Annotated in this window: 51 protein-coding genes, 2 pseudogenes, 1 CRISPR repeat array and 1 riboswitch (1 of these 55 running past the window's edge); of the genes and pseudogenes, 38 read left to right on the top strand and 15 right to left on the bottom strand. The window is 48.7% G+C overall.

What is annotated here, in order from left to right:
- Positions 1-233: 233 nt before the first annotated feature.
- The 8 genes from casA (at position 234) to MAQ5080_RS04385 (ending at position 11580) form a co-directional block, all read left to right on the top strand.
- A complete protein-coding gene (gene casA / locus MAQ5080_RS04420; protein ID WP_231915730.1) occupies positions 234-1838 on the top strand; it encodes a type I-E CRISPR-associated protein Cse1/CasA in 1605 nt (534 codons plus the stop codon).
- Complete coding sequence (gene casB / locus MAQ5080_RS04415) at positions 1835-2431, top strand: type I-E CRISPR-associated protein Cse2/CasB (RefSeq protein WP_231870796.1); 597 nt, start codon at positions 1835-1837, stop codon at positions 2429-2431. Before casA ends, casB begins: the two co-directional genes overlap by 4 nt.
- A 13-nt stretch (positions 2432-2444) precedes the next feature.
- On the top strand, positions 2445-3479 hold the full coding sequence (cas7e, locus tag MAQ5080_RS04410) for a type I-E CRISPR-associated protein Cas7/Cse4/CasC (protein ID WP_067207071.1): 1035 nt from the start codon (positions 2445-2447) through the stop codon (positions 3477-3479).
- Between the two features lie 17 nt (positions 3480-3496).
- Complete coding sequence (cas5e, locus tag MAQ5080_RS04405) at positions 3497-4255, top strand: type I-E CRISPR-associated protein Cas5/CasD (RefSeq protein ID WP_067207073.1); 759 nt, start codon at positions 3497-3499, stop codon at positions 4253-4255.
- Positions 4256-4930 (top strand): type I-E CRISPR-associated protein Cas6/Cse3/CasE, encoded by a 675-nt coding sequence (cas6e, locus tag MAQ5080_RS04400; protein WP_067207075.1) that lies wholly within the window; start codon positions 4256-4258, stop codon positions 4928-4930.
- Between the two features lie 76 nt (positions 4931-5006).
- A complete protein-coding gene (gene cas1e, locus MAQ5080_RS04395) occupies positions 5007-5927 on the top strand; it encodes a type I-E CRISPR-associated endonuclease Cas1e (protein ID WP_067207079.1) in 921 nt (306 codons plus the stop codon).
- Positions 5928-5939: 12 nt separating this feature from the next.
- Positions 5940-6227, top strand: coding sequence for a type I-E CRISPR-associated endoribonuclease Cas2e (gene cas2e, locus MAQ5080_RS04390; protein WP_067207082.1), 288 nt, complete (start codon positions 5940-5942; stop codon positions 6225-6227).
- A gap of 175 nt (positions 6228-6402) precedes the next feature.
- A CRISPR array of direct repeats spans positions 6403-10705; the repeat unit is 29 nt; unit sequence GCGTTCCCCGAGCACTCGGGGATTAACCG.
- 218 nt (positions 10706-10923) lie between these two features.
- Positions 10924-11580, top strand: coding sequence for a DUF6933 domain-containing protein (locus MAQ5080_RS04385; protein ID WP_067207085.1), 657 nt, complete (start codon positions 10924-10926; stop codon positions 11578-11580).
- Between the two features lie 39 nt (positions 11581-11619).
- On the opposite strand, the gene MAQ5080_RS04380 is transcribed toward MAQ5080_RS04385, so the two are convergent.
- The gene (locus MAQ5080_RS04380; protein WP_067207088.1) at positions 11620-12024 is read right to left on the bottom strand and encodes a hypothetical protein; all 405 of its coding nucleotides are present in this window, start codon (positions 12022-12024) and stop codon (positions 11620-11622) included.
- Positions 12025-12280: 256 nt separating this feature from the next.
- On the opposite strand from MAQ5080_RS04380, the gene MAQ5080_RS04375 reads away from it, so the two are divergent.
- Both MAQ5080_RS04375 and MAQ5080_RS04370 read left to right on the top strand, forming a co-directional pair.
- Positions 12281-14842 (top strand): bifunctional diguanylate cyclase/phosphodiesterase, encoded by a 2562-nt coding sequence (locus MAQ5080_RS04375; RefSeq protein ID WP_067207092.1) that lies wholly within the window; start codon positions 12281-12283, stop codon positions 14840-14842.
- A 103-nt stretch (positions 14843-14945) separates the two neighbouring features.
- Positions 14946-15773, top strand: a complete 828-nt coding sequence (locus tag MAQ5080_RS04370; protein ID WP_067207097.1) for a mechanosensitive ion channel family protein — start codon at positions 14946-14948, stop codon at positions 15771-15773.
- A gap of 45 nt (positions 15774-15818) precedes the next feature.
- Here the strand turns inward: MAQ5080_RS04370 and MAQ5080_RS04365 are convergent, their stop codons facing one another.
- The 4 genes from MAQ5080_RS04365 to MAQ5080_RS04350 form a co-directional block, all read right to left on the bottom strand.
- On the bottom strand, positions 15819-16712 hold the full coding sequence (locus MAQ5080_RS04365) for a LysR family transcriptional regulator (protein WP_067207100.1): 894 nt from the start codon (positions 16710-16712) through the stop codon (positions 15819-15821).
- Positions 16713-16908: 196 nt separating this feature from the next.
- Positions 16909-17283, bottom strand: a complete 375-nt coding sequence (locus MAQ5080_RS04360) for a DUF2255 family protein (protein ID WP_067207102.1) — start codon at positions 17281-17283, stop codon at positions 16909-16911.
- Positions 17284-17312: 29 nt separating this feature from the next.
- Positions 17313-17663, bottom strand: a complete 351-nt coding sequence (locus MAQ5080_RS04355) for a cyclophilin-like fold protein (RefSeq protein ID WP_067207105.1) — start codon at positions 17661-17663, stop codon at positions 17313-17315.
- A gap of 37 nt (positions 17664-17700) precedes the next feature.
- On the bottom strand, positions 17701-18897 hold the full coding sequence (locus MAQ5080_RS04350) for an MFS transporter (protein WP_067207108.1): 1197 nt from the start codon (positions 18895-18897) through the stop codon (positions 17701-17703).
- A gap of 408 nt (positions 18898-19305) precedes the next feature.
- Here MAQ5080_RS04350 and MAQ5080_RS04345 point away from each other — a divergent pair, with 408 nt between their 5' ends.
- Complete coding sequence (locus MAQ5080_RS04345) at positions 19306-20067, top strand: SDR family NAD(P)-dependent oxidoreductase (protein WP_067207110.1); 762 nt, start codon at positions 19306-19308, stop codon at positions 20065-20067.
- A gap of 209 nt (positions 20068-20276) precedes the next feature.
- Complete coding sequence (locus MAQ5080_RS04340) at positions 20277-21470, top strand: MFS transporter (RefSeq protein ID WP_231870797.1); 1194 nt, start codon at positions 20277-20279, stop codon at positions 21468-21470.
- Positions 21471-21519: 49 nt separating this feature from the next.
- Here MAQ5080_RS04340 and MAQ5080_RS04335 read toward each other — a convergent pair whose 3' ends face one another.
- Positions 21520-22446 (bottom strand): AraC family transcriptional regulator, encoded by a 927-nt coding sequence (locus tag MAQ5080_RS04335; protein WP_067207116.1) that lies wholly within the window; start codon positions 22444-22446, stop codon positions 21520-21522.
- A gap of 571 nt (positions 22447-23017) precedes the next feature.
- Here MAQ5080_RS04335 and MAQ5080_RS04330 point away from each other — a divergent pair.
- The 3 genes from MAQ5080_RS04330 to MAQ5080_RS04320 all read left to right on the top strand — a co-directional run bounded on the left by MAQ5080_RS04330 (position 23018) and on the right by MAQ5080_RS04320 (position 24892).
- Positions 23018-23767, top strand: a complete 750-nt coding sequence (locus MAQ5080_RS04330; protein ID WP_082861035.1) for a carboxymuconolactone decarboxylase family protein — start codon at positions 23018-23020, stop codon at positions 23765-23767.
- Between the two features lie 63 nt (positions 23768-23830).
- Positions 23831-24295 (top strand): (R)-mandelonitrile lyase, encoded by a 465-nt coding sequence (locus tag MAQ5080_RS04325; protein ID WP_082861036.1) that lies wholly within the window; start codon positions 23831-23833, stop codon positions 24293-24295.
- Positions 24296-24487: 192 nt separating this feature from the next.
- Positions 24488-24892 carry a cyclophilin-like fold protein gene (locus MAQ5080_RS04320; RefSeq protein ID WP_197464568.1) on the top strand — a complete coding sequence of 135 codons (405 nt, stop codon included), beginning with the start codon at positions 24488-24490 and terminating at the stop codon, positions 24890-24892.
- Between the two features lie 128 nt (positions 24893-25020).
- Here the strand turns inward: MAQ5080_RS04320 and MAQ5080_RS04315 are convergent, their stop codons facing one another.
- Both MAQ5080_RS04315 and MAQ5080_RS04310 read right to left on the bottom strand, forming a co-directional pair.
- Positions 25021-28068 (bottom strand): efflux RND transporter permease subunit, encoded by a 3048-nt coding sequence (locus MAQ5080_RS04315; RefSeq protein ID WP_067207118.1) that lies wholly within the window; start codon positions 28066-28068, stop codon positions 25021-25023.
- Between the two features lie 2 nt (positions 28069-28070).
- Positions 28071-29219: an efflux RND transporter periplasmic adaptor subunit gene (locus MAQ5080_RS04310; protein ID WP_067207121.1), complete on the bottom strand. Its 1149-nt coding sequence runs from the start codon at positions 29217-29219 to the stop codon at positions 28071-28073.
- Positions 29220-29388: 169 nt separating this feature from the next.
- On the opposite strand from MAQ5080_RS04310, the gene soxR reads away from it, so the two are divergent.
- The 4 genes from soxR (at position 29389) to MAQ5080_RS04290 (ending at position 34274) form a co-directional block, all read left to right on the top strand.
- Positions 29389-29892 carry a redox-sensitive transcriptional activator SoxR gene (gene soxR / locus MAQ5080_RS04305; RefSeq protein WP_368730402.1) on the top strand — a complete coding sequence of 168 codons (504 nt, stop codon included), beginning with the start codon at positions 29389-29391 and terminating at the stop codon, positions 29890-29892.
- A gap of 82 nt (positions 29893-29974) precedes the next feature.
- Positions 29975-31075 (top strand): MBL fold metallo-hydrolase, encoded by a 1101-nt coding sequence (locus MAQ5080_RS04300; RefSeq protein WP_197464569.1) that lies wholly within the window; start codon positions 29975-29977, stop codon positions 31073-31075.
- Positions 31076-31364: 289 nt separating this feature from the next.
- Entirely contained in the window at positions 31365-33554 is a 2190-nt protein-coding gene (katG, locus tag MAQ5080_RS04295) for a catalase/peroxidase HPI (RefSeq protein ID WP_067332944.1), read from the top strand.
- Positions 33555-33722: 168 nt separating this feature from the next.
- Positions 33723-34274, top strand: coding sequence for a DUF2889 domain-containing protein (locus tag MAQ5080_RS04290; RefSeq protein WP_067207131.1), 552 nt, complete (start codon positions 33723-33725; stop codon positions 34272-34274).
- Here MAQ5080_RS04290 and MAQ5080_RS17765 read toward each other — a convergent pair.
- Positions 34271-34615 (bottom strand): annotated as a pseudogene (locus MAQ5080_RS17765) (methyl-accepting chemotaxis protein); the annotation flags it as partial. The gene MAQ5080_RS04290 and the pseudogene MAQ5080_RS17765 overlap by 4 nt on opposite strands.
- Before the next feature lie 189 nt (positions 34616-34804).
- Positions 34805-35479 (bottom strand): annotated as a pseudogene (locus MAQ5080_RS17760) (PAS domain-containing protein); the annotation flags it as partial.
- 688 nt (positions 35480-36167) lie between these two features.
- Between MAQ5080_RS17760 and MAQ5080_RS04280 the strand changes: the two are divergent.
- From MAQ5080_RS04280 to MAQ5080_RS04255, 6 genes are read left to right on the top strand one after another with little or no spacing between them, the layout of a single operon-like run.
- Positions 36168-37811 carry a phosphotransferase gene (locus tag MAQ5080_RS04280; RefSeq protein WP_067207137.1) on the top strand — a complete coding sequence of 548 codons (1644 nt, stop codon included), beginning with the start codon at positions 36168-36170 and terminating at the stop codon, positions 37809-37811.
- Positions 37804-38712, top strand: a complete 909-nt coding sequence (locus MAQ5080_RS04275; protein ID WP_067207140.1) for a GAK system ATP-grasp enzyme — start codon at positions 37804-37806, stop codon at positions 38710-38712. The genes MAQ5080_RS04280 and MAQ5080_RS04275 overlap by 8 nt, the downstream gene beginning before the upstream one ends.
- A complete protein-coding gene (locus tag MAQ5080_RS04270; protein ID WP_067207143.1) occupies positions 38706-39791 on the top strand; it encodes an HprK-related kinase B in 1086 nt (361 codons plus the stop codon). Before MAQ5080_RS04275 ends, MAQ5080_RS04270 begins: the two co-directional genes overlap by 7 nt.
- Positions 39791-40480, top strand: a complete 690-nt coding sequence (locus tag MAQ5080_RS04265) for a histidine phosphatase family protein (protein ID WP_067207145.1) — start codon at positions 39791-39793, stop codon at positions 40478-40480. Before MAQ5080_RS04270 ends, MAQ5080_RS04265 begins: the two co-directional genes overlap by 1 nt.
- Positions 40481-40513: 33 nt before the next feature.
- Positions 40514-41836 carry a metallophosphoesterase gene (locus tag MAQ5080_RS04260; protein WP_067207147.1) on the top strand — a complete coding sequence of 441 codons (1323 nt, stop codon included), beginning with the start codon at positions 40514-40516 and terminating at the stop codon, positions 41834-41836.
- A 6-nt stretch (positions 41837-41842) separates the two neighbouring features.
- The gene (locus tag MAQ5080_RS04255; RefSeq protein WP_067207150.1) at positions 41843-42112 is read left to right on the top strand and encodes an amphi-Trp domain-containing protein; all 270 of its coding nucleotides are present in this window, start codon (positions 41843-41845) and stop codon (positions 42110-42112) included.
- Between the two features lie 6 nt (positions 42113-42118).
- On the opposite strand, the gene MAQ5080_RS04250 is transcribed toward MAQ5080_RS04255, so the two are convergent.
- Positions 42119-42535, bottom strand: a complete 417-nt coding sequence (locus MAQ5080_RS04250; protein ID WP_067207523.1) for a thermonuclease family protein — start codon at positions 42533-42535, stop codon at positions 42119-42121.
- A gap of 181 nt (positions 42536-42716) precedes the next feature.
- Positions 42717-42912, top strand: a riboswitch (cobalamin riboswitch).
- A 63-nt stretch (positions 42913-42975) separates the two neighbouring features.
- Between MAQ5080_RS04250 and MAQ5080_RS04245 the strand changes: the two genes are divergently transcribed.
- Genes MAQ5080_RS04245 through MAQ5080_RS04225 form a run of 5 tightly spaced genes read left to right on the top strand, consistent with a single transcriptional unit; the run spans position 42976 to position 47887 of the window.
- A complete protein-coding gene (locus MAQ5080_RS04245; RefSeq protein WP_067207152.1) occupies positions 42976-44805 on the top strand; it encodes a TonB-dependent receptor domain-containing protein in 1830 nt (609 codons plus the stop codon).
- Positions 44805-45719 carry a cobalamin-binding protein gene (locus MAQ5080_RS04240; protein ID WP_231870798.1) on the top strand — a complete coding sequence of 305 codons (915 nt, stop codon included), beginning with the start codon at positions 44805-44807 and terminating at the stop codon, positions 45717-45719. Before MAQ5080_RS04245 ends, MAQ5080_RS04240 begins: the two co-directional genes overlap by 1 nt.
- 8 nt (positions 45720-45727) lie before the next feature.
- Positions 45728-46708, top strand: a complete 981-nt coding sequence (locus MAQ5080_RS04235) for a FecCD family ABC transporter permease (RefSeq protein WP_067207153.1) — start codon at positions 45728-45730, stop codon at positions 46706-46708.
- Positions 46705-47469: an ABC transporter ATP-binding protein gene (locus MAQ5080_RS04230; RefSeq protein WP_067207155.1), complete on the top strand. Its 765-nt coding sequence runs from the start codon at positions 46705-46707 to the stop codon at positions 47467-47469. Before MAQ5080_RS04235 ends, MAQ5080_RS04230 begins: the two co-directional genes overlap by 4 nt.
- Before the next feature lie 13 nt (positions 47470-47482).
- On the top strand, positions 47483-47887 hold the full coding sequence (locus tag MAQ5080_RS04225; RefSeq protein ID WP_156496528.1) for a nucleoside-diphosphate sugar epimerase/dehydratase: 405 nt from the start codon (positions 47483-47485) through the stop codon (positions 47885-47887).
- Here the strand turns inward: MAQ5080_RS04225 and MAQ5080_RS17715 are convergent.
- The 4 genes from MAQ5080_RS17715 to MAQ5080_RS04210 all read right to left on the bottom strand — a co-directional run bounded on the left by MAQ5080_RS17715 (position 47879) and on the right by MAQ5080_RS04210 (position 51031).
- Complete coding sequence (locus tag MAQ5080_RS17715) at positions 47879-48055, bottom strand: EAL domain-containing protein (protein WP_082861037.1); 177 nt, start codon at positions 48053-48055, stop codon at positions 47879-47881. The two genes, MAQ5080_RS04225 and MAQ5080_RS17715, sit on opposite strands and share 9 nt — an antisense overlap.
- A gap of 139 nt (positions 48056-48194) precedes the next feature.
- A complete protein-coding gene (locus tag MAQ5080_RS04220; RefSeq protein ID WP_067207159.1) occupies positions 48195-49463 on the bottom strand; it encodes a TRAP transporter large permease in 1269 nt (422 codons plus the stop codon).
- Between the two features lie 2 nt (positions 49464-49465).
- Positions 49466-49936 carry a TRAP transporter small permease gene (locus tag MAQ5080_RS04215; RefSeq protein WP_067207161.1) on the bottom strand — a complete coding sequence of 157 codons (471 nt, stop codon included), beginning with the start codon at positions 49934-49936 and terminating at the stop codon, positions 49466-49468.
- A gap of 84 nt (positions 49937-50020) precedes the next feature.
- Entirely contained in the window at positions 50021-51031 is a 1011-nt protein-coding gene (locus MAQ5080_RS04210; protein WP_067207163.1) for a DctP family TRAP transporter solute-binding subunit, read from the bottom strand.
- A 594-nt stretch (positions 51032-51625) separates the two neighbouring features.
- On the opposite strand from MAQ5080_RS04210, the gene MAQ5080_RS04205 reads away from it, so the two are divergent.
- The 8 genes from MAQ5080_RS04205 to MAQ5080_RS04170 form a co-directional block, all read left to right on the top strand.
- Positions 51626-52633 carry an amidohydrolase family protein gene (locus MAQ5080_RS04205; RefSeq protein WP_067207166.1) on the top strand — a complete coding sequence of 336 codons (1008 nt, stop codon included), beginning with the start codon at positions 51626-51628 and terminating at the stop codon, positions 52631-52633.
- 25 nt (positions 52634-52658) lie between these two features.
- Complete coding sequence (locus MAQ5080_RS04200) at positions 52659-53336, top strand: 4-carboxy-4-hydroxy-2-oxoadipate aldolase/oxaloacetate decarboxylase (protein ID WP_067207169.1); 678 nt, start codon at positions 52659-52661, stop codon at positions 53334-53336.
- Positions 53329-54399 (top strand): 4-oxalomesaconate tautomerase, encoded by a 1071-nt coding sequence (locus MAQ5080_RS04195; protein ID WP_067207172.1) that lies wholly within the window; start codon positions 53329-53331, stop codon positions 54397-54399. The genes MAQ5080_RS04200 and MAQ5080_RS04195 overlap by 8 nt, the downstream gene beginning before the upstream one ends.
- Positions 54400-54438: 39 nt before the next feature.
- Positions 54439-55308, top strand: a complete 870-nt coding sequence (locus tag MAQ5080_RS04190) for an amidohydrolase family protein (protein ID WP_067207175.1) — start codon at positions 54439-54441, stop codon at positions 55306-55308.
- A gap of 33 nt (positions 55309-55341) precedes the next feature.
- A complete protein-coding gene (locus MAQ5080_RS04185; RefSeq protein ID WP_067207177.1) occupies positions 55342-55701 on the top strand; it encodes a protocatechuate 4,5-dioxygenase subunit alpha in 360 nt (119 codons plus the stop codon).
- Positions 55701-56552, top strand: coding sequence for a class III extradiol dioxygenase family protein (locus MAQ5080_RS04180; RefSeq protein WP_067207179.1), 852 nt, complete (start codon positions 55701-55703; stop codon positions 56550-56552). The genes MAQ5080_RS04185 and MAQ5080_RS04180 overlap by 1 nt, the downstream gene beginning before the upstream one ends.
- 263 nt (positions 56553-56815) lie before the next feature.
- Positions 56816-57163, top strand: coding sequence for a protocatechuate 4,5-dioxygenase subunit alpha (locus MAQ5080_RS04175; protein ID WP_067207182.1), 348 nt, complete (start codon positions 56816-56818; stop codon positions 57161-57163).
- On the top strand, positions 57163-57538 hold the start of the coding sequence (locus MAQ5080_RS04170) for a class III extradiol dioxygenase family protein (RefSeq protein ID WP_067207185.1). The gene runs 479 nt beyond the window's last position; 376 of the gene's 855 nt are visible here — the first part of the coding sequence; the start codon lies at positions 57163-57165; its stop codon lies off the right edge, out of view. Before MAQ5080_RS04175 ends, MAQ5080_RS04170 begins: the two co-directional genes overlap by 1 nt.

Below are 57538 nucleotides of genomic sequence, written 5' to 3'. Positions count from 1 at the left end.
CTATATAGGAGGTGCCTATGTTCGCATCCATTATTTCAATTTTTGTTCCGAAAATCCGCTTCATTTTAGTATTCAAAAAGAGTAAGCAGAATCAAGAGTGTCCACAGAAGTGTATGCTGCTTTTTGGTTTGTCTGTTACATGGCGGAAACGAGGAACACGCTTGATGGGGCGAGCGTGTTGGTTAGCATAATCATCAGGGAGAGCATACTCTCCCTACTTCTAATAGGGATATATGATGAACCTAGTAAAAGACCCATGGTTGCCGATGCGAATGCGCGACGGTTCAGTGCAGGCGCTGCCCATTAGCCATATTTGCGCAGATGACGTTTTAGACTTTGCTCTACCGCGTGCAGATTTCCAAGGTGCGGCTTATCAGTTTGCAATTGGACTGTTGCAGACAGCCTTTGCCCCTAAAGACTCAACTCAGTGGGTGGAGCGATTTAAGCAGGCGCCTACCCAGCAGGAGCTTGAGCTAGACCTTCAAGCTGTCGAGCATGCTTTTAATGCCGAGGGTAGTGGCCCTCTGTTTATGCAAGACTTTGAATCACTTTCTGAGCAAAAGCCCTCGAATATTGCAGGACTGCTTATCGATGCGCCAGGTGAAAACGGTATTAAAAATAACACAGACCATTTTATTAAACGGGGTGTGTGCGATCAGATGTCGTTAGAAATGGCCTTGTTAGCGCTGTTTACTCTTCAAATCAATGCCCCTTCAGGCGGCGCAGGGCATCGCGTAGGGCTACGGGGTGGCGGGCCATTAACGACTCTCGTGATGCCGGCAGATTCGGACGCACCTTTATGGCAAAAGCTATGGCTCAATGTGATCAATCGCGAGAGCTGGGTTTATGAAGACCCTGATTTTAGCGATGGCTCAGTGTTTCCCTGGCTGGCTCCGACACGCACTAGCGAAAAGAAAGGCTCCGAAGTTTTTCATGATCATGTGCATCCGCTGCATATGTTTTGGGCCATGCCGCGACGTATTCGTTTAGATGTGAAGAACCATGAAGGAGTATGTGCAATTACTGGCCAGACGACGAGTAACATTGTAAGTGATTATCGTACGCAAAATTACGGTTACAACTATTCAGGTAATTGGACACATCCGTTAACGCCCTATAAAGGTGATCCGAAAAAGCCCGACGGTGATTGGCTATCGGCTAAAGGTCAGCCAGGAGGGATTCAATACAAAATATGGGATGCCTTGACTTTTTCTAGTGAAGAGAATGCCCAAAAGTGCGCTCGTGTTGTTGGCCACTTTGAGCGTATCAGTGAAGGTAATCCTAGAGTTTTTAAAAAGGTTGTTACCAGTCTTTGGGTGTTTGGCTATGACATGGACAATATGAAGCCCCGTGGCTGGTACAGCACGACTATGCCTTTGTTCCAATTTGATCCTGAACAACAAACGGATCTTCTTTTAGAAGTGAAGCGTTTACAAAAGCTTTCTGGCGATGCTTTGTGGCATTTACGCACACAAGTAAAAGCTGCTTGGTTTGAAAGTCCAAGTGATACTAAGGGTGATATGTCTTTCATCGATTTGGAGTTTTGGCAGCGCAGCGAGACAAGTTTCTTTAACGCTGTTTCTCAATTAATGGATGCCGTAGACGATGGCTCAGAAGTTTTACCTAGCGCCACTGCAAATGTATGGCTCGGCCAATTACAGCATACAGTCCTCGATTTATTTGACGAGTATGCGCTTTCAGAGCTTGGCTCGGAGCGAACTATGCTGAAACGCATCGAAGCACGCCGGGCATTATGTGGTTGGTTGTTTGGCGGTAAAGACATCAAAAAATTTAAACAAGAATACCAGGTAGAGGAACAGCAGGAGGTGATGTCATGAGTGGCATGAATCAGTATGGAAATACAGTGTTACGCTGGTGGCAGGGAATGTTTGAAGACTCTGCTACATTAAAAGCGAAGGGGATTCCACCAGCGCCAACGTCTCATAAAGCTCAGCTAAAAAGATGTGACAGCGCAGACGCAGTAATGTTACAAGAAGGTTTTCGCATGCTTTGGTTGGAATTGCTAAACCAAGGCCTCGAAGACGTACCGCAAAACCTAGAAGCATGGGCGACCGTCGCCGCAGTACTGGTACATATCAAGCAAGATAATGGCGAGAAGCTGGCCGCTCAAGCGGGTAAAAAAGTAAACAAACATGGCGAGCCAGCTGACAAATCGATCGTCAGTGAGCTGCGCTTTGCCAAGCTACAAAATGCTCCAACACCAGATGACTTCCTAAAGCGTATACGTCGTATTGTGCTGCAATTAGATGGCAAAGCATCGCCCACCAAAGTGGCTGATGACATATTGCAATGGTTTGATGAGTTCTACGCATGGTCACCGCGTAAGGCGGATAAGCGCATCAGTGTACGTTGGGCGATGGACTACTACCAAGCTGCCAACCAAAAATATTCTAAATCTAAAACTGCTTAAAAAGGAATTTTCCATGAGCCAATTTATCCAACTTCACTTCCTAACGTCTTACGCACCATCTAATTTAAACCGTGATGACTTAGGGCGCCCAAAAACTGCAAAAATGGGGGGCTTCGATCGTTTGCGAGTGAGTTCTCAGAGCTTGAAACGTAACTGGCGTTGCTCCGAAATCTTTGAAGAGTCTATGGCAAATAATCTTGGCAAGCGAACCAAACGCTTTGGCGGCGAAGTTTTTAAAGTTCTAGTTGAGAATGGCGTTGCGGAAAAGAATGCTCAAAAATGGGCTGCAAGCATTGCTGGTGTGTTTGGTAAAGGTAAAAAGGGCTCGCTCGAAATTGAGCAGCTAGCGCACATCAGCCCAGAAGAGCAGCAAGCCGCTTTAGATTTGGCAGCGGTATTAGCTGATGAGAGTCGCGAGCCGACCGAAGAAGAGTTGAGCTTATTACGTCATAACCAAAGCGCAGTGGATATCGCATTATTTGGTCGTATGTTGGCCTCTAGCCCAGCCTTCAATGTAGAAGCCGCTTGCCAAGTAGCTCATGCGTTGAGTGTCCATAGTGTGGTAGTGGAAGATGATTACTTTACTGCTGTAGACGATCTAAATGATGGTAAGGAAGATTCGGGTTCTTCACATATCGGTGAGTCTGGCTTCGCCGCGGCTCTTTTTTACAGTTATGTTTGTATCAATAAAACTCAGCTCATCGAGAATTTGGATGGTAACGAAGCTCTAGCAAACCAAGCTATTCAAGCTTTGACTGAAGCTGCTGTAAAAGTATCTCCAAAGGGCAAGCAAAACAGCTTTGCGTCACGTGCTTACGCGAGCTATGTACTGGCTGAAAAAGGTGAGCAACAACCGCGCTCGTTATCGGCAGCATTTCTAAAACCAATCAAAGGTGAAGATCAAGCGTTTCTGGCGATTAGCGCATTGGAAAAGCAAGCCGAGAATTTTGACAAGGTTTACGGCCAATGTGCAGATACTCGTTATAGTATCAACGCAGTGGTTGGTGAAGGTTCATTTGATGAACTCAAAGCATTCGTCGCTAATTAATAGCTGGAGTGCAGACTATGAAAGACTATTTGGTATTTCAACTCTATGGACCTATAGCGAGTTGGGGCCAGCCAGCTGTAGGCGGCGATCGGGCGACACATATATCGCCCACCCGCTCCGCTATTTTGGGCTTATTAGGTGCGGCTTTGGGCATCAAGCGGGAAGAGAGCGCCCGTCTACAAGCGCTTCATCAAAGTGTACAGGTTGCGACTAAGCAATTAACACCGACCAGCTTGCTACGTGACTACCACACCAGCCAAGTGCCTGCTCGTAACAACAAGTACGTTTACCGTACTCGTAAAAATGAGTTACTTGATGAGCCAAAGGATAAATTGAATACGATTCTCTCTACGCGAGATTATCGTTGTGATGGTTTATGGGTGGTGGCGCTTTCTTTAACTGACACAGCTACTGTTACATTGGATGAACTTCAAAGTGCACTTATTCGTCCCGTATTTACTTTGTATTTAGGGCGCAAGTCTTGCCCTGTTTCCGCACCGTTACGCCCTTTATTGGTTGGTAATAGCGAGTTGAAAGAGGCTTTAGATCAAGACTTTCCTGAGATAACGCCAGAAGGCATTTCAGACAATACTTGGTTGCGACGTAGCCGAGCGTTTACCTATACATGGGAAGGCGATATCTCTGAGATTCAAGGTGATACTGTCATGACGACACACCCATGGGATGATCCAGTGAGTCGGACTCGATGGCAATTTCAGCAACGTGCTATGCATCAAGTCACCATTCGGGCTTCTGACGCTGGTAGGGAGGTATAAATGTTTTTATCTAAAGTATCTTTTCAATCGTCAGATCAAGCGCGTTTAATGCTAGCGGGGCTGGGAAACAAAGGCGTTTACTCCTCGCATCAAGCATTATGGCAATTATTTACTAACGATGAGGCGCGTTCGTTTTTATTTCGAGAAGAACAAGATGGTCAAGGGCGTCCGGTGTTTTATGTTCAATCTGAAAACGAGCCTGAAGTCGATAGCAGCTGCTTCAAAGTGCAAAGTAAGCGCTTTGAACCAAAGTTGTATTCGGGACAAAGACTAAGCTTTTCACTAAGAGCCAATCCAACCGTGACGGTTAAAAACTTTCAAGGTAAAAATCAGCGCCACGATGTCATGATGCATGCGAAACGTAATGCTAAGCATGATGGGGTTACTGATCCCGAGGAAGTTAAGGCATTAATGGAGCAAGCTGCTCAGCAGTGGTTAGCTGCGCCAGATAGACTTCAGGATTGGGGGATTACACTTGATGCGCTACCGTTTATTAAAAGTTACCAACAGCACCGTTCACGTAAATCCTCTGATACGACGATTCAATTCTCAAGTGTCGATTATGAAGGTGTTCTGACAGTGCAAGACCCTGATCGCTTTATAGGTAAGCTCAAGCAAGGTGTCGGCAAATCGAAAGCTCTTGGCTGTGGCTTGATCCTAATAAAGCCTATTTAAAAGATAAGGCTTAATCAGTGAAATGATTGAGCCTTACTTTTTGATTGCATAATAACTGATCATACAAGGAGTTAGTATGAGTAGTTTTATCCCGCTAAATCCCATCCCGATTAAAAATCGCGTCTCGATGATCTTTCTGCAATATGGTCAGTTGGATGTGAAAGACGGGGCATTTGTGCTAATTGATGTAAATGGCGTACGCACGCATATTCCAGTGGGTTCGGTGGCGTGCATTATGTTGGAGCCGGGCACACGAGTGTCCCATGCAGCAGTTAAGCTTGCCGCGACAGCGGGTACATTGCTTGTTTGGGTAGGAGAAGCTGGTGTTCGGTTATATGCCTCAGGTCAGCCTGGTGGTGCCCGATCAGATCGTTTGCTATATCAGGCCAAACTTGCCTTAGATGAAAACTTACGTCTCAAAGTCGTACGGAAAATGTTTGAACTGCGCTTTGGTGAAGCACCGCCAAGTCGTCGATCCGTAGAACAATTAAGAGGTATTGAAGGGGCTCGTGTTCGAGAAACTTACAAGCTCCTTGCTAAGCAATACGGGGTCAATTGGCAAGGACGGCGCTACGATCCAAAAGATTGGAGCAAAGGCGATACGGTTAATCAATGTATTAGTGCTGCTACCTCCTGTTTGTATGGGATTACCGAAGCAGCAGTCTTAGCTGCAGGTTACGCGCCAGCTATTGGTTTTGTTCATACAGGAAAGCCATTGTCGTTTGTCTATGATATTGCCGATATCATCAAGTTTGATTCGGTGGTGCCTAAAGCATTCGAAATCGCGTCAAAAGGTACCTATCAACCAGATAAAGACGTACGCATCGCCTGCCGCGACATTTTCCGTAGCTCCAAAGTATTAGATCGTCTGATTCCATTGATCGAAGAAGTGCTTTCAGCTGGAGAGATCGAACCGCCGAAACCACCGGAAGACAGTCAACCTCCTGCGATTCCTGAACCCGAATCCCTCGCCGATAGCGGCCATCGCAGCCATTAGAGGAGATTTGCAATGAGTATGTTGGTAGTAGTAACAGAAAGTGTGCCAGATAGATTAAGAGGGCGTTTAGCTATTTGGTTACTCGAGATTCGAGCGGGCGTTTATATTGGTGATACGTCACGCAAAATACGTGAAATGATCTGGGAGCAAGTCAACGCCTTAGCCGAACAAGGGAATGTTGTGATGGCTTGGTCGACCAATTCAGAATCGGGTTTTGAATTCCAAACTTATGGTGAAAACCGCCGTATACCGGTGGATTTAGATGGACTTCGACTGGTGTCATTTTTACCTCAAAAATAGCTAACTTAATGATTTTTATGGACTTTCGGTGGAATTTGTTTGTTTGAAGCTCCTTTCGGTTAAGTTCTTTAAAATCAAAAGGTTATAGATCTTTAAAAACTTAAAAAGAACACTAAATCTTGGTGGATTTCTTTGTAAGGCATTTTCCTCTATAAAACAATAATCTACACTAAGAGCGTTCCCCGAGCACTCGGGGATTAACCGCGTGGGGACGTATAAAGTCAAATGAAATCAGGCGCGTTCCCCGAGCACTCGGGGATTAACCGTTTATTGCCGCCGCTTACACTAACGTCTGATAGCGTTCCCCGAGCACTCGGGGATTAACCGAATGCCGAGGGTTCGGTCGTTGCGATCGTAGAGCGTTCCCCGAGCACTCGGGGATTAACCGTGACCGATTCGCGCTTTGTAGAAATTGACGACGCGTTCCCCGAGCACTCGGGGATTAACCGCGACGATAAAATCTTTGACCTTGCTTTTCAAGCGCGTTCCCCGAGCACTCGGGGATTAACCGTTAAACTCTCGATTAGCATCGATCTCTTCTTCGCGTTCCCCGAGCACTCGGGGATTAACCGTAGACCTCTTCTTCACATACGCCGCCAAGCTCGCGTTCCCCGAGCACTCGGGGATTAACCGACTGAAACCGCGTGATCTGATAAACGTACTGAGCGTTCCCCGAGCACTCGGGGATTAACCGCCAGCATTTTGGTTGCTGCCAGCAGATATTGAGCGTTCCCCGAGCACTCGGGGATTAACCGTCAAACGAGTTCGCGCCGTCGTTCACCGCTTGGCGTTCCCCGAGCACTCGGGGATTAACCGGCAATGATCAAGAAGACCAAAGCAATGATGCAGCGTTCCCCGAGCACTCGGGGATTAACCGCGATCTCTGCTATGTGAGGCGGCGCCAGTTGCGCGTTCCCCGAGCACTCGGGGATTAACCGTATCTCGAAAGTCTGACTTACACGGACAATGCGCGTTCCCCGAGCACTCGGGGATTAACCGTAACATGGCATTAAACGAAGTAAAGTTAATTGGCGTTCCCCGAGCACTCGGGGATTAACCGACCACCATCTTAAAAGGTATGAAAGACCAGTCGCGTTCCCCGAGCACTCGGGGATTAACCGGGGTGATTGTGCTGAAGGTGGTTGATGATGTTGCGTTCCCCGAGCACTCGGGGATTAACCGGTTCTGATGCATCAGCGCCTGGGTGATGCTCCGCGTTCCCCGAGCACTCGGGGATTAACCGTCAGTGTCGTCTACTGCCAGCGCTCTAACGCTGCGTTCCCCGAGCACTCGGGGATTAACCGCGCCGCTGCTTCCATCAAGTTCTTGTGATCAGGCGTTCCCCGAGCACTCGGGGATTAACCGTTTCCCCGACTACGGGGTTTCTGAGTTAGTAAGCGTTCCCCGAGCACTCGGGGATTAACCGTCTTTCTTAGAAAAGCAGCTCACAATGGATGAGCGTTCCCCGAGCACTCGGGGATTAACCGCCACCTATCGATGATCCGCATTCTTACCTTATGCGTTCCCCGAGCACTCGGGGATTAACCGAGTGCAGGGCTAAGATGCGTAGTGTAATTATTGCGTTCCCCGAGCACTCGGGGATTAACCGAAAGAAACTGGCGGCACGGTATTTAATGAGCAGCGTTCCCCGAGCACTCGGGGATTAACCGAATATTTAGATACCTACATGGATTTAGATGAGGCGTTCCCCGAGCACTCGGGGATTAACCGCTACACCCAAACCGCCACGATTGGTTTTATTGGCGTTCCCCGAGCACTCGGGGATTAACCGATGGTATTCAGGAAGCGCACCCGAAAGAATTGGCGTTCCCCGAGCACTCGGGGATTAACCGCTGGAATCGGCGGCGGAGCTGGCTCAAACACTGCGTTCCCCGAGCACTCGGGGATTAACCGTGCCACAACTACGGGAGGCGCTGGCGGAACAGGCGTTCCCCGAGCACTCGGGGATTAACCGTATGGCAGTGGCCTTACAGAAAGCTTCTGCTGGCGTTCCCCGAGCACTCGGGGATTAACCGTTTTGGAGGCTAAATAATGAAATACATTCGTAGCGTTCCCCGAGCACTCGGGGATTAACCGGCTGGGCATGGCTTAAGAAACTATTTGAAAACGCGTTCCCCGAGCACTCGGGGATTAACCGATCCGCACCGCCGCCGTAACCCATACCGCCTCGCGTTCCCCGAGCACTCGGGGATTAACCGTTAGCCGAGGCGCTTGACCACGCAGCAATCAGGCGTTCCCCGAGCACTCGGGGATTAACCGCGCCGCGTTGTCGCTGACTCGATCCGAGTTCAGCGTTCCCCGAGCACTCGGGGATTAACCGGTTTTAACCCATTTTATGTGGCGAAAGGGCCAGTGTTCCCCGAGCACTCGGGGATTAACCGCGTTTTCCATTCTTATAGATGACTCACTAAAAGCGTTCCCCGAGCACTCGGGGATTAACCGCGATAAAAACATTTTTGACATTTTCATTGAAAGCGTTCCCCGAGCACTCGGGGATTAACCGCGGAGGTGGTGGAGATATTTGGTAATGAGCAAGCGTTCCCCGAGCACTCGGGGATTAACCGTGTTGCATTGATTTTGGAGTTACTGCGCCTGAGCGTTCCCCGAGCACTCGGGGATTAACCGCAAATTGAGCACGTTATAGAGACTCACCGTTTGCGTTCCCCGAGCACTCGGGGATTAACCGGAAACGTGCTCGCATTGCGTAGTACCCCTCCAGCGTTCCCCGAGCACTCGGGGATTAACCGATGTAAAGGTGTTGTCGCCTAGTCCGTTGGTCGCGTTCCCCGAGCACTCGGGGATTAACCGACTTATGCTGAAATCGAAGCAGCTACGGGGATGCGTTCCCCGAGCACTCGGGGATTAACCGGCAACGGGGAAAATCACCGGCGATGCCACCACGCGTTCCCCGAGCACTCGGGGATTAACCGTTCCTTACTTGGAGCTTGTTCAACTAGCAGGGGCGTTCCCCGAGCACTCGGGGATTAACCGCGAAACCGTTACAGCCCCATTGCAGCGCGCACGCGTTCCCCGAGCACTCGGGGATTAACCGCGCAACTCACCAATACGCCCACCCCACATAATGCGTTCCCCGAGCACTCGGGGATTAACCGCCACCCATGCCGAGTTTGTAAACAGTCTCGTTGCGTTCCCCGAGCACTCGGGGATTAACCGCGACGAGTTTGGCGATGGGTTGGTCTGAACAAGCGTTCCCCGAGCACTCGGGGATTAACCGTGTTTATGACCGCCGCCGTTAAGCGCGAATACGCGTTCCCCGAGCACTCGGGGATTAACCGGTTCAGCTTCTGGGCTTCTTCAATTGAAAGAAGCGTTCCCCGAGCACTCGGGGATTAACCGGAAACTCGCGACCCCTGCTGTATCGTCGCCAAGCGTTCCCCGAGCACTCGGGGATTAACCGTCTTTACCTGACCTAGCCTTAAACGCATTGTAGCGTTCCCCGAGCACTCGGGGATTAACCGCGCTAGAGGAACAAATAGATGCGGCGGAAGAGGCGTTCCCCGAGCACTCGGGGATTAACCGACGGTTGCCGCCCTGATCGGTGCTGACTACCAGCGTTCCCCGAGCACTCGGGGATTAACCGGCATCATCGAAAGCAACGACAACCTAAAGCACGCGTTCCCCGAGCACTCGGGGATTAACCGGTGGCATGCTCATCAATAGGCGGTATGAGTACGCGTTCCCCGAGCACTCGGGGATTAACCGTCCAACTAGATCATTTGGCGGTAGATCATAGTGCGTTCCCCGAGCACTCGGGGATTAACCGACATACAATTTATCTCGACCTGGCGGGGTCGGGCGTTCCCCGAGCACTCGGGGATTAACCGCGAATGAATAAACTTATAAGCTGCTCAGTCGTGCGTTCCCCGAGCACTCGGGGATTAACCGGATGTTGTGTTTATTGGTGGCGAAAACTTTATGCGTTCCCCGAGCACTCGGGGATTAACCGATTCGTTCTTTTGACGGCAATAACGGAACCGTGCGTTCCCCGAGCACTCGGGGATTAACCGCACATCGCGGCGCAGAGCGCTTTCTACTTTCAGCGTTCCCCGAGCACTCGGGGATTAACCGGATACCAAAGCACCTAAACGCCTACTAATTGCTGCGTTCCCCGAGCACTCGGGGATTAACCGGCACTAGAAGACGTTAGAAAGGAAATCTCCATGCGTTCCCCGAGCACTCGGGGATTAACCGAGTTGGCCACGGAAATGGAGCACGTTGGTTTAGCGTTCCCCGAGCACTCGGGGATTAACCGTACACAACTGAGTACATGGATTTTCTGTACTCGCGTTCCCCGAGCACTCGGGGATTAACCGGATGGTATGTGGTATCTGCCGCTAGTGAAGGGAGCGTTCCCCGAGCACTCGGGGATTAACCGCCATGGATGGCGCGTACTTGTTTAAGCTTGACGCGTTCCCCGAGCACTCGGGGATTAACCGATCCAAATGAACAAAGGAGTCCCTCAGATTGAGCGTTCCTCACGACTGAGGGAATTAACCAAGACCGTTGTCGGGTTCAGTCATCACACCTAGGTGTTCCCCACGACAGTGTGGGGCTATAGTATCTGCAGAACTAGGCCTATATATTCAGCTTAATATCAATTATTTCTTATCGCTGCTAACATCCGACCCTTGTTTGAATGGATTTAGCGTGACTTATGATTCGATTACACTGCACTAATAAACTGCTCCCGAAGCTGCCGACCAACGCTAATGGGCGTTTGCCGAGTTCGGCGTCACAGGTCATCCCTGGGCTAGAAGCGTTGAACCCCCTAAGTGGCTGGCACGGCAGTTTGTTTTTGGTTAAGGGGCGCAACTGTGTGATTTGCGTCCACGAAGCAACACGCCTAGCCATTTACATCCCCTGTCTGAATAAAGCCGATTTCGCTGATTTGGACCGCTTGTTTGCTCAGGCGCTACTGCAATCCCTAGAGGCCATCCAAGCCACTGAAGAGCAGATCAATACTGCTAAGCAGCTGCTTCAGCCGTTAGTGATTGATGATGAGTGTAAGGATGCCATGCATATGTGCCTAAATCAGGCTAAGGCGTGCATTGAGCAAATGCTATGGGATGACAATACGCCGTTTGAAAAGTTACCTTTTGCGAAGGCCAGCTTTTTGTTAGCCGAAATGCCATTCAATTTGCAGGCGCAAAAAGAGGTCGTGTGGCCGAAAAAACTTATGCTGCGACTGTTAGATGATGCCGCGGCCAGTTATCAGCGTGCCACCAGTCGCCACACATCCACCGATGGCCATGCGTCGCCAGATGGTAAGGTGGTATCAATGGTGGACTTCAAAAAGCCACGTAAGTCCTAGCGCAAAATCTCAGCGCTGTTTGATTTTAGCAAGCGGCGTTTATTTGAGGTCGTCGACGCTGACACCTTGTTGGGCCATGGCGTCGAGGATCATCTTGGCTTGGCTCGCGCGTTCATCCATAGCGGCCAGCGATTGTTCAATCAATTGTAACAGGGTGGACTTCTCTAAGTGTGTTAGCAGGCTGCAGTGTTTTTGTAGTTCAGTGATTTTTACGTGATGTGTTTGAATCCGGTCTAGTAATGTCAGAAGCGTGCTCTCGATGGGGACATTCTTCGACTCTAAATCATAACCTGAGGACTTATGACGCCTCAGTCCCTTCTGTAATTTCTCAAGCTCTGAGCGCAGGTCGTGTCGTTTAGCAAGCGTGGCGACACATTTAGAAGAGTTGGATACGACCGTAAGGCTGTAGGCCAGTGACTTGATAAGGTTTGATAATTCGTTCATTGATTTGATGTGAAGTCTCAATAGTAATATTAACGCTCGTCGGGCTTTAATATTAAGCGGATATGAAATGCCAAGTTACTTCCGTATATGTTTATATCATAGGTTGTTTATAAGCGGATCGCCTAGTTATTTCGCTTATAGGGTCGCATTATTGCAGCAAAATGAATCTCTATCTGGGGAAATTGGATAGAGGTGGCCTTCTTTTCAATGCTAGAATTTTGAACAAAATTCGGTAACCTGCAGATTTAAGGGACTTATGTCAGAACAGGAAAGTTTATCTGATATCTTTATTCAGACGCTTCAGCAAGCAATCGATGGCGTGGTGGTGATTAACTCGCAAAACCAGGTGATTCTATTCAATCAGGCTGCAGAGCAACTCTGGGGCTACAGCAAAGAAGACGTCTTAGGTCAGAATGTAAAAGTTCTCGTGCCCGACCATATCAAGCCACAGCATGATCATTTTGTGAACGCTAATCGCGAAACTGGCGTCAACAAAATCGTTGGTTCCAGCCGTGACATAGAAATCATTCGCAAAGATGGCGAGAGCCGCTGGGCGAATTTCTCACTGTCAAAAGTGGAAGTGGGCGACAAGATTTTATATACCGCGTTTGTCAAAGATGTGACGCAGCAAGTACAGGATCGAAAGTACTTAGAAATGCTGTCACTGGTGACGGACAAAACGGATAATGCGATCTTTATTACCGATGCAGACTGGCGCGTCGTTTATGCGAATAAAGGTTTTAAACAAATTCTTGGTTTTGATGAAAGTGAGATTATAGGGCGTGCGCCGAGCTCCGTGATTGCACCACATTTTGATGAGCAACGTTTGCAAGCCAGTCGTGCCGCGATTAAGTCAGGGCAGTCGATCAAAAGCGAAGAGCTTTTAAAAAGTAAATGCGGCAGAAAAGCCTGGTGTTCTGTTATGTCAAATCCAGTTTTTGATGAGCATGGCCAGTTCAAAAATATGGTGACCATCTTATCTGAGATTACCGCCTCCAAGCTGCATCAGGTCATTCATTCCAAAGTACTGGCGTCGATCGCCAATGACGAGCCTTTAGAAGTGATTATGGATGCGGCTTGCGGTGAAGCCAGTGCGATTGATCTTGGTCTTTACCCAGCTATTTTTAAGGTGGATGCGAATCGCCGTTTACAGCTACTGGCTGCCCCGAAATTACCGCCATCCTATAAAAAAGCGTTGAATGATATTGCGATTGGTGAAGGCGTTGCCTCCTCTGGTACTGCGGCTTTTCGCGGTGAGCCAGTTTGCGTTGCCAATATTGAAACGGATGAATTATGGGCATCCCATAAGCACTATATGTTAGCTGAAGGGTTTCGTAGCTGTTGTGCGGTGCCGATTAAAGACTCGCAGGATGAGGTCATCGGCGTCATTGCGTTCTCCCGTAAGGAGTATGAGTCATCGAGCGAGTTAGACAATGTCTTATTCAATATTTTGTCGCCCATTTGTTCCCTAGCCATTGAAAGGGAAGCGCAGCAACAGAATATTCGTCAATTGGCCTATTACGATAGCTTAACAAAGCTGCCGAATCGCAGTCTGCTGCATGCCAAAGCGGAACGAGCGCTGCATGACATGGAGATTGCTAATTGTCCTCTGGCGGTTTTGTTTATCGATCTTGATCGCTTTAAGCAAGTGAATGATACCTTGGGGCATCCGGCAGGTGATCGCTTGCTAAAACATATCGCGCATAACCTGCAAGACACGTGTCAGTCGGGGGAAGTGTATGGCCGCTTAGCTGGGGATGAATTTGTAGTGGTCGCCCCCAACCTGCAAGGCAATGCCCTGAGCAGCTTTATTGAAGACATTAAGGGGGCGCTGTCTACCCCTTTCCATTACAACGGTGAGTTACTGCATCCAAGTGCCAGCATTGGCGTCAGTGTTTTTCCTGAAGATGGTCATGATGTTGGCACCTTGATTCATCGAGCGGACATGGCGATGTATCAGGCCAAGTCTGCCGGCAAAGGTCGCTTTGCTTTCTTTAGTCATGAATTGAACCAATTGGCGCAGGAAAAGCAAGAGCTCGAATCCGAACTCCAAAAGGCAATCCGAGAAAAACGTTTAGAGTTGGTATATCAGCCCCAGATTCGCATCCAAGATGGTTCGTTATATGGGGTGGAAGCGTTGGCGCGCTGGAATCACCCGAAGTTTGGTGCCGTGTCTCCTGGGCAATTTATTCCGCTGGCAGAGGAATGCGGTTTAATTGGCGACTTAAGCCAATGGTCGTTGTCTTGCGCCTGCGAACAGATGGCTCAGTGGCGCCGCAAAGGTGTGCCCATCCCAACCGTTTCCGTGAATTTATCGCCGAATAATTTCCATAACCTAGGTCTGTGTGATCAGATTATGAGTACCTTGCGACACTATGAATTACAGCCGAGCGATATCACTTTAGAACTGACCGAAAACGTCTTGATGGATACGAACCCAACTACCCTGAAGGTACTGCATGACATTCATGCCTGCGGTGTCAGTTTTTCCATTGACGACTTTGGGACGGGTTATTCGAGTTTAAGCTACCTACGTAAAATCCCGATTAAGGAGCTGAAACTCGATCGCAGCTTTGTCACCGAATTGGAGTTTGACAGTAAAAGTCGTGCCTTAAGCCGTGCGGTGATTCAGATTGGCAACAGTTTGGAGCTTGATGTGGTGGCAGAAGGTGTGGAGGACCATGCGCAGTTACAGGTATTGCGTGAGCAAGGCTATCATGTGGCACAGGGCTATTTGTTTTCCAAGCCTCTGAATCCGGTTGAAATCGAATTGTGGGTCGCCAATACCGTGCAGGCCTTAGCGGCTCAACCCCTATGAATCTTGCGAAATAAGCGCATTGAGGAGTAGTGAGAAAGCAAGAGTTTGATTACACTAGCGAAGCATTGTTGCACTGGATTAACGTGTCTGATAGGAGAAGCTCATGGACACGCTGATGGCGTTTTATTCAACGTATGAAGCACAAATCTTCGTGATTGTGAAAAACATCTTGCTCGCTTGCCTGATTATTCTGGCAGCATCGTTTGTGTCAAAAGTGGTCCGAAAAGCGGTATTCGCCGGCGTCTCTAAGCTTAGCAATAACGACGAAATCATTTCGAGATTATTGTCAAAAGTCGCCTCCTATGCGGTTTACCTTATTGGTTTAGTGATCATTTTAGACTTGTTCGGGGTCAATACTGCCAGTTTAGTCGCGTTGGTGGGTGCGGCGGGTCTCGCAATTGGCCTAGCCCTAAAAGACACCCTGAGTAACATCGCCGCAGGGATTATGATCCTGTTCCTAAAACCCATTAAAAAGGGTGAATACGTTGAGTTTAGCGGTAACGTGGGCACGGTAGTGGATATTGGTTTATTTACCTCGGTGTTTGAGACCGCAGACGGTTTATACATTTCTAGTCCCAACAGTGTGGTATGGAATTCCACCATCAGAAACTACAGTCGCAACAGCAAGCGCCGCTTGGAAGTGACCGTTGGGATCTCCTATAAAGACTCGATCGACACTGGCATGCAGGTGCTGCTGGATTTGGCGGCAGAAAACGCTGTGATCATGAAGGATCCGGCGCCGCAGGTGATCGTTCATATGCTGGCGGACAGCTCTGTCAACCTTCAGTTACGGGCGTGGGTGCCGCCAGAAAAGTTCTGGGATACCCATTGGGCGATTCAAAAGCAAGTCAAACCACGCATCGAAGCGGCTGGGTTGACGATTCCATTCCCACAACGGGATTTGCATATTATTAAGCAAGAGTTGCTTTAACAGGAAAAGGCCTGCGCTGCGCTGCCAGCTATGCAGGCCTTTTTGTTAGTCACGATGTCGTAAGGCATCAATCACGATATCGAACGCAGGGGATGAGCGCATCCGATTAGGGAAATAGAGATGGTAGCCAGTGAAAGGCGGACACCAGTCTTCTAGGACTCGCACCAATTTGCCGGCTTCGAGATCCTCGGCAAAGATATCTTCTGGCAAATAACCAATACCAAAACCCGCCAACGCGGCCCGGCGGATTTGCTGCACACTGTTAAAGATCAGTTGCCCATCCACGTTTACATTCAGTGAGCGGTCGCCTTTTTCAAATTCCCAAGCATAGAGACCACCGTAGGTCGGTAGGCGCAAATTAATACAGGCGTGTTCTAATAAATCGTGGGGTTCTTTGGGCTTGCTGTGCTGCTCAAAATACTCCGGTGAGGCAACCGCCGCCATGCTTAAATCAGGGCCAACGCGGATCGCGATCATATCGTTGGCGATGGCTTCGCCAAAACGTACCCCGGCATCAAAACGGCGCTCGACAATATCGGTGAAGCCATAATCGACGCACAACTCGATTTTAATATCTGGGTACTGACGGATCATGGGCTCAAGCTTGGGCCAGAGCAGGGTATCAATGGCATGATCGCTGGAGGAAATGCGGATGGTGCCTGCTGGTTTGTCACGCAGCTCATTTAAAAACGTGATTTCGGCGTCGATCTCCTCAAAACGAGGGGCAATCTTAGTCAATAAACGCTCGCCAGCATCGGTCAGAGAAACGCTGCGCGTTGTGCGCGTTAATAAACGAATGCCTAAACGTTTTTCCAGTCCTTTCACCGTATGGCTTAGAGCGGACTGGGTGAGGCCAAGTTGCGCGGCGGCACGGGTAAAGCTTTTCGCTTTGGCCACTTCGATAAAGGCAATCAGCTCGTTGTAGTTTTCTCTAGACATAAATGAACCTTTGACATGAATAGTTAAGTTTTAGCAATGTTGGCTAATGAATTCAATCAAGGTTCGAGGAATAAAAAAGACTCTGAGCAAAACACTCATAAGATCATCTGAATCATTGCTTTGGATGACTCAGACAGGAGTGTTGAACAGTAAATAGGGATTTATCTATCGCTAAATCCCTATTTCGATGGACTGTTTATTGGCCGCGTAGAATGACTTTAAGCGTGGTTGCTCGCGCACGAGCATTGATCATGGCATCGAGATAAGAGCTAGTGCTGTAGCGGTTGCTGTAGGCATGATCCACCGCCGCCAGCGTCATGTCGTCGTCGATGGCCTCATAGCGCACCTCAAAACATTTACCTATGGCGAAGATGCGGCCAATTTGTTGAGCCAACGCTGCTTGATACCAGCGCGAACGTTTGCCATGGTAGGCGCGCACATACAATTCCCCCGCGACTTCCACACACCAGATCCAAGTGGGTGTGCCGGTGGAGCAGCCATCTTGTTTGTAGGGGGCGATGTGTAAGTCGTCTTCCTTAAGAATGTCGTGTAGTACGTCAGGATTCCACATACGGCTATCCTCCTAAATGAAATAGACGCTTAAGCTTGGCGAATGGTCACCGGAACGGGGCCAGATTTGCGCAGTAGTTCTTGGCCTTCATCCAAGGTGCCGAGCTTTACTAGGCCGCTGGCATGCTTAAAGTCTTTAATAAAGTACGCCAAGTTGCCCCACGGCGCATAGTAAGTCAGGTCACCTGCTTTCGCTGAAGTGCCTGAAGGTTCCCCATTGGTCGACAGTTTTTTCGGTAAATCACTGACTTTTTCAATCGATGCGTAGTCGGTCAGAGTCAGCTCCAGAGGCAGTAGGTTGTAAAAATCTTTTGCCGCAGCGCTATCGCCTTTCAGCGTGGCAGCAATGGTAGTGTCAGCGACATCAATCAAAATCTTCATATGTTCTCCAAAAATATCTATGGCTTAACTATAGTCTTTAAGCGTTGGAATAGGCTTGTCTACGGGCTTGATGGCGCGTACCTAAAATGACAATCACACAGCCAACCGCTGCCAGTACACCGTAAGCACAAGCGACTTGAAGTAGTGAGTAACTGCTTGAGAATTGTCCCGCTAGTAACGTTGGTACCGCGGCACCTGTGTAAGAAGTGAAGTAAATCACAGAGAAAGTACCGGCACGTTCCTCGGTGGTCAGCTCGGCCACCATGGAGCGAATACTGCCCGTCAAGATTGCCCCTTGTGCGGTTCCTGCTAAGACACTTGCTACTAGGAAACCTACTAGCGTGCCTATCTGCAGCGACAACAAGAGCCCTGCCAAGCTTAGTGTAAATGACAGCATGCCAAACACTTGTACTTGGCGTGGCTGGAAACGTCCGGCAATGGAGGCACCGATAAAGCTCGGTGCCATGACCGAGGCGAAGACTAAAGCAGCGGCCACGGCACTGTCTGAGTGCAATTGCTCATGGGCCATGGCAGGGCCGAAGGCCTGAAAGAACCCACCTAGCGCCCAGGTACAAACAAAGGTTACCGCAGCAATAGGAAAGGCTTTTCGCGCCGATTCTGGCAGGGCGATTTGTGGTTTTAATGAGCGGAAAGCGCCGGGAATGCGGTTAACCGTTTCCTTGCCAAAGCAGACCATAAAAATGACCAATGCTAATAAGGCGATGATGGTGGCAAACGGCAGAATACGTGGGTCAGGAGCAAAATCGACCAATAACCCAGAGCCGACACCGCCAATGGTTAAACCTGTCATCGGGCCACAGCCGACTACAGCAGGGGCAATCCATTTAGGAATGCCGTGGGAGGTATCAACGATCCAAGAGGCAATGGCAGAGGAAGCCAAACCACAGGACAGGCCTTGGAAAAAACGGCCAAGTAATAACGGGCCCGCATCATGGATAAACAACATTGCCGCGCAACCTAGTATGCCAAATAGCAGAGCTAGAATCGTGGTTAAACGTCGCCCGAAATGATTCGAGAGACGCCCTAAAAACAGTAGTGAGATCAGTGCGCCAATAAAGTACACCACTGAGCTGAGAGAAAGGTCTTGATAGGAGAGACCGTCGGCAGCACGGTATAAACCATACAGCGGGATCGGTGTGGCAGAGGCCACAAACAATACGATCAGCGACAAGCTGCTGCCAATAAAAGAGTAGGTTTGTTTCGGCGAATTCATGAAAAGAGCATCCTTTTTAATACGTAGTGACCAAGCAAAGCGAGTCGACCGAGAGCGTTAAAGTCTTTTCTTTAGCCTTATTAAAAAAGCAGAGTTGGTTTGCGTCATCTAATGAGTTTTTGACTGCGGTTTATTGTAAGAAGTCCCCCGCAATAGGCAATGTCATAAAAGCCATAGCTCTAATGAGCATTACTCATTAATAAAAATGATGTTCTGCTGTGCTTTGCTATTAATTTAATAAAGATTATATATTTCAGTGGGTTAGGAGGCTTTTGTCTGGCGCTGAAAAAAGTGTTTGAGCGGTATTTGCATGAAGTCAGGGATTAAGGATTTTTGCACAGGTTATCAGCCTAAAAACCCTGTGTTACTAATATTGGCACATACAAAACGTTTGCAGGGGAGAGAAACATGTCTCACGATTTTACCAATAAAGTGACCTTAGTAACGGGCGCGGCATCCGGTATGGGGCTGGCGGCGGTCACAGCATTTGCCAAAGCCGGTGCCGCCGTGACGGTAGCAGATATCAATGGCGAAGGGGCTCAACAAGTCGCCGATGATTTGAACAAGCAAGGCTATCAGGCCTTGGCGATTCAATGTGATGTGACCGATGAAGCGTCTGTTAAAGCCATGGTTGAGCAAACCGTCGCCGCATTCGGCAGTCTCGATGCTGCGTTTAACAACGCCGGCGTACAATCCATGGCCACAGAAACCGCTGACCTTGAAATGCAAGAGTTTGATCGTGTGCTGGATATCAACCTCAAAGGTCTGTGGCTATGCATGAAGTATGAATTGATGCAGATGCGTAAGCAGGGCAGTGGTGCCATCGTAAACTGTTCTTCCTTGGGTGGCTTCGTTGGTGTACCTGGGCGTGGTGCCTACCATGCAGCAAAACACGGCGTGCTTGGTTTAACGAAAACGGCAGCACTTGAGTACGCAGAGCAAGGCATTCGTATTAATGCTGTCTGCCCTGGCATTATTGACACGCCCATGGTGGCGGGCATGAAGAACATGGAACAAGAAGCCATGGATATTCTCATGGCGCAGGTGCCAGCCCGTCGTTTGGGCTCTGCCGAAGAAGTGGCGGATCCTGTGCTGTGGTTATGTGGTCCAGGTTCAACGTTTGTGATGGGGCATGGGCTAGCGGTCGATGGTGGTTACACGGTGCGCTAAGTTTTGACGCATAGCTCATCGGTGGGTAAAGCCTCTAAGGTGCAAGTCTTAGGGGCTTTTCTCTTTCAAGGATTAAGAAACAACGATGAATAGGCAAGGCTGCAAGAGTATTTTGATACAGCCTTTACGGGACATTTTGGTTTAATGGCGCTTTTAAATAATAACCCTGTATGCGAGAGAACGGATAAATGAGTGAGATGGATAACTCCATGACAAGAGAGACCACAGACGATACGGCCAATTGGAGCGGTGTATTCGCCATGACCCTGTGTGCCTTTTTAATGGTGGCAGCAGAGTTTATGCCAGTGAGTTTGCTAACCCCCATGGCACAAGAGCTGTCGGTGACCGAAGGTGCAGTCGGTCAAGGTATTGCCATCTCTGGTATTTTTGCACTGATTGTTGCACTAAGCGTGTCCTCTGTTGCAGGAAACGCTGATCGTAAAAAAGTCCTGATGGCCCTAACCGGTGTGATGTTGGTGTCGGGCTTATTGGTGGCGTTTGCTGCCAATTATGCGATGTACATGGCTGGGCGTGCATTGGTGGGCGTGGCACTCGGAGGCTTTTGGTCCATGTCGGCGGCCGCCGCGATGCGCTTGGTGCCTGCCCATAAAGTACCCAAGGCGTTGGCGATTTTTAATGGTGGTAACGCTTTGGCGATGGTGGTGGCTGCGCCGCTGGGCAGTTTGCTCGGAGCGTTGGTGAGTTGGCGTGGCGCGTTTTTCTTCCTTGTCCCCGTGGCACTGGTGGCGTTCGTTTGGCAATACATGAGTCTGCCCAGCATGGCCGCCGAAGGCGAGAAACGTAAACTGCATCATATCTTTCGCCCATTAAAGCGCCAGGAAGTCGCGGTCGGCTTCTTTGCTACGGCGTTACTGTTTATGGGGCAGTTTACCTTGTACACCTATATTCGTCCGTTCTTAGAAATGGAAACGCAAGTCAGCGAAAGTATGCTAACGCTGGTGCTGTTGATGATTGGCGTTGCCGGCTTTATCGGTACCTCTTTAATCAGTCGATTTCTCGGCAAATCACTGTTTTATACCTTGATGACCATGCCAGTTTTGCTGGCGCTGTGCGCTTTCTTGCTGATTGAGTTTGGCGCCCACGACTGGGTGGTTATGCCAGTGTTATTTGTTTGGGGGTTGATCGCCACCTCGGCGCCAGTGGGCTGGTGGACTTGGGTCGCACAAACCATGCCGGATGACGCAGAAGCGGGTGGTGGCTTGATGGTTGCGATTGTGCAATTGGCCATTGGACTGGGTTCCACCGTCGGGGGAATCTTATTCGATATGTGGGGCTACCAAAGTGCTTTCTCAGTCAGTGGTATTTTATTATTGCTGTCTGGTGTCATGGCCTTTATGGCAATGACCGTTAATAAGCGCTGGAGTGTCCAAGAGGCGTCATAGCCAAACAAAAGGGCGATCGCATGGATCGCCCTTTTGCTTAATAGTGTGGTTAGGACGCTAATTGCTGGCGACGCAGTGCCTCGATGTCTTTCTTTGGCGGCAGGCCGAAGTAGCGTGCGTACTCTCGAGAAAACTGCGACGGGCTTTCGTAGCCTACCTTGTAGGTGGTGGCGGAAGCGTCTAGGTTCTCGGTCAGCATCAAGCGACGCGCTTCATTTAGGCGTAGCTTTTTCTGGAACTGCAACGGTGTCATGGAGGTGACAGAGCGAAAATGATTATGGAAGGCCGATTTACTCATGCCCGTGTAATCTGCTAATTCACCGATGCTTAAAGGTTCGGAGTAATTGCTATACAGCCAATCAATGGCTCTGGAAATTTGGTTGCTGTGACTGCCTGCGGTTGCAATTTGGTATAGCAATTGGCCTTGATGGGTTTTCAAAATGCGATAAAAAATCTCGCGCTTAATGGCGGGTGCGAGAATTTGAATGCTTTCTTCATCATCACAAAGGTCCAGTAAGCGTTGAAATGCATTCAAAATAGGCAAGTTCAACTCACCCAAAGCAATGCCTGTTTGTGATTGTTTTGATGTTTGAAAGCGTAAGCCACTTTCCACGATCAGTTGTGAGATCTCGGTTAAATCCAACTCCAAAACAATGCCGACATAGGGCTTATCTTGCTGTGCTTCAACAATGTTCGCAACGATGGGCAAATCCACCGATGAAATCAAAAATTGGCTGGCATCGTAAACATAGGTTTCATCTCCCAAAATGACTCGTTTGACCCCTTGTGCAATCAAGCAAATGCTTGGCTTCATGGAATAACTGGTGGGGTCGGTTGTATGGGGCCATTTGTTAATGACTAAGCCTTTGACCGGCGTTTGTATCTGGTTGACGTCACCCGCGATGGCCAGTGCCTTACGGGATAAATCATTCAATCCCGTTTGCATCTCTGGACTTGTTTGGTTGCTAAAGGACATGGGTTAACCTCATAAACATGTTCGGATGTGCCGATAGTATGCTATGCACTCGTCATGTTTCAATTCTATTAGGCAAGTGTGAAATTTGATAGAAAAAAGTTGAGTTGCATGTTTTTTATGCAATGTTATTCATGTCTGATGTTTTGGAAATCCATTATTCTTTAAAAACAATGGTTTGCTGGATTTGTTTTTTGTGCAAATAAAGTGCTCTTCTTTGCAAGACTGCCCTTTTTAAAAACTCCTTTGACGTATTAGGCAATAATGATGCAGGAATAGGCTAACGCATTGCCCTTATGGCTGTCTACTATCGTAATCAAGCCATGGCGACCTAACGTACCGCTTCAAGGGGAAGACTGTCGCTGTCTAGCAAGGAGATGCTTACAAAGGTGCGAGCCATAACGCCGATCTATCTCGGTGTTTAATTGAGTTAAACGATGGAGCTTAGCTCGGTTTGGACAACAGGAATCTGCAAAAGATTAATTAGCATGATTCATAAGTCTTATCAGAATGCTTTTCGTTTCAGAATGTAAACAGATCAGATAGCGTTGTACTAAATTTTAGGAGGATCCTTATGAACAAGAAGACATTAATCGGTTTAGCGTTTTCATTGGCGGCTTCTGCAGGTTATGCAGACTCTATCCAAGAAAATTTGAAGCGCGCGGCTCCAGCGCTTGCCCATTACAACCAAAATGTTTTGGAAAATGACCTATGGAAGCGTGAAGGTCTGTCGCCACGGGATCGCAGCGTAGTGTCTGTGGCAACCTTGGTTGCAGCAGGCAAAACTGAAATGTTACCTCAAGAGTTCGCTCGAGCACTGGATAACGGTGTCAAACCAGCGGAGCTGTCTGAAATTGTCACGCATTTGGCTTTTTACGCGGGTTGGAATAACGCAGTGGCGGCGGCTGATGAGCTGGCGGACGTGTACGAAGACCGCGATATTGATGCGAATGATCTGCCTGGCGCTGATGTCGAGTTACTGCCGCTGGATGAAGAGTTTGAAGCCATGCGTGAAAACTCTGTTCAAACGAATTATGCGCCTACCTCACAAGGTGTGGCGGACTTTACTCGTGAGCCATTGTTCCGTGATGTCTGGTTGCGTCCAGACCTATCGCCACGTGACCGCAGCTTAGTTACCGTGAGCTCATTAGTGGCTAACGGCCAAGCAGAACAAGTACCGTTCCACTTGAACCGTGCCTTAGATAATGGCTTGCAGCAAGCGGAAGCCTCTGAAGCGTTGACGCAGATGGCGTTCTACGTCAATTGGCCAAATGTATACACCGCCATGCCAATTTTCCAGAAAGTGTTCGACGGTCGTAAATAATACGCAGTGTTGACTTAATGGCTTCTCAAACAATTTTATAACTTGATAAACCTAGGATATGACATGAAAAAGATTATCACGACAGCACTCGTTACTCTGATGGCGGGTTCTGCATTAGCAGCGGACGTTGAAATTACCCGTGCCGGTTCGCAAAACACCATTATTGGATCTGAAAAACTGTTCACTGGCACATCCGTAATTAATCCGGTTTTTGCTCCAAATGAACACCGTGAGTTCAGTATGGGTGAGGTGATCTTTCACCCAGGTGCTCGTTCGAACTGGCATACACATCCAGTAGGCCAAACGCTTGTTATTACAAGTGGCACTGGCTGGACTCAGCAAGAAGGTAAAGAGAAGCAAATCATTCGTGCAGGTGACATTGTTTGGTGTCCACCGGGTGTGAAGCACTGGCATGGTGCAACGGATACAACGTCTATGACGCACTACGCCATTCAGGCGAAAAACGAAGAAGGTTCCGTGGTAGATTGGATGGAACCTGTGACGGATGCTCAGTACCTAGGTGAATAACTGTTCTTAGAAAGTTATCCTGTATAAGGTTAAGCATCGTCTAAAGCGCGACGCAAAAGGGTGTCAGTCAGGTAAGCTTGGCTGGCACTTTTTTGTATTTTGGCTTGAATATTATATGTTTAGAAGCGAATGTGAAGGTCAGCTATGTTGGATCCTATTTTAAAAAGATTAGCGACATTAGGCGTGCCATGCGTGGCTGTGACATTGCCTTTCATGGCCAGTGTAGCAGTGGCTGAAACTACGGAAATTCGAGTGATTGCTGGGGATCAGGTGATTCATGCTAGCTTGAATGATAGCTCAGCCAGCCGTGACTTTTTGGCTCAACTGCCATTGCAAATTGAGTTATCTGATTATCACAGTACCGAGAAGATTGCGTACCTTCCAAAAGCGCTGTCGACGACTGGTATGCCCAAAGCGATGGACCCCGAAGTAGGGGATTTTACCTACTTTGCCCCTTGGGGAAACATTGCTCTGTTTTATAAAGATTTTGGCTATTCCAGAGGGTTGGTCAAACTAGGTGAGATCCACCCAGAGGACATCAATCTTTTGCAAGCTTTGCCCAAAGTGAACGTCATCATAGAACGTTCACAGCCTTAAATACGGGCTTGCAAAAACCATTAAAAAGCCCCTGCTGAAGAGAGAAACAGCAGGGGCTTTTTTGGTTCCATGCGATATGCACTGGAGGTAACGCTCTTAACGGCGCTTTTCTTGGTGAGGCCTAACGTCTAGGCCTGGTTCTCTACTTTGCCACGGTGACGGTGATCACCAGCGAGCAAGCAGTAGAAAGTCGGTAATACAAACAGGGTAAATAGGGTGCCTACCAGCATGCCCATCACCACCACAATACCGATGGCGAAGCGGCTTGAAGCACCGGCACCAGCGGCAAATAACAGTGGCACCAAGCCTGCCACCATGGCCGCTGTGGTCATGAGTACCGGTCGCATACGCACCGCAGCCGAATGTCGGATTGCTTCAAGCTTGGACATTTGCTGATGAATTTGCATATCGTTGGCAAAGGACACCATCAAGATACCGTGTTTCGAGATCAAGCCGATCAAGGTCACCAAACCAATTTGGGTGTAGATATTGAGCGTGGTGTAGCCAAGATAGATTGGCGCCAAGGCACCACAAATCGCCAAAGGTACGGTAATCAAAATCACCAGTGGGTCACGGAAGCTTTCGAACTGAGCCGCCAACACCAAGAAGATCACGATCAAGGCAAAGGCAAACGAAATCGTTAGCTGATTGCCTTCTTGCACAAATTGGCGACTGTTCGATAGCCAATCCACGGTGGTACCGTCTGGTAACGGCTGGGATTGTAAGAAGTCCACCGCCTGCCCCATGGTCACCCCCGGCATTAACACCGCAGATAAGGTCGCCGAGTTCATTTGGTTAAACTGTGGCAACATGTTTGGTTGTGGTTTCACTTCCACGTTCACGACAGTCGACAATGGGATCAATTTGCCCGCCGAGGTGCGTACATAGAACTCGCCGAGGTTATCTGGTGTTAACCGCTGATCCTGTGGGGTTTGTGTGATGACATCGTAAGAGCGGTCGAACCAGTTAAAGCGGTTGATGTAGTTTTCACCCACCAAAATCGCCAGGGTATTGGCAATCTCCGACATAGATACGCCCATATCACCGGCCTTAGCCCGATCAATACTGATGTGTGCTTCAGCGCTATCAAAGGCCAAATCATAGTCGACAAAGGCAAACAAGCCACTGCCCCAAGAGGCACCGACCAGCCCCATTAAGGTACCGTATAGGTTGGTGAAGTCGTCGGTCGAGCGAATCACCATTTGCACCGGTAAGCCACCACTGCCGGCAGGCAAAGGGTTATCTTGGAACAAAGACGTATAAACGCCCGTCACCGCCCCTGTTTTACCTGCTAACTCAGCTTGGATTTGGTCCGCCGTGCGCTCACGCTCAGACCATTCTTCTAGGATGATACCGCCAAAACCGATGTTGGCGTTCTCGCCACCAATGGCAAAGAAACTGCCGGTAAATTCTGGGATTTCTGAGAAGATCTGATCCACCTCTGCACTGTAGCGTTGGGTGTAATCCACATTGGCATACTGTGGTGCTTTGGTTTGCGCGAACACATAGCCCATGTCTTCTGGCGGCGCGAGCTCTTTCTCAGAGCCTAAAAACAGCATCACAATACCGGCCAAAATGGCAGCGCCGGCGAACAAAACTGCGCCACGAGCACGAAGGGTTTTATCCAGCAAACGACTGTAGGCATTGGTCATGCCTTCCATGTAGTGCTCAACCGCCTTCGCCATTTTTGACTCAGATTGTTTGGAGCTTAGCAGTTTGCCACTCATCATCGGTGAGAGGGTTAAAGCCACCACCCCAGACACAATCACTGAGCCTGCGAGGGTAAAGGCAAACTCACGGAACAGTGCACCTGTTAGGCCGCCCATCAAGCCGATCGGTGCATAGACTGCGGCAAGGGTGATAGTCATGGAAATCACTGGGCCGATGATTTCACGGGCTCCCACCAGTGCCGCTTTGATTGGCTGTAAGCCTTCTTCAATATGACGGTGAATGTTTTCCACCACCACAATGGCATCGTCCACCACTAGACCGATGGCCAATACCATGGCAAGCAGGGTCAATAGGTTGAGAGAGAAGCCAAACGCAAGCATCAGAGCCGCAGTGCCCAATAGGGATAGTGGAATGGTCACCACTGGAATGATCACCGCGCGGAAAGTTCCTAAAAACAGGAAAATCACCACGATAACGATGATAACCGCTTCGATCAGTGTATGTTCCACTTCTTCAATGGACGCGTTCACGAAGTGCGCCACATCGAAGCGGTTAATGACTTCAAGTCCAGGAGGGGCAGCACGTTGTATATCGGGTAGTAACTTATTGACCGTGTCGACGATTTCAAGCGGGTTACCGTCGGGGGTGGGGGAAATGGCGATAAAGACTGCGCTTTTACCATCGGCGATGGCTGCTGAATCGTAGTTTTGGGCGCCCAGTTCAATAGTCGCTACATCGCTTAGGCGCACCACGCCGTTAGCGCCGTCTTTGACGATCATCTCGCGAAACGCATCCATATCCTGCAGGTCAGTGCCCGCAGTGATATTGATCGCCGTATCAGGGCCTTTTAATTGACCAGGGGAGGCTTGGATATTATTAGCACGCAGTGCATTGGCAATATCACTGGCGGTCATGTCGCGGGCTGCTAGCTTGGTTGGATCCACCCAAATACGCATAGCATAGGAAGCGCCACCAGCCATTTGTGCTGAGGCCACACCCGATACTGACGTGATCAGCGGTAAGGCGACACGATCGGCAAAGTCGACAATCTGTGCGCTGGCTAGGACATCACTTTTAAAGGCAATGTACTGAATCGCCGAAGCACCGTCAGTAATCTTTGAAATCACTGGGTCGGCTACGCCCTCAGGTAACCGGTATTTCACCGTTTGTACTTTCGACAGGATCTCTGTCATGGAGCGGTCCGCATCGGCGTTCAGTACCAGCTTAGCGGAAATATGGCTCTTACCTTGTTTCGAGGTCGAGGTGATGTATTCGATACCACTGGCGGTTGAGATCGCTTGAGCGATCGGCGTGGTAACAAAACCCTGCATCATATCTTGGGTTGCGCCAGGGAGAGCCGTATCAATGGTGATGGTGGCACTTTCCATTTTCGGGTATTGGCGCACTTGCAGATTATAAGTGGCGCTTAATCCAATTAATAAGATCAATAAACTGACCACGATCGATAAGATCGGCCGGTTAATAAATATGTCGGTGAACTTCATGGTTAGCGCTCCTCAGACCCAGTATTGTCAGAAGTGCTAAGCTCAGAAACAATCACTTCAGCGCCCGGTTGGATGCGGTTTTGCCCCACTGTGACGATGACGTCGCCAGCGTTCAAACCTGATGTCACCACCATTTGGTTGCCAATGCGCTCGCCAATTTGAACGCCGATGATTTCCGCGTTGCCTTTCTCCGTCGCATTCTCACCACGAATGGCGATGGCACTGTAACCTTGTGCAGAGGTTTGAATGGCGGTATTGGGGACCAGAATGGCGTCTTTGCGGTTGTCCAACGATAAGGACGCATTGACGTACATTCCTGGACGTAAAGCGCGGTCTGCGTTATCAAGGGTGGCTTGAATATGAACGTTTCGAGTGTCTGCGTCTACTTGGGGCTCAATGGCATTCACTTCGGCCAGAAAAGCGCGATTAGGGTAGGCATCGGTTGTTAGTGTCACTTGCGCCCCTGTGCGAATCGAAGCGAATGCCTGCTGTGGCACAGAAAATTCAACAAACAGAGTCTCCAATGCGGTCAAAGACACCACGGGCTGGCCTGGGCTTAGGTATTCCCCTAAATCAATTTGACGAATCCCCAAATCCCCTGAGAAAGGCGCAAGGATTTGTTTTTGACGCAATAGGGCTTCGATACGTGTCACTTCAGCTTGAGCTTGCTCATAGGTAGAGCGGCGTACCTGTAACGTATCCAGCGGCTCTACACCGGTTTTGGCTAGACGTTCTGAGCGGTCTAATTGGCTTTTCGCGAGTTTGGCATTGGCTTTAGCCGCTTCTAGTGCAGCTTGCTCCGTACCATCGTAAAGATCTACCAAGGGCTCGCCTTTTGCTACCGATTCGCCTGACTTAAAGTGAATGCTTGCCACTCGACCAGAAGCTTCTGCTGCCAGCAGTACTTGCTCCGAAGCACTTAAGGTACCGATCGCACTTAGCGTAATGGGTAGCTCAGTGGTCTCCACTTGCATCGCCGTCACGGGCACGGCTTGAGGCTGCCAAGCCGGTGCTTGTTCCTGAGCGTAGTTTTTCATGTAGTACATGCCGCCAAAAATGCCGGCCAGCACTACGCCTGTGAGTGCAAAGGCTAATTTTGGCGAAGAACGGTCGATTTCTAATGGTTGTTTGATGTGCTGGTTGTCGTTCATGCTTCACCCCCTAATGAATGGAAAGTGAAAACAAAAATGCTTGGTGTGTGTGCGATGACATGCCCAAAGCGTGTGCAGGTTTGGAAAGGGGAGTGCGGGCGATTCATGTCGGCTCCTACGAAAAACAAACGATAAAAGGCACTTGAGTGTGCTAGCCGACAAGAATAATATGACCTCAAGTATACTTGAGGTCAATAGCTTTTTTACTATGAGTAACGAGCAATCATTAGGTGTGGGTGAAGTGGCAAAACGCAGTGGTGTAAATGTCTCCACGCTCCACTTCTACGAGAGCAAAGGTTTAATCGACAGCTGGCGCAATTCAGGCAATCAACGCCGTTATGATCGTTCGGTATTGCGTCGCATTGCTATTATTCGTATTGCTCAGCGTGCGGGAATTTCGTTGGCGTTAATCAAGGAGCACTTGGATACCTTGCCAAAGAAAAAAATCACCGTCGAAGAGTGGCGTGAGCTGAGTATCGAATGGCATGCCATGCTCAATGAGCGCATTAATACTTTGCTGCAACTGCGTGATCAAATGGAGGGGTGTATCGGTTGTGGTTGTCTATCGTTAGACGACTGCCCGCTCAGAAACCCTGACGACATCGTGGCCGAACAGGGCCCTGGGGCCCAGCTATTGGAAGATGTTAAGGTCGCTTCTCGCCAAGATTCATGAATTATACTCATGGGTCTATTAGGTACAGCGACATTCTCTTAGCGGCGCTGTTTGTTATGATCGCCGCTTTGATTTGTTATAAATGAGTATTATGCGTCGTATTTTCACTTGGCTAATGAGCATCCTTATCCTGCTAGCGTTAGCCAGCATTATCTATCTGCAGCAACCTCAATTTGTTGCCCCGAGAGTTGAGGCTCCGGTTGCCAGTGATCATTTTGCAGAAGGGCATTTTCACAACAATCCTTTAGTGCCGGTGTCGACCAGTGATGAAGGGCAGTTTGCACTGTTTTATCGTTTCTTGTTCCAAGAAGTGATCGATGCAATCCCAGAAAAGCCTCTGCCGTCTAAGAAAACCGATTTACATGCCTTAGATCCCCAAGACAATGTCGTGGTATGGATGGGCCATTCGACCTACTTTATGCAGTTCGATGGTAAAACGTACCTGATTGATCCAGTGTTTAGTGACTATGCTTCCCCTGTACCAGGTACCAATAAGGCATTCCCTGGTACCAATATCTATGATGCGGAAGATATTCCTGCCGTTGATTATCTGCTGATTTCACATGATCACTGGGACCATTTGGACTTGCCAACCCTGGAAGGCTTGAAAGGAAAAGTCGGTCAGGTGATTGCCCCTTTAGGGGTCGGTTCTTACTTGATTCAATGGGGCTTTGCGCAAGAGCGTGTGTTTGAAGGGGATTGGTATGATGCCTTTGAAGACGCTGATGTCAGCATTTATTTGGTGCCGTCCATTCATTTCTCGGGACGCTTATTAACGCGCAATCGCACGCTTTGGTCGGGTTTTGCCATCCTCACTGAGAAACGCAAGGTGCTGTACAGTGGTGATACGGGTTATGGTGAACATTTTAAAGAAATACGTGAGCGTCTTGGGGCTTTTGATCTCGCCATTTTAGAAGACGGTCAATACAACGAAAATTGGGCGCACATTCATATGTCCCCAGAGCAAGCGGCACAAGCGGCGCAAGATGTCGACGCCAAAGCGGTATTAGCGGCCCACAACAGCAAGTTTAAATTAGCCCATCATGCGTGGTATGACCCGTTAGAGCGTATTAGCCAAGCCTCCGAGGGGCAAGAGTATCGCATGATGACCCCATTGATCGGCGAACGAGTGAACCTCGATGATGACACGCAAACCTTTCAGGATTGGTGGCGTCAGCGCTGATAAGATATCGAGTCTTTTGATGAAGCGTCCTTAGTCTGTGCTAAGGGCGCTTTTTTGTATTCAGAAGAAGCAGTTAGTGAGCTTTGATTATAAAAATCTATTGAGTCCGATTTAAAAAGCATATTTCTCTAATCGGTAAAGGTTTCCTATGCTTATAAAACAAATCACGCAGCGAAGAAAAATGTGATCTTTTTAAAGTAAGTGATGCGTATGCCCAACATTCATCTATTTTTAATTAGGAATGTGTATGTGTGGACATACCTGTTCTCTCAAGTGAAGGAGCCAAGACATGAGCCAAAATAATAACAGTTCGCAAGGTAAATGCCCCGTCATGCATGGTAGCCACACAGAGTCTGGTGACTCTGTCATGGCGTGGTGGCCGAAGGCACTTAATCTCGATATTTTACATCAACATGATACTAAGACTGACCCTTTCGGGAATGAGTTTGATTACGCAGCCGCCTTTACAAAGCTTGATCTTGAAAAAGTTAAAAACGACTTAAAAGATTTAATGACTAATAGCCAAGACTGGTGGCCAGCGGACTGGGGCCATTACGGTGGCTTGATGATTCGTATGGCATGGCACGCCGCGGGTAGTTACCGTGAAGCCGACGGCCGTGGTGGTTCTAACACGGGTAACCAACGCTTTGCGCCTCTGAACAGCTGGCCAGATAACACTAACCTTGATAAAGCCCGTCGCCTTCTTTGGCCGATTAAACAAAAATACGGTAACAAACTGTCTTGGGCTGATTTGATGATCTTGGCTGGTAACATGGCCTATGAGTCCATGGGGTTAAAAACCTTTGGTTTCGCTGGCGGTCGTGCCGACATTTGGCACCCAGAAAAAGACGTCTACTGGGGCTCTGAGAAAGAATGGCTAGCACCAACCGATAACCCAAACAGTCGTTACTCGGGTCAACGTGACCTTCAAAACCCGCTAGCAGCGGTAATGATGGGCTTGATCTATGTAAACCCTGAAGGTGTGGACGGTAATCCTGATCCACAAAAAACAGCCCATGACGTGCGTGAAACCTTTAAACGTATGGCCATGAACGATGAGGAAACCGTTGCCTTGACGGCAGGTGGTCACACCGTTGGTAAAACTCACGGTAATGGTGATGCGGCAAACTTAGGTCCTGAGCCAGAAGCGGCGGAAATCGAAGAGCAAGGCCTAGGTTGGAACAACCACAAAACTCGCGGCATTGGACGTAACGCGGTCACCAGTGGCCTTGAAGGTGCTTGGACAACTAACCCAACTCAGTGGGATAACGGCTACTTTGATATGCTACTGAACCATGAGTGGCACAGTGTTAAAAGCCCAGCGGGCGCTTGGCAGTGGGAGCCTGTGGACATTAAAGAGGAAGATAAACCGGTCGATGTTGAAGACCCAAGTATTCGTTGTATGCCGATTATGACGGATGCGGATATGGCCATGAAAGTCGATCCTGAGTACCGCAAAATTTCAGAGAAGTTTTACAAAGACCCAGAATACTTCTCAGAGGTGTTTGCTCGTGCATGGTTTAAATTGACTCACCGTGATATGGGGCCTAAGAGCCGATACCTGGGTGCTGATGTGCCGGCGGAAGATTTAATTTGGCAAGACCCAATTCCAAGTGTGGATTACACCTTAAGTGACATTGAAATTGATGATCTGAAAGCCACAATTTTAGCTTCTGGACTTACCGTGTCGGAATTAGTATCGACTGCGTGGGACAGTGCTCGTACCTTCCGCGGCTCGGACTACCGAGGTGGTGCTAACGGTGCACGCATTCGTTTGGCACCACAGAAAGACTGGCAAGGTAATGAGCCAGAGCGTTTGCAAAAAGTCTTGTCGGTTTTAGAAGGGATTCAAAAAGGTCTAAGTAAACCTGTCAGCATGGCCGATTTAATTGTGCTTGCTGGTAGTGCAGGGGTTGAGAAGGCTGCCTACGATGCGGATGTACACATTAAGGTACCTTTCACGCCAGGCCGTGGCGATGCTACCGCGGAGCAGACCGATGCAGATTCCTTTGCTGTATTGGAACCTTTACACGACGGTTTCCGTAACTGGCAGAAAGAGCATTACATCCCGCAACCTGAGGAGTTATTGCTTGATCGTGCGCAGTTAATGGGCTTAACCGCACCAGAAATGACGGTGCTGATCGGTGGGATGCGTGTCTTGGCTACCAACCACGGTGGTACAAAATATGGTGTTTTAACTTACCGAGAAGGGGTTCTGAGTAATGACTTCTTCGTTAATTTGACGGATATGAGAAATACTTGGAAGCCAACTGGCCGTAATTCTTACGACATCTGTAACCGAGAAACCGGTGATGTGAAATGGACGGCCACTCGTGTTGACCTAGTGTTCGGTTCGAACTCCATTTTGCGTGCCTACTCAGAGTTCTACGCACAGGATGACAACCTAGAAAAATTTGTGAAAGACTTCGTCAATGCTTGGGTGAAAGTCATGAATGCGGACCGTTTTGATTTAAAATAGGTCTACGCATTTTGCGAAAGCCGAGTAATGTTGGGTGATGCCAACAACAGAAACGCCTTAGTCTCGTGGCTAAGGCGTTTTTTTTATGGGCATCTCAATGTTGAAGGCTCAGCAAAAATCGTTAACACTTATAGATCAAATAATTAGAATCAAAGTCGGACGAAAATCATGACAGTAAAACGGACCCCATTACATACTCGAAACATTAATATCCAAGGCTTTCAGCGTGACGATGGCCTATGGGAAGTAGAGGGTGTGCTGGAAGATACCAAGGGCTATCCGTTCTCTTTGGAAGATCGTGGTTTAATCGAGATCGGCGATTTTCTCCATCGAATGACCCTGACATTGGTGTTTGATGACAGCTTTACCATACGTGATGTCCGTGCAGAAATGCATAATACCCCTTACGCAGATTGCTCTGGGGCAGAGCCGCAATACAAAGAATTGATTGGCTTGCAGATTAAAAAAGGCTGGATGGATAAGGCGAAGGTCGCGTTAGGGCGCACCACTAGCTGTACCCATTTGACGGAAATGCTGCCGCCGTTAGCAACCGCAGCGTTGCAGACCATTCGTGGTTACAAATTAAATTTCGAACCCAACTATGCCTCGGGTTCAGAAGAGCGCCAAACTGTGCGCAATACCTGCCACGGTTTTCGTGATGGTGGTCGCGCGCAGCAACTTTTATGGCCACAGGTCAATGAGCAAGAAAGCAAAGCTTAAAGGCTTTGCTTAAACTGCTCGACTGCACTGACCACTTGCTCCGCACCGGCTTGAATGTCGTTGATCACCACACCCGCTTCACTGGACAGTCGGTGGGCATCATTGACTTTACTGAGGCTGTCGTTGATTAAGTTCACGGCCTGCTCAGTGAGCTTTTTGTTTTCTGCGACCACTTCAATGATCTGCTCGGTCGCGCTACTGGTACGGGACGCTAACTGACGAACTTCATCGGCGACCACGGCAAAGCCGCGACCTTGTTCACCCGCGCGGGCGGCTTCAATCGCAGCATTGAGCGCTAACAGGTTGGTTTGTTCAGCAATGCCACGAATGCTCTCGACCAGGGCCGATACTTTAGAAGATTGTGTGTCCAGTGCAGTAATACCATCGCTGGCGTTGCTCATATAAGAGGTCAGCTCTTGCATGGTATCAATGGTGCGCTTAATCACTGCTATGCCTTCTGTGGATTGCTGCCCAGTTTGTTGGGAAATGGTGTAGGCGACTTCCGAGGCATCGGCGATCGCTTGTTCACGCTTCACCTGGTCGGTCACGACTGAAGCAAACTTCACCACCTTATAAAGTTCACCATTATCATCATGAACCGGGTTATAAGTCGCTTCTAGCCAGATATCATGGCCATGGCTACCCACTCGGCGGAATCGTCCAGAGAAAAACTTCCCTGAGGCCAGAGTGCGCCAAAATTCCTGATACTCACTTGATTCAGCTTCACTGGGGTGACAAAAAATACGATGATGTTTACCGAGAATCTGGCCCTTGCTGTAGCCCATGCCCTGCAGGAAGTTGTCATTGGCATCGAGGATGATGCCATCCACGCTGAACTCAATCACTGCTTGCGAGCGGTGTAGCGCCGCGAGCATGTCATCGTGTTGACGAGACTCAGAAATGGTACGGGTCAATTCGACACAGTAGGCCGAAAGGTGCGTGCCTGTCTTATTCGGAATGGGTTGTAGAATGACGCGATACCAGCGCTCCATACCTTCTTTGTCGATAAACTGCATGGCGCCATGCCAATGGCGGCAATCTTGGATGGCTTCAAGCATTTGCTGGAAGTGCGCTTTGTATTTGGCTTTGTCTGAGATATGGCGAGAAAGCTTGCCTAACTCTTCGAAACGAAAACCACAGGATTCCAGAAAGCCTGGGTTAGCTTCGATAAAGTTGCCTTGCTGATCGACAGCAAAATACAACATCGTCTCTTGTAGGTCCCTGCGAATACTATGGAATGCCGCTAATTCCTTTTCCAATTCCGCAATACGTTGTGCTGTTTTTTTTGATTGAAACAACATGGGGATTTCCTCGTATTACATTTGGCTTACGGTCATAGTTTTGATTTCCCTGCAGTGACGTAGAAGCAAAATGTATCGTCAAAAAGTGTATCCACTGAAATTTGAACGCTATTTCCTTTACAACTCAAATCTTGGAACGCTCTAATCTAGGTAGTCCACATGTGACATCATCTAGATATAAGTTATTTATTTACAAGCACTTAACTACGTTATGAACCGTCATTTGGATTACTAAGGTTATCTGATTCAGCATTTTTCATAATCAAGCGTAGCCACCCTTATCGCTAGAGTAAATGTTTGCAGGAATATATTGATTTACTATCAAAGCAAAGCCAACAGGTGTCTGTAATAGGCTTGTATTGTTATGTGTATTTTATGAATACGAAGTGGCTAAAGGAGAGGTGAATTAGTCGGACGTATTTCTTTATAAAACTTACACTTTATCTGCAAACTATTTAGATATTATTTGTGCATTTTGCGGGTGACGGTTTTAATTTTACAGTAACTGACTAATATTTATAGGGTTTTAATGTGACTGTAACCTTGTTAGTCTCATTATAGTGTAAGGTTATGGATTTACTTTAGAGCTAACATGTCTGTCGCATCCCCCTTTAGCGCTGTTCAGGAAGACCTCACTTTTTTGCTTGGCGAACTTGTTAAGCACGGTGACTTTGCTCAGTTGTTTTGCAAAACAGGTTCCCCCGATATTCTCATTCGTATGAGAGCTCGTGGCGGATACGTACAAACCTTACGAGAGAAGGTTGAGCTTAGTTGCGCGCAAATGTTGGAGCGCCGCAAGCTTGGTACTGCCTACTACAATCGTGTGATTGCGGTGCGTGGTTTCGCTAATGCGTTATCCGAGCTCGCAGCGGGATTAACCGAATGTATTGATGCGGCCACTTTAGCCTATGAATATCGCCCCCCAGCTGCTAGCCAAACGCTGAAATTCATCAAGCATTTGAACCGCTCCATCCAGCTGATTAAGTTTGGTTTCTATACGGAAGTCCGTCGAACCAGTATCAAGGTAGCGCGCAGAGCCGATAAGCTGGCGCTGCTGTTTGATGAAGTCCAGGTTCACACTCTGAAGCAGAAGCATTTGGTGAGTGATGAGGAACTGAATGCCGCGATACACGGCAACGCCCACTTAAAGCGCTTGATCAAGCTGCTTACTAAAGTGGCAGAAGCCCTTATTAAGATAGACCTTGGTCACGTGGCGACCCTAAAAAACTATCGCCATCTTAAACACGTCTCTGCGTCACTTAATTACGAACTTGATGATTTAAAGGTGAAGCGCCTCGCGCTAACGCGCTCCGGCAGTGCCATTGCTTCTTTGACTCATGAGGATGAGTCGGGACAAAGAGTACTGGCGGTGTATAAAGAAGGGGATCAGGACAAAATCGACGAAGAAGTTCAAGGGGTGGAGAACTGGCGTAAGATCAACCCCAAATTGGCGCCGGATGTGCTAATGCAAAGTGAAAACGATGGCGAAACATCGGCGTTACTGATCGAACACATTCCTGGCAAAACGCTGGAATCATTGCTGCGTGAAGGCAAAGAAAAGCCATTAGAATTGGCCTTGAAAACACTGTTTAAAACGCTGCAGAAAACTTGGCAGGATACCTTGAGCAAAGAGCCCGCTCAGGCGCATTTTATGCAGCAGCTCACTAAGCGCATAAAAGACTGCATGGCTGTACATCCAGAATATTTTGCTCCCGAGCAACGTATCTGTGGCGTGGTTAAGCCAAGTTTTAGCCATCTAGTGGGCTGTGTCGCCGTCCAAGAAGGGCGCTGGCCAGCACCATTTTCAGTGATGATTCACGGTGATTTTAACGTCGACAACCTCATTTTTGATGGGGTTGAAAAGCACATTTATTTTATCGACTTACATCGTTCAAGTTATTTTGATTATGTGCAGGATCTCACCGTGTTGATGGTATCCATTTATCGCATGCAGATATTAGAGCCGAAACAGCGAGCCTTGATGATGGCGTGCGCCAAACAGGTGTATCAATTTGGTCGACGCTTTGCTAAACGGTACCAAGACTCGACTTATGAACTGCGTATGGCCGCAGGTTTAGCCCGTTCTTTCGCCAGCTCAACACGTTTTGTTTTGGATAAAAAATTGTCTTCGCGTATGCACCTTCGTGCTCGCTACTTATTAGAAACGTTGGCCGCTTTGCCAGCCGAAAAGGAAGCCAAGTTTAAGCTTCCACTTAAGGAGTTATATAGTGAATAAGCCCAAAATTGGGGTGGTAGGAATCCCTGGAAAATGGTCAACAGAAGTCTTGGCGGACCGTTTAGAAGCCCTTACCGGATTTCGCGCTGTCATTGATATGGCCAAAGTGGAGTTACGACTGGACAGCAACCAACTGATGTTTGGTGATCTGGATCTTGCTCAGCTTGATGGCATTATCGTTAAAAAGATCAGCGAGGTGTACGCTCCAAGTACTGAGGATCGTATACATGTGTTGTCACATATTGAAAAACTGGGCGTACCCATGTTCAGTTCAGCACAGACGATTGGTCAGCTTATTAATCGTTTAAGTGGCACCTTAGCGTTGCAGCAGGGCGGTGTGCCTATGCCTAAGACGCGTATCACCGAAGACCTAGAGCAGGCATTACAAATCGTGCATGAGTTTGGTTCGGTGATCCTGAAACCGCTGTATTCGACCAAGGCACGCGGTATGGTGATGTTGACAGCGGAGCAACCGGAGAGCGAGTTGCGTCAAGCCTTGGCGGAGTATCGCCAAGACAACAGTCTTTACTACATGCAGCAAACGGTTAAATTGGATGGCAAAGATTTGGGGATGGTGTTCTTGGGGGGCGAGTATCTGTGTACTTACGCCCGTGTAGGGAACAAGGATTCATGGAATACCACCATTCACAGTGGCGGCCATTATGAATTGTTTGAGCCAAGTGAAGAGCTGATTGAGCTGGGCCGTAAGGCGCAAGCTTGCTTTAACTTGAGCTTTACCACGGTGGACATTGCTCTTACGGATCAGGGTCCAGTGGTATTTGAAGTATCCGCATTTGGTGGCTTTAAAGGCGCCTTGGAAGGCTGTCAGGTGGATGCAGCAGAAGCCTATGCGCAGTATGTGCTGAAGCAAGTACAGCAAAAAGGAGTCTTGAAATGCTGACCGATTTGTTTGATCAAGCCCAGCTACAAACGCTGCAAGCCGTCTGTGAGCATCAGCGTGGTTACGTATTCGCCGACGTCGGTATTCAGGTGTTTAGTAATAATGCCGCTTTGTTGGATGAGCTAGATCGCTATTACAAAAGCTATCTTGGCCACTCTGAAGCGCGTCATAATATCGCCTTGTATGTGGTTGAGCATGCGGTGGTAGGGGATGAGTTAGAATGGCTCGAAGTCCCCCGTGAGGCTGGTAAAACTGGTCGCAAAGAAGGCTACTTAGACGCTTGGCCGGGAGCCCGTTGGATTAAGAAATTTAAGACAGGGTTAACGCTGCTGCAAGCCAATGAAAAGCCTACCGTGGTGGGACCTTGTGGTCAGAATCTGGCGCAAATTGTGAACTTCATTAATAACCAATGTTTGAATCATTATCTTAGCCAAGGCTATGAGTTAGGCCATGCTTCGGCGTTTGTGCGTGATGGCAAAATGACTGCGATTGCGGCGGGTTCTGGCGGCGGGAAATCTACCTTGATGCTACGTTGCTTAGAAGACAGTGGGCGTGACTTTATCACCAATGATCGTCTGTTGTTTAAACGCAGCGGTGAACAGGTTCATGGGGTGGGGATCGCGAAATTGCCGCGGGTGAATCCGGGCACCTTGCTCAACGCCGAGCGTTTAAAACACATCTTACCTGAGTCGCGTCAGCAAGCACTATTGGCTTTGAGTACGGCTGAGCTTTGGTCGTTAGAAGAAAAGTACGATGTGCAGATCGAAGACGAGTATGGCCAAGGCCGTGTTGCGACCGAAGGTCAGCTGGCCAATTTGGTGATGCTGGACTGGTCACTGGATAGTGCAGTGCCAACCGCATTGCTAGAAGTCGATTTGGCCAATGAAGCGCCAGTGATAGACGGTCTACGCAAACGCCCTGGACCGTTTTATCAAAACCAAGCGGGTGAATTCTGCTCTGATTTAAACGAATTGGCGTCCCTTGCGCATTACAGCCAAGCATTGGCGCCGGTTAAGGTCTATCGTTTAACAGGACGCATTGATTTTGATCGAGCGTTTGAACTGCTGGAGAACTTGTAATGGCCATCTGTGCTTTGATTCGACATGGGGCGTATGAACAGCTAAAGAATGTCCCTAGCGCGCTACAGCCGTACCCTCTCACCGCGGAAGGCGAGCAAGAAGTGCGTCGACAGGCGCGCTTGTTTAAAGCGTGGCTGTTGTCATCAGGGCACAGAGTGGCACCTGAAATTGATGCCTCTAGTCTGCTGCGCGCTTGGCAGACGGCGACTATTTATAAAGAAGAGCTCGCCGGTTTCTTTGCCGGGGAACCTGAAGTACGCAGTTACCCTACATTGTGTGAACGCAGTGTGGGGGCTGTGGCCAACCTGAGTGTCGATGAGATTGAGCGTATTTTAGCGCTGGATCCAAGGTTTGATGACGCCCCCGAAGGCTGGAAATCGGATAGCCATTATTGTCTACCATTTGACGGCGCAGAATCCTTGCTGCAAGCTGGTGAAAGAGTCGCGCAGCATATTCAAACATGGCAACAGCAGCAACAGGACGAAGAACGTCCCCTTGTGAAACTGTTTGTTGGTCATGGTGCTTCGATTCGACATGCCGCATTTCATATGAATGTCATGAAGTTTTGCGATATTAAACGATTTAGCATGCACTATGGGCATCCAGTGGTTTTGGAATTGGTTGGCAACAAGACAAATCAGCTGTTCGGAGATTGGAAGCAACGTAAGCTGCAAGATGCTCCGGATTAACTGACCCAGACAGACTAAGGTGTCTCGTTTATTATGCAAAACAAATTACCCTCCATCGTAAAATCCCCTCTACATGAGGAAATCCGCGCACGTATTCCGACCAACGTCGCCTTGTGGCCGCGAGAAAATTGCTCGTTTAACCACAAAGCTTTGGATACGCACCAAGTGCTGAATAAGTACTGGAAAAAGAAAGTGCGCTGGCCGAGCCGTCCTGTGGTGTTTATCTCAGACCCCCATGCGGATGCCGAGGCGTTTGAAGCGTCTTTAATCGCTGCGGGGGTAGTCGAGCGTACCAAACCAGGTTTAAGACACCTGAAGCTAACTAAGTTTGGCAAAAAGGCCGAGATTATGGTCGGGGGCGATTGTTTAGACAAAGGCCCAAGTAACCTAGAGTTGCTACGTAGTCTTAAGCATTTGTACAAGATTAAAGCCAAGGTAACCCTGTTAGCGGGTAACCACGATCTGCGCTTGCGGATGGGATTATTGGCCATTTCACGTAAGAAAGACGTGGGTAATCAGCACTTCTTTGTACGTATGGGTAAGAAAATTGTGCCTCTGTTTAAAGAGGTGTTTGAGCAATATCTCGATGGCACAAAATGGGAAAAGAAGGTACCAGACGAAGCTACTTGTCGTCGTATTCTGTTCCCGAACGAAGACTGGTTTAATGAATTTCCTTTCCATGCGGCGGGTTTCTTGACTGCCGAAGGGATCGACCGAGAAGTGCGCAAGATGCAGTCCAAGGTTGAAAAGTTCGAGCGTCATTGTCTTGAAGCTGGTTTGACGTTGCGTCATGTGTATGCAGCGTCCATGCAGTGTCAGAAGATGTTCCTGGGCAAAAAAGGGGAGTTCAGTTGGTTCTTCCGCAAAATGAAGCTGGTGGAAAAACGTGGCTCTTTCTTATTCTTGCACGCTGGGTTGGACGACGTCATGGGGCAAATGCTGTTAAAGAATGGTACGCGCTACGCCAATCGTGCCTTCCATCGCAACCTACAGCGTCGTGATTTATTTGGCTTCTATTACAGTCCTTTGGCCAATACCTTCCGTACCAAATACCGTGATGCAGATTTGCCGTTGACGCAACGTGGCGTGAAAGCCATTCATAAGTCAGGGGTTAAAGTGGTGGTGCAGGGGCACGTCAATAAAGTCCACGGGCAGCGTATTGCCATTAAAAAAGGCTTGGTTCACGTGGAAGGGGATATCACCCTCGATGAGAACTCTCGCAAAATGGAACAGCTGCCAGGCATGGGCATGGGCGCGACCATTATCAGTAAAAAGCTTGGTATCGTCGGTATCAGCTGTGATTACCCAGTGATCAAGCAATTACCTGCGAAATCACTCAAACATATTTATTCTTAGTAGAACATGAAGTCAAAAACAGAATTTAAACACGAAGCACTGGTTGAAGCGGACGATATTCAAGAGGTGCTGCAGGCCCTAGCAAAGGGTGTTGAAAAGGGAAAAATGGAGTTCAGTGACGGCAAAGACAGCCCGATGGAACTCCTGCCGAAAGGGTTGTTGCGCCTCAAAGTGAGTGCCAGTGAAGACGAAGGGCGGCAGCAGTTTGAAGTCAAAGTAAGTTGGGAGAAGCGTCCCAAATCCCTGGCTAAGACGCCACCCAAAATCAAAAGCTAATCTCTTCTAGTTATACGCACACCAGCCTTGGCGCGTACCTCCATGATAGGTGCGTGCATGGCCGGAGGCGATCAGCGCCTCCGAGAGTGATGCGCCATCGACGTACACGTCTGCCAACAAACGAAAGTATTTACCCCGTTGAATGTTGCGTAGCTCAATGGTGTGACCGCTTTCTAGGAACCTGCGCGTGTAATCACGTGCGGCTTTTGCTTGTTGCTTTTCACTCAGACATTTGCCGCGTATTTCTGCCGCGTCAACGCCGTTCACGCGAACGGGAATATTCTTGCCTACAATATCTGGCCAATTACTGATGTCCACTCTAAAAGTGTCGGCATCATAAACGGAATTGATGCGCGCAACTTTTGCATTGGTGTCTGCAAAGAGTGGTAAAGCGACTACTAAACTGCCTATTACCATCGCCATACGAAACACGATAAATCTCCACGGTAGAATGACCACAGCCTTGTGAAGAAACGATTCATCCATAAGCTAGCATGATAATTAGCGTGGCTTATAACGCAATGGGGTTGTTGAAAAACTTCTGTGATCGAGTTTTTGATCGTCACGTGAGAGGCTTTCATTCAACCGTCAGCGTGCTTGTGTTAGAGTACGCGCCGCTAGAGGTTGCCAACTTAAGTACGGCACGAAGAGGGAAGTCAGTGAGAGTCTGACGCTGCCCCCGCAACGGTATTTAAAGTAAAGCTTTGTCATAACGCCACTGTGGGTATCCATGGGAAGGCGACAAAGTGAGTCGTAGCTGCTTTATCAGTCCGGAGACCTGCCTTTAGACCTAGGGGGCTTGTGCTTGCAAGCCAAACATTGATCACTGTACGGGCGTGTGCAGTGTACAAAAAGACATTTCAATGATGACTCAATTTCATTCTTCTCCAGTGTTTGCAAAGTCGGCAACGGCACTGGCTATTCTTGCGGCAAGCTCAACTCAAATGGTGCTTGCAGATGACTCACAAACACTTGCACAGCTGGTGGTGACGGCCACCACTACAGAAGTTACCCAAGCACAATCGCTGACCTCTGTGACCGTGATTGATCAACAAGACATCGACAAACAACAACCGCACGAAATCACCGAATTGCTGGCGGCACAGCCAGGTGTCGACATAGTTACCAACGGCGGTTATGGCAAAAGCATGAGCCTTTATACCCGTGGCTCGAACAGCACCGGCACGAAGCTTTTGGTCGACGGTGTGCCGATTCAATCACACTCGCTGGGTTCGTCATCTTGGCAGTACTTACCGATGGCGCAGGTAGATCGTATCGAGATTGTGCGTGGGCCTAAGTCTTCATTGTATGGTTCTAGCGCTGCCGGCGGCGTCGTGCAGGTATTCTTACCAGAAGCGGGTCAAGACAGCCAAGCGAATCTTTCCGTCGGCGCAGGCTCTTTTGGGACACGTCAAGCGGACGCTTCCGTTTCTGGGACCACTGGTAACGCGAGCTACTTATTGTCGGTTGGCTCCTTTAAAACCGATGGTGAAGAGGTCAAAGAGGGCGCAGGGGACATGGGCTATTCAAATGACCATGTGATGGCACGTTTTGGCTACGAATTCGATAGTGGCGCTTATCTAAAAGCCCTCATGATGCGAGCCGAAGGTGAGTCTGACTACACTACCTCAAGTGGCAGTCTGCGCAGCAATGATTACATTAACCAAGTGTTGGCGTTAACGGCCGGTGTTGATGTCACTGAAAACTGGCAATCGGAACTGCAAGTGCGTGAATCCCGTGATGATTACGACATCTTAAACGATGCCGGCATCGAAACAGGGACTTACTACAATAGCAAGTCTCAGGGCGTACGCTGGAATAACACCCTGTGGTTAGGTGATCATGAGTTTGTGGTGGGCGCTGAACACGTCAAAGACAGTTTTGCTGGGTCTTATGCCAAAGAACGCACCAATAACAGTGTTTTTGCACAATCCTTGTCTGAATTTGGCCCGTTTAGTGTGCAGTTAAACATTCGTGCCGATCATTACGATGAATACGATACGCAAACCACTGGTGGGGTCGCGTTTGGCTACCAGTTGGACAATGTGCACACCTTCCGTGTGAGTGGTCGTACGTCTTTTACGGCGCCGACATTTAACTCCATGAATGCAGAAAACTGGGGCTACACGCTGGCCAATGAAATCCGTCCCGAAACGTCAGAATCATTTGAAATCGGCGTACGTGGGGGTTACCAACAGAGCTACTGGGATGCGGCCATCTATCAAGCGGACTACGACGATCTGATTGCTTGGAACTACCCAACTGTTGGTAATATTGAAGCGGCACGTGTGCAGGGCTTGGAGCTGGCTGCAGGCACCGATATTGAGCAATGGTCATTTGCTATTGCGGCGACGCTGATGGATACCGAAAACCTAAGCGACGGCGCGGTGAAGGGCAACCGTTTGGTCCGTCGAGCCAACAAGAGTGCTCGTTTTGATGTGGATCGACACTTTGAGGACTTCTCATTGGGGATGACATTCGCGACCTATGGTGATCGTTATGACGATGCAGAAAATGACACCTTGTTACCAGGTTATGGCTTGCTAAACCTGCGTGCGAGTTATGACTTTGCGGACAACTGGAATGCTAAATTGACGGTCAAGAACGCTTTGGATAAGTCTTACCAAACCGCGCAAGGTTATAGCAATCCTGGCGTGGGTGCTTTCCTAACGGTTAATTACTCGGCCTTTTAATGACCTCATTATTTTTTCTACCTCGTCATCTGATGACACTTTTACTGGGGCTGCTCTCTGCGATCTTGATCGCAGAGAGTGCCTGGGCACGAGGGTTGTGTGTCGAAGATGATAAACAGCGCGAAGTCTGTATGGCGCAACCGGCGCAACGCATTGCCGCCTTGTCGCCAGGGGCCACAGAACTGATCTATGCCGCGGGGGCCGGTGAAAAGGTGGTGGCAGTGGTGTCCTTTAGTGATTATCCACCTGAAGCGAAGCAAGTCACCTCGGTTGGCAGCCACACTCGCTTGGACTTAGAGCGTGTAGTGAGTTTGAAGCCCGATCTAGTGCTGGCTTGGGGCACGGGCAATCCCAGTGAGCAGATTGCGACCTTAGAGCGTATCGGTTTGACGGTGTATTACGTTGAGCCGCATGATTTTGAAGACATCGCTGATAACATCAAGGATATGGCGATTTTATCTGGTACTGAGGGGGCGGGTTTCAAGGCGGCCGATGACTTCCTTGCTGGTATTCAAGCGCTTGCTGATCGTTATCAAAGCGCCGCACCAGTGGCGACCTTCTATCAGGTTTGGGATGAACCATTGATGTCGATGAACAGTCGCCATTACATCAGTAAAGTGGTCACTCTTTGTGGCGGTGTGAATGTTTTTGCAGACTCTCCGCGTCTGATTCCGCGCTTGAACCAAGAGTCGGTATTAATTAAAAACCCAGAAGCCATTCTGGCCGGTGGTATGGGGGAGCGTAATGCTAAGTGGCTCGAAAAATGGCGTGCCTTCCCAGAATTATTAGCCACGCAGCGTGATAACTTGTTCTTTATTCCACCGTCTTTGATTCAGCGACCTACGCCACGTTTACTCGACGGTGCGCGCATTATGTGTGAGAAGTTGGACGTTGCGCGACAGCAGCGCGGTTAAGGGACATTATGATTGCACCGCGATATCTGATTTGGCCGCTGTTAACCCTGACGATCGTCTCCTTAGTGTGCGTCATCGCTGCGGTGACACAAGGCAGTGTCGCGCTTTCCCTTGAACAACTGTGGCAGGCATTTCAGGGTCAGGGCTCCTTGTTAAACCAGACCTTGGTTTGGGAACTTAGGGTGCCGCGGGTATTAGCGGCTTTCGCTACCGGCGGTTTGTTGGCCGTAGCAGGGGCCTTGATGCAAATCTTGTTGCGTAATCCACTGGCCGACCCTTATGTACTGGGGATCTCCGGAGGCGCTTCGGTGGCGGCGTTATTGGCGATTCTCGCGGGCATCACAGGCGTTTTCCTATCGGGTGCGGCATTCATTGGTGCGGTATTGTCGACTCTGTTGGTGTTTGGTTTGGCGCAAGGGGTAGGGCGTGCGTCGCCCATGCGTTTGTTACTTACCGGTGTGGTGATTGCTGCCGGTTGGGGGGCATGCATTACCTTGATGTTGGCCCTGGCGCCGCCACAAAAAATCCCAGGTATGCTGTTCTGGCTGATGGGCGATTTGTCTTATGCTCACACACCTTGGTTGGCTTGGCTGGTTTTGGTACCTATTTGCTTTGTGTTAATGCCCCTAGGGCGCAGTTTAAATGTGCTCGCCAGAGGGCCGATGCAGGCGGCGGCATTAGGGGTCAATGTGAAACAGCTGGAACGGCTTGTGTTTGTCATTGCTAGCCTGTTAACCGCTGTGGCCGTTACCACGGCAGGTAGCATTGGTTTTGTGGGGTTAGTTGTGCCGCATATGTTGCGCTTGGTATTGGGTAATGATCAGCGCTTGATATTGCCCGCCTGTGCCTTAGCCGGCGGTACCTTGGTCACCTTAGCGGATACTTTGGCTCGAACTGTCATTGCCCCAGAGCAATTGCCAGTAGGGGTGATCACGGCCTTGTTAGGGGTGCCCACCTTCTTATTTTTATTGCGTCGGGGGCGAGTATGACATTGTCAACACACTCTTTGGTGCTGGATATTCCTTTAAGAGAGCCTCATCCGTTAGAGCTGGCCATTGAGTCAGGGCAAATGTGGGGGATCCTCGGACCGAATGGAGTGGGTAAAACCACTCTATTACACACTCTGGCGGGTCTCGTCACGCCTCGTTCTGGTAGCGTGTCCTTAGCGCATAAGCCGCTTTCTGATTGGCACCGTCTTAGCCTTGCGCAACAAGTAGGGGTAATGTTCCAAGAACATCAAGATGGCTTCCCTGCCACGGTTTTGGAAACCGCACTATTGGGGCGTTTTCCGCACCTATCGCCCTGGGAAATGGAAACCGATGCCGACATTGCCATGGCGAGAGCGTCGTTGGCGTATCTTGAATTGTCGGCGTTGAGTGAGCGTTCTGTGAGTCAGCTATCCGGCGGTGAGCGTCAGAGAACGGCTTTGGCGGCTTTACTGACGCAAGATCCTTCTGTTTGGCTGGTGGACGAGCCTACCAATCATTTGGATTTGCATCACCAAGTGGCAGTGATGAGATTATTACAACGCAAAGCGCAGTCCGATAAGCTAGTGGTAATGTCGTTACACGATGTGAATTTGGCCGCGACATGGTGCAGTCATGTATTGTTGCTTTATCCAGATCGTCCAGCATTAATGGGCCGCGCTGATAAATTGTTAACCCTTGAGCATTTGCAGCCCTTGTATCAGCAGCCCCTAGTACAAGGTGAAATCGATGGGCGCTTGGTGTTCTTACCCAAACCAGTGTAGAGAGGCCGCATAAATGAGGTGGTTGCAACGTATTGGAGTACGCTGGCTGGGCAGAAAGCAGCCATTGCCTAAGTTGATCATGGTTGGCATTGACACCCATTGCTACCAGTTAGCGCAAGCCTTAATCCAACAGCGTGAGGCTGACATTATCGCTTTTATAGACGATGAGCCTTGGACTAACCGAACGGAACTGCTGGGGGCCAAGGTGTATTACCCAAGTGATATGGTCGCCTTGGTGATGCGTAACGAAGTGCAATTAATCGTCGATTTTGCTCAATCAAATATGGTGCCTGAGTCAATTAAAGCGGAGTTGGAAGCACTGCCTGTGCAGCAGCTTTGTTTAACTGAGAAGGCGACTGGTGCAGACCTTGCTCTGTGGCGCGAGCAAGTGCTGCAGTGCTTAGCCTCTTCAAAATAATTCAATTTCATCATAGCGCAACTGCGCCGTAGCGACGGCTTCGCTAAGCTCTTCTAAGGTGACGGCGGGTGAAAAGTAAAAGCCTTGTAGTAAATGGCAGCCATTCGTAATCAAGTATTTAGCTTGCTCTGCCCCCTCGATCCCTTCACAGCACGTGCTCAGTTTCAAATTATGTTATGAGATGCACGGTTTGTATCGATTTGTTGGAAATCGCTGAGGAATTGATAACGGTTAGGTCAAAGTGGCGTGCTAGGGGGAATTTAACCAAAAAAAGGGCGCCAGAGGCGCCCTTTGAATATTGGTAAGGCTAATAGCCAAATAAGCTTGGTAGGAAGGTGACTGTGCTTGGTACGAAGGTAATCAGCAACAGCACTGCTAGCTCGACTAGGAACATTGGCATAATCTGGCGTGAGATGGCCGCGATGCCGACGTTGGCTATTGAGTTGGAGACGAATAAACAGATCCCCATTGGTGGTGTCACCAAACCAATCATCAAGTTAAAGATCACCACGATACCAAAGTGAACCGGATCAATGCCCAATGACATGGCAATTGGGTGAAGGATCGGCAACAGGATCAACATGGCTGCGATCCCTTCTAGGAACAGACCAATCACTAATAGGATCACGTTCACTAGGATCAAGAACACCCAAGGGCTTGAGACAGAGTCTAAGACCAACTCAGAAACGGTCTGAGGCACGCGAGAGAACGTTAGTAGCCAGTTGGCCGCCGCGATCACCGCCATAATGATCAGAACCACGGAGGAATCACGCATGGCACGGATAAAGATTGCAGGCAGATCGATTACCTTCAAGGTGCGCAAGATAAACATACCCGCGATCAGAGCGTAGGCTGCCGCAAATGCTGCCGCTTCAGTCGGCGTTACGATACCCGTTAGGATCGAACCGACGATAAAGATTGGCATGAATAGTGGAATCCAAGCTTGTACGAACGCTTTCATGCGCTCTTTCATGGTCTGTTTAGGCTTTAACTCAGCATAATGACCTGCAAAGATGTATACGTAAATCGATAAACCAGCGGCCAAGAATAAGCCTGGTGCTACACCCGCAAGGAACAACGCAGGTACCGAGACTCCTGTGGTGATCAACGCGTAAATGATCACTGGGATACTCGGTGGGATCATTGGACCGATCACAGAGGAGGCTGACGTCAGTGCCGCTGCGAAAGAGCGCGGGTAGCCTTCTTTTTCCATGGTCGGAATGAAGACACGACCCAAAGCTGAGGTGTCGGCCACAGCAGAGCCTGACAGGCCGGCAAAGATGACCGATGCCCAGATGTTTACTTGAGCCAGACCGGCGCGCATATGGCCCACTAAGGCGTTAGCGAAGTTAATGATGCGGCTAGTAATACCACTTTCGTTCATTAGCTCACCGGCTAATACGAACAGTGGGATGGCAAGAATCGAGAAAGAGTCTAGACCGGCAAAGACACGCTGCGCCACCAAGCTGATGTTAAATGGTAGGGTGGACACATGGCCGACAACCCCCAATAAAATAGCAAATGCAATCGGACTACCAATAGCAAGAAGAACGAGTAAGACACCAAAGCCCAACATAATTACTTACCTTCCTCTTGTTTGTTTGTCATGATTTCAATGATTCGAAGCAGCGCTGCGATAGCAAGCAGTACACCACCGATGACCATGGCTGCTTGGAAGTAATACATTTGGATGCCAACGGCAGGCGCATTGATCGCACCGCGTTTCATCATGAATAGGTAACCAGAGTAGGCGAGTACCCCACCCGATACCATGGCCACCACATCAGAAATCAGGTTCAACACCTTTTTGAAGCCAGGCTTGACGGCGTCCTCTAAAAACGAAAAGCGGATGTGAATACCGTGTAAGTAACACAGCACCGTACCGAACATGGTGCCATAAATCATGGCGTAGCGAGCAATTTCCTCGCTCCATTGGATGGGTGAATTCAACAGGTAGCGGCTTAGGCTACTGACCAACACCACTGCAAAGATGACAAACAGTGAGCTGCCAGTTAAGAAAGCCAGCAGGCGTTTATAAAGGCGTATCATGGGCGATTCCGGGTATAACTAAATGGGGTTAAGAAAATAATCGGGGACTGGGTCCCCGATTATTGGCAGGCTAAGGAGTTAGCCTTAGTTTTCTACAGCGATTTTAACAGAGGCTTGAACGTGGTCGATCCATTCTGGCTCGACTTCACCTTTTAGCCATTCAATGACTGCAGGCTGAGCGGCAGACTGGAATTTAGCCAGTTGCTCAGAAGTTGGTGTGGTGATTTCCATACCGTTTTCAGATAGGGACTTCAGACCTTTAGCAGAGTTAAACTGCTGGATGGCACGACCAAGAGTACCCGCCACACGTGCTGCACGCGCAACGATCTCCTGATCTGCTTGATCAAGTGATTGGTAAATGTCTTCGTTGATTAGGAAGAAGTCAGTACCGTATACGTGACCATCTAGAGTTAGATACTTTTGGAACTCGTAGAATTTGTTCGCATCAATCACGCTGACAGGGTTTTCTTGGCCATCGACAACACCTGTTGTCAGTGCTGATGGTACTTCAGGCCATGCGATTGGCGTTGGCTCAGCGCCCATCGCTTTCACCATCTCAACGTAAAGAGGCAGTGTCATCACGCGGATTTTTAGACCTTCAAGGTCTGCTGGTTCTGCTACAGGACGTTTCGAGTTCGTGAAGTTACGGAAACCTGTCTCGCCGTAAGCAAGGGTACGAAGACCGGTTTGCTCTAGACAGTGTTGTGACAAGGCTTTACCGAATTCGCCGTCTAGTACTTCCCATGCAACAGGTGCTGATGGGAACAAGTATGGAATTTCTAGAACTGATGCTTCTTTACATACCTTAGCAAAGGCGCCTGACACCATGGTCATGCTGATCATGCCTTCTTGAGTAGACTGAACTAGGTCGGTCTCACCACCAAGTTGGCCTGAAGGATACACGTTCACTTCGATGCGACCACCGGATTCAGCTTCCACTAGGTTTTTGAATACTTCTGTTGCCGCGCCTTTTTTAGATGACGTCCATTCTTGTGGGTCTACGTGACCAACGGTCAATGTTAGATCAGCTGCTGTGGCTGCACTTGCCATGCCTGCTGTGGCTAGACCAAGCATCAGTTTTTTTGCAAATTTCATATTTGTCTCCAAGTCCGGGCTAGGCCCGTGATCGTTATTTTTGTCTTATGTAGCCGTTACGCACTCACAATAGTGAGTTTATAAAGCGCTTTGGTGACCGAATAAAGAATATTTAAATCGGTCTTGCCATCACATTGTGTGCGAAGTGGCGTATCTGGAGCGCTCTTGGTCACTGCTAAAACCAGGAACGGCACAAAAATGGATTAAATTGCGCCTATTTAGAAATGAATTTTTCATACCCTTAATATTCCAAAAACGACATACAAAATATAGTTTAATCGTGTAATTAATTAGAAAACATATATAAAACAAGGTTTTACCATGATGTTTAGCACCCTTTTGAAAGTATTTTTCATGACCTAAGTACTTGATTTATTCAGAAAAAACATTGCTATTGAAAAAAAGTAATAGGGGGTTATATCAAAATGCAATACAGATGCATTCAAAATGAAATAGTAAAAAAGGTGCTTGCTCCTAATACTTTTGCGTACATTAAGGCGTAGTGCATAGGTCTGATGGTGGTTGCCAGACTGGCCTACACAACGACACACGTCGCCATTCCCAATAAAAATTAGAGTATAAGAGAGCAGTAGCATGATTATAGATTGCCATGGTCACTACACGACGACTCCACCAGCTGTGGGTGAATACCGTGATAAGCAGAAAGCTGAAGTAGCGAAGGATCCTTCTTTTGTTGGTGAAAAGGGTGCGATCCACGTTACTGATGACGAAATCCGCGAAAGTATCATCAATAATCAGCTGCGCTTACAACAAGAGCGTGGCACTGACTTAACCATTTTTTCACCACGTGCGAGCTGGATGGGTCACCATGTTGGTAACGAACACACAAGCCAATACTGGACCGAACACCAAAACGATCTAATCCGCCGCGTCTGTGATCTATTCCCTGAAAACTTTGTGCCGGTGGCGCAGTTACCTCAGTCTCCAGGTGTGGATCCAGCGAAATCTGTTCCTGAAATTATCCGTACAGTGGAAGAGATGGGCTTTATTGGCATCAACCTAAACCCAGATCCATCTGGCGGTCACTGGAACGGTGCATCTCTTGGCGATCGTTCTTTCTACCCAATCTACGAAAAGATGTGTGAATACGATATCCCGGCTATGGTGCACGTATCTGCTGCTTGTAACGATTGTTTCCACACCACAGGCTCCCATTACCTTGGTGCGGACACAACCGGTTTCCAGCAACTGATGATGTCGGATGTCTTCAAAGACTTCCCTGAACTTAAAATCATCATTCCTCATGGTGGTGGCGCCGTACCTTACCACTGGGGACGCTTCCGCGGCCTAGCGCAAGACCAAGGGTTTGACCTAGCTGAGCGTGTACTGAATAACATTTACTTCGATACTTGTGTTTACCATCAGCGTGGTATCGATCTATTGCTAGACATCATTCCAACTAAGAACATCCTGTTCGCTTCAGAAATGATTGGTGCCGTGCGTGGTATTGACCCAGAAACCGGTCACTACTTTGACGACACCAAGCGCTACATCGACAACAACACGGTTTTGACGGCAGAGCAAAAACAAGACATCTTTGAACACAACACACGTCGTGTTTTCTCTCGTCTAAAAATCTAATCGTCTGAAGTTAAAGGAGCAAAACATGCGCGAAAACGTAGTAGTACAACATATTGAACGTGCCGATCAGGCGGTGATTGACGGTTTGGCAGAATGCGGCGTGGCAACGATCCACGAAGCACAAGGTCGTGTGGGTCTATTGGCGCACTACATGCGTCCAATCCAACAAGATGTGGCGGTGGCTGGCTCAGCGATTACCATTTCAGGTGCCGCGGGCGACAACTGGATGATGCACGTTGCCATCGAGCAATGTAAAAAAGGTGACATGCTGGTGTTTGCGCCAACATCGCCTTCTAATCATGGTTTCTTCGGTGACTTATTGGCAACATCGGCACAGGCCCGTGGTGTCGTAGGTTTGATCATCGAAGGCGGCGTACGTGATACCCGAGACCTTCGCAAAATGAACTTCCCAGTTTGGTCAAAAGCCGTATTTGCGGAAGGTACGATCAAAGAAACCGTCGGCTCAGTGAATATTCAGATTGTATGTGCGGATGAAATCATCAATGCCGGTGACGTGATTGTTGCTGACGACGACGGTGTGGTTGTGGTGCGTCGTGAGAAAGCCGCTGAAGTGCTAGAGCTGGCGCGTAAGCGTATGGACAACGAAGAAGCCAAACGTGTGCGCCTAGAAAACGGTGAGCTTGGTTTGGATATCTACGACATGCGCCCACGCTTGGCTGAGAAAGGCCTTAAGTATGTCTAAGGGCATCGAATGCATGTGGATGCGCGGTGGTACGTCGAAAGGGGCGTACTTCCTAGCTGACGCCTTACCCAGCGATGAGCAAGTGCGTGCGGATACTCTGCTGCGTGTAATGGGCTCACCAGATGCGCGTCAGATTGATGGCATGGGGGGCGCGGATCCATTGACCTCTAAAGTGGCTGTGGTACAGAAGTCTGAGCGCGATGACGCCGATGTAGACTACTTGTTCTTACAAGTCTTCGTCGATCAAGCGATTGTGACGGACGCGCAAAACTGCGGCAACATTCTTGCGGGGGTTGGGCCATTTGCGATTGAGCGCGGTTTGGTCGAGCCCGTAGAGGGCGAGACCGAAGTGCGCATCTTTATGCAGAACACTGGACAAATCTCGGTAGCACGAGTGCAAGTAAAAGACGGCGAAGTAGTGTACGAAGGCAATGCGCGCATTGATGGCGTGCCAGGCTTTTCAGCCCCAGTGCCGATTACTTTTAAAGACACAGCAGGGTCTAGCTGTGGTGCCTTGCTGCCAACGGGTAATGCTGTCGATGTCATTGATGGTATCGAAGTGACCATGATCGATAACGGCATGCCATGTGTGGTCATGCGTGCATCCGACATGGGCATCAGCGGTACGGAAACTCGTGAAGAGTTGGAAAACAATGCCGAGCTACGTGCTAAGTTAGAGTCGATTCGCTTGCAAGCCGGCCCACTGATGAACCTTGGTGATGTCAAAGATAAGTCAGTGCCGAAAATGACCATGGTGTCAGAGCCAACCAATGGCGGTGCTATTTCAACGCGCACCTTTATTCCCCATCGTTGCCATGCATCGATTGGTGTCTTGGGGGCGGTGAGTGTGGCCACAGCCGCTGTATTGAAAGGTTCGCCTGCCAATGTTTTGGCGACTTATGAGTCAGCGGCGCAAATGACCCTAGACGTTGAGCACCCAACTGGCTGTATGACGGTAGTGCTTGATCAAAACAGTCAAGGTGAGGTGGATTCTGCGGCCTTGTTGCGAACCGCCCGTAAGCTGTTTGACGGTAAAGTATTTGTACATGCGAACGGCCTGTGAGTCGTCCGTTCATTAACAAGAATAAATAGGTAGTAAAAAATGGACAAAGATTATCTTCCATTTCATCCAAACCCTAGTAAACCAAAATACCAAGCCCCTGCAGGTGCAGTCGATGCACACTGTCACGTTTTTGGTCCAGCTGATCAGTTTCCATACCACCCAAAGCGTAAGTACACCCCTTGCGATGCCTCCAAAGATCAATTGTTCGCGCTGCGTGATCACCTAGGTTTTTCTCGTAACGTTATCGTTCAAGCGTCTTGTCACAGCACTGACAACGCAGCACTGATTGATGCCTTGCAAACAGCGGGCGAGTTGGCTCGTGGTGTTGCCTTTATCGACGACAGCTTCACCATTGAACAGTTGCAAGAAATGCATGATGCCGGTGTTCGTGGTGTGCGTTTCAACTTCGTTAAGCGCTTGGTTGATAGTACGCCACGCGAAGTGTTCTTCTCCATCGCTGAGAAAATTAAAACACTGGGCTGGCACATCGTTGTTTACTTTGAGGCGCCAGATCTAGAGGAACTGATTCCATTCCTAAAAGAGCTAGGTACGACGATTGTGGTGGACCACATGGGTCGTCCTGACGTGGCCAATGGTGTTGATCACCCAGGCTTCCAGCGCTTCATCAACTTTATGGCGGACAACGACAACGTTTGGTGTAAAGTGAGCTGCCCCGAGCGTTTAACGCTGCAAGCACCGGATTATTCAGACGTGGTGCCATTTGCGAAAACCTTGGTTGAGCAGTTCCCTGATCGAGTATTGTGGGGAACGGATTGGCCACACCCAAATATGAAGTCGCACGTACCAGATGACGGCCACTTAGTAGATGTGATTCCGATGATTGCAACGACCGAAGAGCTTCAACAGAAGCTACTAGTGGACAACCCAATGCGTCTATACTGGAAATAATCCAGTTAGAACAAAATAAAAAGAGGTCACCCTATGGCGACTAATGAAAAGAGAGACATTCCAGGCACCTATCTTTTTGATAGCACTATGGCTAAAAAAGGTTATGGGCTAAATAAAATGTGCTTTTCCTTTAATAATCAGGAAGCACGTGATGAATTTAATGCAGATCCAGATGCGTACTGCGATAAATTCAATTTAACGGAAGCTCAGAAAAAAGCGATTAAAGAAAAAGATATTATTGCAATGCTTCGCGAAGGCGGCAGTATTTATTATCTGGCAAAATATGCCGGTTTATTAAAACTGAATATGCAAGATATTGGCGCTCTACAAACAGGTATGAGTGTTGAAGAATTTAAAGACATGCTTGTTAAAAACGGTCGAGGTGAAGTGTAATGGCAAATATTATTGGTGGTATTACAACTTCTCATATTCCAGCGATTGCTAATGCCATGGCGAATGGTTTAGAAGATACGCCGTACTGGAAACCGTTTTTTGACGGTTACCCACCAGTTCGTGATTGGCTAAATGAGAAAAAACCAGATGTGATCATTTTGTTCTACAACGATCACGGTTTGGAATTCTTCATTGATAAAAAGCCTACGTTTGCCATTGGTGTAGCGGATGAATACCACAACGCAGATGAAGGTTGGGGAATTCCTACCATTCCACCCGTTACAGGTGAATCGGACCTTTCTTGGCACATTGCTAACAGTTTGGTAGAAGATGGTTTTGATATGACCATCTGTCAGGAAATGAAAGTGGATCACGGTCTAACGGTGCCACTTAACCTGATGTGGCCAGGTCACAACTATGGCCATGTGAAAGTCATCCCTGTGTGTATCAACTGTGAGCAGCACCCAATGCCGCAGCCGAAGCGTACCTTTGCACTAGGCCAAGCGATTGGTCGTGCAGTGCAGTCATTTGATGATGATCTGAAAGTGGCGGTATTCGGAACGGGTGGTATGTCGCATCAGCTTGATGGGGAGCGAGCGGGTATCATTAACCGTGAGTTTGACTTGATGTGTCTAGACAAACTGGTGTCAGACCCTGAAGATCTGACCAAGTACTCTAACTTTGACCTAGCAGAAATCGCCGGTGCACAAGGGGTTGAGCTAAACATGTTGATCGCCATGCGTGGTTGTTTGATCGGTGATGTGAAAGAGTTGCACCGCAACTACCATGCGCCGATTTCCAACACTGGTTCTGGTCTGATGTTGTTAGAACATACCATGCCTGAGAAATAACCTGTTCCTTCCCCTTTACAAGGGGAAGGTTAGGATGGGGTTATTGAAAAAGCCATAACATTTGTTATGGCTTTTTTTGTTTTTATTCTTTTTAGTGGTATGAAGTTAATATAACTTTTGCGCCTTTTTATCGTTCTAATTAATCAATTTAAACCCTGTTCGTTACTAGATGTATATCAATTAATTGCACAGATAAGCCCCTTATACTGGTTGGCAGATGAGTTGTTAGATCATCCTATAAAAATAACACGGTGAGGTGTGAAATGAGCCAAACGGTAAATATCCCAGGGACTATTATGCTCGATGGGCCAATGGCAACTAAAGGGTATCCATTAAACAAAATGTGTTACTCCTTTAATAATGCAGCGGCCCGGAATGAATTCAAGGAAGATGAAGAAGCTTACTACGAGAAGTTTAAACTAACCGAAGATCAACGAGATGCGATGCGTAAGCGAGATGTGATTGCAATGCTTGAAGCAGGCGGCAGCATCTATTATCTGGCGAAGTTTGCTGGCTTGTTAGGGTTAAGCGTACAAGATGTCGGTGGTTTGCAAACGGGCATGAGCACAGAAGAATTCAAAGCATTTTTGGTGAAACAGGGAGAAGTATAATGGCGAAATTACTAGGTGGCATCGCCACATCACACATCCCTGCGATCGGTGTTGCTATGGATCAGGGGTTAGAAGAAACACCTTATTGGAAAGAGTTTTTTGAAGCTTACCCGCCAGTCCGCGATTGGCTCTACACCCAAGAGCCCGATATCGCGATCATTTTCTACAATGACCATGGCTTAGAGTTTTTCCATGACCGTAAGCCAACGTTTGCCATCGGTGCAGCGGAACAATATGAAAACGCCGATGAGGGCTGGGGAATCGCGGAAATCCCACCGGTCACCGGAGAAACGGAGCTGTCATGGCACATTGTCAATCATCTGATTGAGCATGATTTTGATATCACTGTGTGTCAGGAAATGAAGGTAGACCACG

Origin of the sequence: Marinomonas aquimarina (genome assembly GCF_900089755.1) — a bacterium.
Classification (GTDB): Bacteria; Pseudomonadota; Gammaproteobacteria; order Pseudomonadales; family Marinomonadaceae; genus Marinomonas; species Marinomonas aquimarina.
The sequence above is the reverse complement of the archived record's forward strand: the minus strand, read 5'-3'. Positions and strand labels throughout refer to the sequence as shown.

Excerpts from the sequence above, each read along its gene's own strand:
- MAQ5080_RS04255 (WP_067207150.1), top strand. The coding sequence starts at position 41,843 with ATGAAGTCAAAAACAGAATTTAAACACGAAGCACTGGTTGAAGCGGAC.
- MAQ5080_RS04200 (WP_067207169.1), top strand. The coding sequence starts at position 52,659 with ATGCGCGAAAACGTAGTAGTACAACATATTGAACGTGCCGATCAGGCG.
- MAQ5080_RS04260 (WP_067207147.1), top strand. The coding sequence starts at position 40,514 with ATGCAAAACAAATTACCCTCCATCGTAAAATCCCCTCTACATGAGGAA.
- MAQ5080_RS04380 (WP_067207088.1), bottom strand. The coding sequence starts at position 12,024 with ATGAACGAATTATCAAACCTTATCAAGTCACTGGCCTACAGCCTTACG.
- MAQ5080_RS04205 (WP_067207166.1), top strand. The coding sequence starts at position 51,626 with ATGATTATAGATTGCCATGGTCACTACACGACGACTCCACCAGCTGTG.
- MAQ5080_RS04370 (WP_067207097.1), top strand. The coding sequence starts at position 14,946 with ATGGACACGCTGATGGCGTTTTATTCAACGTATGAAGCACAAATCTTC.
- katG (WP_067332944.1), top strand. The coding sequence starts at position 31,365 with ATGAGCCAAAATAATAACAGTTCGCAAGGTAAATGCCCCGTCATGCAT.
- MAQ5080_RS04365 (WP_067207100.1), bottom strand. The coding sequence starts at position 16,712 with ATGTCTAGAGAAAACTACAACGAGCTGATTGCCTTTATCGAAGTGGCC.
- MAQ5080_RS04280 (WP_067207137.1), top strand. The coding sequence starts at position 36,168 with ATGTCTGTCGCATCCCCCTTTAGCGCTGTTCAGGAAGACCTCACTTTT.
- cas7e (WP_067207071.1), top strand. The coding sequence starts at position 2,445 with ATGAGCCAATTTATCCAACTTCACTTCCTAACGTCTTACGCACCATCT.
- MAQ5080_RS04350 (WP_067207108.1), bottom strand. The coding sequence starts at position 18,897 with ATGAATTCGCCGAAACAAACCTACTCTTTTATTGGCAGCAGCTTGTCG.
- MAQ5080_RS04195 (WP_067207172.1), top strand. The coding sequence starts at position 53,329 with ATGTCTAAGGGCATCGAATGCATGTGGATGCGCGGTGGTACGTCGAAA.
- MAQ5080_RS04235 (WP_067207153.1), top strand. The coding sequence starts at position 45,728 with ATGATTGCACCGCGATATCTGATTTGGCCGCTGTTAACCCTGACGATC.
- MAQ5080_RS04310 (WP_067207121.1), bottom strand. The coding sequence starts at position 29,219 with ATGAACGACAACCAGCACATCAAACAACCATTAGAAATCGACCGTTCT.
- MAQ5080_RS04210 (WP_067207163.1), bottom strand. The coding sequence starts at position 51,031 with ATGAAATTTGCAAAAAAACTGATGCTTGGTCTAGCCACAGCAGGCATG.
- MAQ5080_RS04180 (WP_067207179.1), top strand. The coding sequence starts at position 55,701 with ATGGCAAATATTATTGGTGGTATTACAACTTCTCATATTCCAGCGATT.
- MAQ5080_RS04315 (WP_067207118.1), bottom strand. The coding sequence starts at position 28,068 with ATGAAGTTCACCGACATATTTATTAACCGGCCGATCTTATCGATCGTG.
- MAQ5080_RS04240 (WP_231870798.1), top strand. The coding sequence starts at position 44,805 with ATGACCTCATTATTTTTTCTACCTCGTCATCTGATGACACTTTTACTG.
- soxR (WP_368730402.1), top strand. The coding sequence starts at position 29,389 with ATGACCTCAAGTATACTTGAGGTCAATAGCTTTTTTACTATGAGTAAC.
- casB (WP_231870796.1), top strand. The coding sequence starts at position 1,835 with ATGAGTGGCATGAATCAGTATGGAAATACAGTGTTACGCTGGTGGCAG.
- MAQ5080_RS04190 (WP_067207175.1), top strand. The coding sequence starts at position 54,439 with ATGGACAAAGATTATCTTCCATTTCATCCAAACCCTAGTAAACCAAAA.
- MAQ5080_RS04220 (WP_067207159.1), bottom strand. The coding sequence starts at position 49,463 with ATGTTGGGCTTTGGTGTCTTACTCGTTCTTCTTGCTATTGGTAGTCCG.
- MAQ5080_RS04230 (WP_067207155.1), top strand. The coding sequence starts at position 46,705 with ATGACATTGTCAACACACTCTTTGGTGCTGGATATTCCTTTAAGAGAG.
- MAQ5080_RS04175 (WP_067207182.1), top strand. The coding sequence starts at position 56,816 with ATGAGCCAAACGGTAAATATCCCAGGGACTATTATGCTCGATGGGCCA.
- MAQ5080_RS04325 (WP_082861036.1), top strand. The coding sequence starts at position 23,831 with ATGAAAAAGATTATCACGACAGCACTCGTTACTCTGATGGCGGGTTCT.
- MAQ5080_RS04245 (WP_067207152.1), top strand. The coding sequence starts at position 42,976 with ATGATGACTCAATTTCATTCTTCTCCAGTGTTTGCAAAGTCGGCAACG.
- cas5e (WP_067207073.1), top strand. The coding sequence starts at position 3,497 with ATGAAAGACTATTTGGTATTTCAACTCTATGGACCTATAGCGAGTTGG.
- MAQ5080_RS04385 (WP_067207085.1), top strand. The coding sequence starts at position 10,924 with ATGATTCGATTACACTGCACTAATAAACTGCTCCCGAAGCTGCCGACC.
- casA (WP_231915730.1), top strand. The coding sequence starts at position 234 with ATGATGAACCTAGTAAAAGACCCATGGTTGCCGATGCGAATGCGCGAC.
- MAQ5080_RS04270 (WP_067207143.1), top strand. The coding sequence starts at position 38,706 with ATGCTGACCGATTTGTTTGATCAAGCCCAGCTACAAACGCTGCAAGCC.
- MAQ5080_RS04340 (WP_231870797.1), top strand. The coding sequence starts at position 20,277 with ATGACAAGAGAGACCACAGACGATACGGCCAATTGGAGCGGTGTATTC.
- MAQ5080_RS04300 (WP_197464569.1), top strand. The coding sequence starts at position 29,975 with ATGAGTATTATGCGTCGTATTTTCACTTGGCTAATGAGCATCCTTATC.
- MAQ5080_RS04335 (WP_067207116.1), bottom strand. The coding sequence starts at position 22,446 with ATGTCCTTTAGCAACCAAACAAGTCCAGAGATGCAAACGGGATTGAAT.
- MAQ5080_RS04345 (WP_067207110.1), top strand. The coding sequence starts at position 19,306 with ATGTCTCACGATTTTACCAATAAAGTGACCTTAGTAACGGGCGCGGCA.
- MAQ5080_RS04185 (WP_067207177.1), top strand. The coding sequence starts at position 55,342 with ATGGCGACTAATGAAAAGAGAGACATTCCAGGCACCTATCTTTTTGAT.
- MAQ5080_RS04250 (WP_067207523.1), bottom strand. The coding sequence starts at position 42,535 with ATGGCGATGGTAATAGGCAGTTTAGTAGTCGCTTTACCACTCTTTGCA.
- cas6e (WP_067207075.1), top strand. The coding sequence starts at position 4,256 with ATGTTTTTATCTAAAGTATCTTTTCAATCGTCAGATCAAGCGCGTTTA.
- MAQ5080_RS04360 (WP_067207102.1), bottom strand. The coding sequence starts at position 17,283 with ATGTGGAATCCTGACGTACTACACGACATTCTTAAGGAAGACGACTTA.
- cas2e (WP_067207082.1), top strand. The coding sequence starts at position 5,940 with ATGAGTATGTTGGTAGTAGTAACAGAAAGTGTGCCAGATAGATTAAGA.
- MAQ5080_RS04375 (WP_067207092.1), top strand. The coding sequence starts at position 12,281 with ATGTCAGAACAGGAAAGTTTATCTGATATCTTTATTCAGACGCTTCAG.
- MAQ5080_RS04265 (WP_067207145.1), top strand. The coding sequence starts at position 39,791 with ATGGCCATCTGTGCTTTGATTCGACATGGGGCGTATGAACAGCTAAAG.
- MAQ5080_RS04215 (WP_067207161.1), bottom strand. The coding sequence starts at position 49,936 with ATGATACGCCTTTATAAACGCCTGCTGGCTTTCTTAACTGGCAGCTCA.
- MAQ5080_RS04330 (WP_082861035.1), top strand. The coding sequence starts at position 23,018 with ATGAACAAGAAGACATTAATCGGTTTAGCGTTTTCATTGGCGGCTTCT.
- cas1e (WP_067207079.1), top strand. The coding sequence starts at position 5,007 with ATGAGTAGTTTTATCCCGCTAAATCCCATCCCGATTAAAAATCGCGTC.
- MAQ5080_RS04290 (WP_067207131.1), top strand. The coding sequence starts at position 33,723 with ATGACAGTAAAACGGACCCCATTACATACTCGAAACATTAATATCCAA.
- MAQ5080_RS04355 (WP_067207105.1), bottom strand. The coding sequence starts at position 17,663 with ATGAAGATTTTGATTGATGTCGCTGACACTACCATTGCTGCCACGCTG.
- MAQ5080_RS04225 (WP_156496528.1), top strand. The coding sequence starts at position 47,483 with ATGAGGTGGTTGCAACGTATTGGAGTACGCTGGCTGGGCAGAAAGCAG.